This is a genomic window from Acetobacter lambici (assembly GCF_011516885.1).
Taxonomy (GTDB): domain Bacteria; phylum Pseudomonadota; class Alphaproteobacteria; order Acetobacterales; family Acetobacteraceae; genus Acetobacter; species Acetobacter lambici.
In genome coordinates this window covers 55298-110366 of sequence record NZ_WOTD01000008.1, presented here as the reverse complement: position 1 = coordinate 110366, position 55069 = coordinate 55298, and the positions used below count along the sequence as shown (strand labels likewise).

Genomic DNA, 55069 nt, shown 5'->3' with positions numbered 1-55069 from the left:
TGTTGTGACCCTTGTGGTGGATTTTGATAATACGATTACGTGGAACGGGCAGCCGGTCGGCAGCGAGGACGAGTTGCAGGCCCACCTGCGCGAGATTGCGTCCGCGCAGCCCAAGCCTGAGTTCCACATCCAGCCCAACCGGCTGGCAGACTACAAGACTGTCGTCCATGTCATGGCCGACGCGCAGCGCCTTGGTGTGACACAGATGGGCATCGTCGGGCAGGAACAGTTCGTCGATCAGTAAGGGCTGCTAAATCCCAGATAAAAAACGGGCTCGCCATAAGGCTGGCCCGTTTTTTTTATGTCCGCTTCGCTGGCCCCCGCTGCCATTGTGACTCCTAAAAATCATGAAAACGACATCCTTGCGAAAATGTTCGCAGTGTAGGGTGCAATGCAGGGAACTCGCGGTCCTGCCCGGCGTATGGCACGAGTAGGGCAGAGTTGCATAAAGGGAGCGGAACATCATGCGCCGGATGGGGGGAGTGCTGGCGGTGGCTGTGTTGCTGTGGGGGCATGCAGGATACGCACAGGCCTACCAGCGCACTGTTCATTTTCGTACGCAAGGGGATGAGGCAACCGTTGCGGGCACGGTCGAGGGGGACGAGGTCGTGCAGTACAAGGTGCCAGCCAAGGTCGGGCAGTTTTTGCTTGTTGGGGGGCATGCAAAAAGTGCGCGCGTCAGCTTCTGGGTCCGTGATCCAGCCGGGGCGGAGGTTTATAACAGCAAGGTGCAGAATGCCGCCTATGTTGGCAGGCCCGAGCAGGATGGGACTTACGTTGTGGGGGTGTTTTTGCGCAAGGCCGATGCAGCACGCGGGCAGGCTGCTTTTTTTCGGCTACGGTTCCTGCTTAAGCTTCTGCCTGAGGGTTAAGTGCTGGGCTGTTTGGTGCGCGCAGGGTTGTAGGCACATATCTGCCTGATGCAGGGCAACCGTGCTGCCCGCTGTGATTGGCGGACAAGGTGGTTGGAGTATGTTACAGCGCACGCGGCAATGCCGGCTGCTCATGTTTGCGCGGCGTAACGGAAGAAGAGACCCCATGAGAAAACCCGAAGTAATTGCTAAGTCCCTTATTGCGCGGATTAATGTGGCCGTTGCAGTAAAAATGACCATGCTGTTTGGCAGCATCTGGTGCGTTTATGCGTTTTTTGTTTTTTCTCTGGTTCCGGTTCTTGTGCCGCAGTGGCAGAATACACTGCTGTATATCAGCAACTGTATTCAGTTGGTCGCATTGCCTGCCCTTATGGTGGGGAGTGCCGTGCTCAGCCAGGGGGCGGACCAGCGCGCCTCCGAAGATCATGCCGCCTTGCTGGAAATTCTGTCCGATGTGCGCGAGGAACTGGCGGATCTGAAGGATAAAACAGCAGGGATTGCGCGGGATACAACAGAGGCCCTGCAACGCCCGGCAGTTACGGACGTGTCCATTTCCGACCAGACCATCGTGCTGGGGGATAAATCCGACGTGGATGAAAACTAAATCTGCTTCATGCGCTATACTCCTACATGCGCAGGTGTAAGCATGTAGGGGAGGTGTGCGCTGGACAAGGGCTATAAAGGGTATCTGATCTTGCGGGGCGTGTGGGCGCGTTATGGGGTATCCGCCGTTTTGGGGAGCGTAATGGCCAGCTCCGCACTGGCGGACAAACCCTTGCGGGCAGGCAAGGCGCAGATTGTTACCGTGCATGCCAACCCGGCACATCTGCCTGCGGGTGGGGGGCTGATCCGCCCTGTGTCCGACCCACAAGCCCAGAGCATGGTCAATGCCGACTACATTGCCCGCCAGACCCCTTCCGCTACGGCGTTTGACCTTGTTGCCCAGTTGCCGGGGGCTACGGTCAGCGGTTCGGACCCGTTCGGGTTTTCCCCACAAACCAATATCACGGTGCGTGGGATGAACGGGGATGCCATTGGTTATGTGCTTGAAGGCATGCCCCTGAATGACATTGCCTATTACACAGGCTACCCCAGCCAGTTCGCCGATAGTGAGAATTACGAAACCATAAGCCTGCAACAAGGTGCGCCAGATCTGGATAGCCCGGTCCTGAATGCGGCTGGCGGGTTGATGAAGCTGCGGTTCCAGACCCCGGCGGACAAGGCCGGAGGAATGTTTGATACGTCTTATGGTTCGTATAATACCAACCGCCAGTTCCTGCGGCTTGAAAGTGGTGAAATAGCCCATACCGGCCTGCGGGGTTTTGTCTCCTACTCTCATGGCGCGACGGACAACTGGCGTGGACCGGGGCGGGATGAGCGGCAGCATGTGGACTTTAAACTGCTCAAAACATGGGGGCAGAATAGTAATGCCGCCCTGCTCGGGTCATGGAATCAGGCGATAGACAGCTATTACCCGCAGGTTACAAAAGATGCATGGCTGGCCGATGGCATACATGGCGGCAATAACCTTGCTGCCCATTATAATGCGGGGAACGCAGTAGGCGGCACGGATTACTGGCGCCTTGCCCGCCAGCCGGAGCGCACCCTGTATATGGCAGCGCCGCTAAACCTTAATCTGGCCAACGGGCTGGACCTTAGGGTCACGCCCTATGCACAGGGGGCGTATGGCAACGCGCCGGGGGGGATGCAATTGCCAACCACGGGGCTGTTCAATGGCACGGAGCCTGTGCAGCTAGACCCGACCCTGGCCAATACTCCGGGCGGGTATATGTCCGTTCGGGCGGATTATACGCAGCGTAGCTATCGATCAGGCTTTACGGCCGCACTGGACTGGAAGCGTGGCCCCAATGATCTGATACTGGGCTACTGGTACGATTATGGGGATGACACGGAAAAACAGACGTTTTCCATGCTGGATGCCTCGGGTTCTGGCGGGTCTATATGGGGAGGTCGCCCCTTGCGCACGGCGGACGGGCAGGCACTATGGGGGGCGAATAACCACACTATTTCCCAGACCAACGCCCTTTTTATAGGCGACCGGCTGACGTTGCTGCATGACCGGCTGTTACTGAGTGCGGGGTTTAAGGAGGTTATGTTCTCCCGCATGGGTACAAACGCCATGCCGGGGAGTACCTACCACATGGGCACAAATACAGCCGTGCCGCTGCCCCGTCTTGGGGCCAGATTCCAGATAACAGCACATCATCAGGTCTTTTTTAACGCCACGACCAACTTTCGCACCCCGGCGGAAACAGCGTTGTATGATGTGTACGACCCGACCAGTGGTGCGGTGGAGCAAAAAGGCACCGGTAGCCTGAAGAATGAATACTCCATTGCCGAGGAACTGGGTTACCGCTACGCCGATGACCTTGTTGTGGGTGCGCTAACCCTGTTCAACTACAATTTTACAAACCGGCAGGTTTCTACCCTTGTCATGCTCAATGGGGCACCGGTGCAGTCCACCATCAATGCGGGCGGGCAGACCACACGGGGGGTGGATGTGGAGGTCGGGCTAAGACCGTGGCACCATATAAGCCCCTATCTTTCGGGCGAATATCTGCACTCCACGATTGATAATGACCTGTATTCTGGCACGGAGGTCCTGCCAACGCGGGGTAAACGCTCGGTCCGCACTCCCACTTTGCAGGCCGCGGCAGGGCTGACATATGACGACGGGCATTTTTTTGGTGTGATGACGGTCAAATACACCGGGCACCAGTATGCGACTTTCATGAATGATGAGCGCATGCCTTCCCACGTAACGGGCAATCTGGCTCTTGGTTACCGTATGAAGGACGTTTCCGTACTGCATGCGCCGCAGTTCCGCATGAACTTTATTAACATTACCAACCAGCATTACCTGTCTGGTGTGGCCGACCCAACACTTGCCGCGCACGATACGGTGGGGCGGCATGGGAGTGTGGTTTCCGGTGAGGCACCCGATTATTACATCGGGGGTGGTTTTGCCGCCCTGTTTACTGCCTCCACCGGTTTTTAGGGCACGCGTGCGCGGGCTTTGGCCCAAGTGGGGGGCGCATGGCATGGTGTGGGGTAGGGTGTTACCTGAACAGTCCTCCCCACGTTCCTGTGCCCGAAAAGCAGGGTGGCGGGGAGGTTCCGCTATCAGGTGGGTCAGGAAAAAATAATGGTGCGGTGGCCGTTTAGCATAACCCGGTGTTCGGTATGCAGTTTGACCGCCCGCGCGAGTACCTGCGATTCCACACCCCGCCCCGTGGCAATATAATCATCGGGGGAGAGATTGTGGCTGACCCGTGCTGTTTCCTGCTCAATAATCGGGCCTTCATCCAGATCGGCGGTGACGTAATGCGCGGTTGCTCCGATCAGCTTAACACCACGGGCATAGGCCTGATGGTAAGGGCGCGCTCCTTTGAAGGAGGGCAGGAAGGAGTGGTGGATGTTAATAATCCGCCCGCTGAACTGCGCGCTCAGACTATCGGAGAGGACCTGCATGTAACGGGCCAGCACGATCAGGTCCGCCTGTGTGGTTTGCACAAGGTCGCGTAGTCTGTCTTCCTGCTCGGTTTTGTTCTGTGGGTTTACCGGCCAGTAGTAGTAGGGCACCCCGGCTTGGCGGGCCGTGGCCTCGCTGTCGGAGTGGTTGGAGACAATGGCCACAATTTCGGCCCGCAACCAGCCCACACGGACCTGGTACAGCAGGTTGAGCAAGGCGTGGTCAAAGCGCGAGACCATAATAATCATACGTGGCAGCACGGCTGCGTCATGCAGGCGCATGTTCATGCCAAACTCTTCGGCCACAGGGGCAAGGCAGGCTTTTATGTTCGCCATACCGTTGGCTGCGGGAGTAAAAAAAGCCAGCCGCATGAACAGTTGGCCCGTACTGCGGTCACTGAACTGGTGGGTCTCTGTAATATCGGCTCCCTGCCGGGCCAGTGCCGAGGTCACGCCGGCCACAATGCCAGCCTTGTCCGGGCAGGAAAAAGTAAGAATGAACTGCATGAGGCTTTGTAAGCTCCTCGGGCCTGAAAAGAGATTGCGCCGTAGTGTGCCAGCCGTTTGGGTCTATGCGCAATCGGGTGCGGGGCATGGCGGCATGGTTTTGGTGCCCGATTACTGCTTTGCCGGGCTGTGGATGAATTGCAACACACCGACTCGTTGTTGCGGTAAGGGGTCAAGAGGGTTTGGTGTCATAAAAGCTTAAAAAAGCTACGAACCGCAGGAAACAGACATTTTTTATACTATTCTGGCAATGCCACAGGTAAGCTTATCCACAATGGAAGGGGACGGATTGCGGGAAAACCCTGTGGATAGTTTTGTGGAAGGCAGGCAGGCGCACATGTTTCATCGTCTTTCTGCATTTGTTCCTTATTCCGCCGGTTTGTTCGCCTGCCCGCGGGGGTGGGTTCGCATTTTATAAAAAACCATGGCAGTTAGGCGGCGTTTAGGGTTGGCCTCGCCAGTCCCGGCCTGGATTGACCCCGTGCCACTTCCATAACCCGCTGGAGCAGATTTTTTTGTTATGCGTCTGACTTTGTACACCGACTACGCGCTACGCACCTTGCTTTATCTGGCCGTGAATACGGACAGGCGTGTTTCCATACGTGAGGTAGCCCAGACTTATGGCATTTCCGAAAATCATCTGGTCAAGATCATTCACCATCTGGGGCGTGGCGGGTTTGTGCAGACACAAAGGGGGCGCGGCGGCGGGCTGACACTGGGCCGCCCTGCGGAGGAAATTTGTGTGGGAGACGTGGTGCGCCACACCGAGGAGGATATGGCGCTGGTTGGCTGCATGGCCCGTAATGGGGATGAGGCCACACCCTGCCTGCTCTCTGGCGGGTGTAGCCTGCGCGGCGTGCTGGGGAGTGCGCTGGATGCGTTTATGGGGGTGCTGGACAAGGCCACATTGGCGGATCTGCTGCAACCCTATGAACGCCGGACACTGGCGCAGGCGGCGGCACCAAAGCCGCAGTCCTGAGCACCAGCCCACTACTGCGTGGTCTGCCACGCCAGCCCGTTCCGTCATGCGTTTGTGTGCGGGTAAAAGCTGAGCATGGTGTTGGTTCTGCCAGCACACTGGCATAGGCTGTTGGTGGAATTCTGGCTGGGATGGAGACAGATCAATGGCACAAAAATTCAAGGTTGCGCTGGTTACCGGGGCTACGGCCGGGTTTGGGCATGCCATAGCCCTACGGCTTGTGCGGGAGGGATACCGGGTTATTGCAACGGGCCGCAGGCAGGAGCGGCTGGAGGCTCTGGCAGGGCAGGTGGAGGCTGGGCGTATTCTGCCCTTCCGGCTGGATATGACCGACCTGTCCGCCATACGCGCCCTGCCACAGAGTCTGCCGCAGGACTGGCAGGCGGTCGATGTGCTGGTCAATAACGCAGGGTTGGCTCTGGGGCTGGAAAAAGCATGGCAGACCACGCCGCAGGACTGGGAGACCATGATCGCTACCAACGTGACCGGGCTTGTGGAAATTACACGTGCCCTGTTGCCCGGCATGGTTGCCCGTAATGCTGGGCATGTTGTGTCCTTGGGGAGTACGGCTGGCACCTACCCCTACCCCGGAGCCAATGTGTACGGGGCTACAAAAGCATTTGTGGACCAGTTCATGCGCAACCTGCGCAGCGACCTACTGGGCAGGCAGGTCAGAGCCACCACCATTGCGCCGGGACTATGCGGGGGGAGTGAGTTCAGTCAGGTCCGTCTGGGCGATCAGGGCAAGGCAGATGCCGTGTACAAGGGCACAGCCCCCCTGCTACCTGATGATATAGCCGAAACCGTGGCGTGGGTGCTTGGCTTGCCAGCACATGTGAACATCAACCATGTGGAAATGATGCCAACCTGCCAGGCATCCGCCGGTCTGGCGGTGGACCGCACCATGCTGGGCTAATGTGTGAGGAGGCTGTTTTAATGCGCTGGACCAGACAGTTCCCAACCTCACGGGGTTATGGAACTGTCTGGTCAGGCCTAGCTTTGTCCCTGCTCCTAAAAACGGAAGTTGGTGTTCTTGTGGAGCAGGGTGTGCGGGCCGATCGGGTGGGTTACGCAGGCACTTTACAGGCAATGCACAGCTTGTTGCCGTCCGGGTCGCGCAGGTAGGCAAGGTAGAGGGGGCCAACGGGGGTCTGGCGCACGCCGGGCGGGTTTTCAATGGCTTTGCCACCGTTTTCCACACCGGCCTTGTGCCATGCGTCGGCCATGGCGGGCGTTTCGGCCTGAAAGCTGATTGTTGCCGCCATTGGCCGGAGTAGCAGGCTTGCCATCCAGCGGAGGGGTTACAATAAACCGGACCTCATGCTTGCCATAGGAAATGCGGCCCGTGGCGCTGATTTCTGCCGGAGGGATGTTCAGGGCAGCAAAAACGGCATCGTAGAATTTTTTAGAGCGGGCAATATCGTTAGTACCCACCATGATGTGCGTGAACATGGTCTGTCTGTTCTCCAGCGGTTGGAACGAACAGAGGATGACCCGCCTGTCCGCCCGCTGCAAGCCCCGCTCAGCTTATGTCCGCAATGCGTGCAAACCGTTGCTGCCGCCGGATGAACAGTTTTTCCGAAATACGGAACGCCACGGACTGCAACCAGCTATGGGTAGGCAGGCCAATGATCTTGAACACCATGGTTGTTACCCGGCGCAGGTGCTGGGGCCGGTAGGTGCGCATGGCCCGCACCATATAGGCAGCAATGCAGCGTGTATGGTCATAAGGCTGGTCTGGCGGGATGTTGGTTGTGTAGTAGGCGGACGCCAGTTCATCATCCTCGGTTTCCGTCACACGGCCCAGTGCAATACGGATACGCTGCCAAAGCCCAATGTTCTCGCGGCGCAGGTAACGGTGCATATGGTCATAAAACAGCTTGAAATGCCGGAACTCATCAGCGGCAATCTGTTTGCACAGGGCCTTGAGCACGGGTTCGTCCGTGGTGTCCGCCAGTGCGGAATAAAAAGACGATGTGCCGGTTTCCACCATGCAGCGTGCGATCAGTTCCCCGGTCTGGGACCCGCGCACGGACTGGTCAACATCGAGCGGAATTTTGTAAAAATCGCGGTAACGCTGGAAGGCGGCTGTGTAATCCCAGCTCGGGTCGGCCAGCATGGCCCAGCGGCCCAGCGCATCCCCGTGCTGGATTTCTTCTTCCGCCCAATGGTTGGCAGCCGTGCAGAAGTCCGGGTCGTTGCGAAAGACGTTGTTGAGGTAGAGTGCGTAGTCCACGCTGTTGCGTTCCACAACGGCGGCAGCCTTAATGGCAGGGATCAGCTCCGGGTCAACCTTGGTGGGATCAAACCGATCCCATGGCAGTTGATCAATCTGCCAGTGCTTCATGTGCCGACCTCCCTGTTACGCCAAACCCACTACCCACCCCGCATGGATTGGTCCGCCCGGAAGACGGGAGGACGATGCGCAGGGAAGCTGGCGGGTTTTTCAAACCATATGACGTGCTGGCAAAGCGGTGCGTGACAAAAAAATACACCGGTTTACCCAAGAGCCGCACATCTTGCCCAAGTCTGTTCCAAACGCAAGATCAGCGGCTCCAGCTTTTATATGGCACGGGGAGGCCGTGTGCTGGAACAGGGAAAGTAAGGGCAGGTCGCAGTTGCTGCGCTGGCGCGCCACCTTTGGGCGTGCTGGTCAGGCTTTTTCGCAGTTGGCGGCGGGGAGTGTGTCTTCAAACGGGGGGAGGGCGCGGGGGCGGCGTTTGTCGTCCAGTGCGACAAAAATGAACTCCCCTTCCGTCACCTTGGAGGTAATGTGGGTGTGGCGCGCCCTGCGCCATGTTTCCACATGAATGGTCAGGGACGTGCGGCCTGCGCGGATGATTTTGGTATAGATACTCACCTCATCGCCCACCACAACGGGTTCGAGAAAAACAAGGCTGTTGATCGCAACCGTCACGCACCGGCCATTGGCACGGAAAGCAGCGGTTGTGCCCGCGGCAAGATCCATCTGCGAGACAATCCACCCACCAAACACATCCCCTGCGGGATTGGTGTCGGTCGGCATGGCCACAACGCGGATTGTGGGCACGCCCGGCGGCAGATCGGAGCTGGATGAACGTGGCATCGCAAGTATGTCCTTAACTCTTTTCGGGGCCGTATGGGGCGGCGTAAGCAGGGGTATAAGATAAGCAGAATTACACCGAGGATACCTCCTCAGTTTTGTGTGATCTGTATGCCGCCGTCACACACCAGCTACGAGTAATAGACACGCAGCGGTGAAAACGGAATGCCTAGTTGCGGATCAGGATATAATTCACCGTTACGTCGAAGTTGATATATTTGTCCTTCATGTCCGGTGGCACGGGGGGCAACTGCGCGCCTTGGAACATGCCAATGGTCGATGCATCCAGCGCCTCGGTCGAGGACCCGGTTTCGAACACTTTGAACACATGGCCCGAGCGGTCCAGAATAACATGGACCGACGTGCTGCCTTCCTCCCCCCGTTCTGCGGCGTCGGGTGGGTAGTACAGGTGGCGCTGGATCCATGCGTCAATTTCCGCACCGTAGTCACTGCTCACACCATGCACGCTGGTGCGTGAGGCATAGTGGGCATTCAACTGCCCGTTTTCCACCATGGGGCCAATGGACAGGTCCAGCGGCGCGGACGACCCGCCGGGGCGGCCCCGGTTGGTGCGGCGTGGGGCCGGAGCCTCGTTAAACGAATAGTCCATCGGGTGCTGGAGCAGGGACTGAAGGCTTTTGGGCGACATCTGCGTAGGGTGCGGGCGTGGCGTTGCGCGGCTGGGCTGCTTTGCCGTGGGCTTGTGCTGGGTTGGCGGCGTTTTTTGGGGCGTGGTCTTGGGTTTGGGCAGACCATCATCGGACTGGGTCAGGGGCGGGACGTCTGGTGCCGCTTCACTTGGTTCGGGTGGGGCTGCCTGTGTATCTGGCTGCTGTTCCGCCGGAGGGGGAGGAGCCGCCTGTGGCGCCGCATTGCCTCCACCTGCATCGGGCGAGTGGGGGCCAACCATGCCGGTGGATGGTGTGGGCTGGGAAAAAACCATTTCCACCGAGGAAGACTGGCTGGACTGGGGCGAACCCGTCTGCCCGTGGTGGGTCGCCTGATAAAGAAGTGCGGCCAGCAAAAGGAAGTGCGCAAGGGCGGAGGCGGTAAAGACCGGGCCCAGTGTGGGGTCGGCGTACACATCCTTGCGGATCAGCGGTGTGGAGGAGCCCCGCATAGGGCTGCCCGGTGGCTTGGGCACGGGCATGAACGGGAAGAGCCGTGGCCTTTGCCCGGCAGCGTTCTCCGTGCTGGTCGGGGGGGAGGAGGCAGAATGTGCGGGGTGCAGGCGTGGCTCCTGCCTGCCGGGCAGGGGGGCGTTCTGGCCTGTGGAGGAACTGCGCTTATCGACCATGGACTGCCCGAGTTCTCCCTTGCCCCGCATGAGTATGGTGTGCGTGGGTATAGCCCACTTGCCCGCTATTTTGCCATTGCTCAAGCCCCCGTGCCACAGAGAACTTCAAACACGGGCCTGTTGTATGCAATGGGGCGGATTATAAAAAACCGCCATGGCAATGGCCCGGTGTGTAAGGCAGTCCGTGCCGCCGGGCCAGTGGATTCTACCAGATTTTAACACGCTGCTGTGGGGGCAGGTACAGTTTGTCCTGCGGCTGTACGCTCCATGCGTCGTACCATGCGTCAATATTGTGCATGGGCAGGTTCACGCGGGCTTCTGGCGGGGAGTGGGGGTCTGTGACCACAAGCCTGCGAATGGTTTCCTCCCGCAGTTTTTCGCGCCAGACCTGCGCCCAGCCTAAAAAGACGCGTTGCTCACCGCTCAGCCCGTCCACCACGGGTGCGGGTTTGCCATCGAGCGAGGCATGGTAGGCATCCAGTGCCAGTGTCAGCCCACCCAGATCGGCAATGTTTTCGCCCATGGTCAGCTTGCCGTTGACATGCACGCCCGGCAGCACCTCAAACGCATCATACTGCGCACCCAAACGGTCAGCCAGCTTCTGGAACCGTTCCGCGTCGTCCTTGGTCCACCAGTCCCGCAGGCGACCGTGTTCGTCAAACTGGCGGCCTTCATCATCGAAGGAGTGGGTCATTTCATGGCCGATCACGCCCCCAATGGCCCCGTAGTTCACGGCCGCATCGGCCTTGATGTTGAAGAACGGCGGCTGAAGAATGGCGGCAGGGAATACAACCTGATCAAATAGCGGGTTGTTGTAGGCGTTGACCGTTTGCGGGGTCATGTCCCACTCGTTCCGGTCCACCGGCTTGTCCAGTCGGTCCAGCCAGTAGTGCCATTCAAAGGCCACGCCGTTGCGGGCGTTGCCGTAGACATCGCCTTTTTTAACCACAAGACCTGCGTAATCGCGCCACCTGTTGGGGTAGCCGACCTGAATTTCAAAGTTTTCCAGCTTGCGGAGTGCTGCTTCCTTGGTGGCGGCACTCATCCAGCTATTGTTCTGCAACCGGACCCTGAAGGCGTTCTTCAGATCGGTGGTCAGTTTTTGCATAACCACCCGGTTTTCGGGCGGGAAGTAGCGCTGCACGTAGACCTTGCCCAGTGCCATGCCCATGGCGGCACTGGTGGCCTGTACGCCGCGCTTCCAGCGTGCGGTCAGGGTTGGCTGGCCCGTCAGGGCTTTGGTGAACACAAAGCGGGCCTGCTCAAAGCTGTCTGGCAGGTAGGTGGTGGCGTTTTCCACCAGATGGAAGGCAAGCCATGCGCGCAGGGTGTCCATGTCCGTTGCGGCCAGCAGCCGGGCCTCACCCGTAATGGCGGAAGGCTCGCCTACAATCAGGCTCCGTTTGTCCATGTCCTGCGCTGGCAGGCCAGACGCGCTGAGCCATGCGGTCCAGTCAAAACCCGGTGCTTTGGTGCTCAGTTCCGCCAGTGTCATGGGGTTGTAGGTTTTTTGCGGGTCACGCAGGTCTGCGCGGGGCCAGTGGACTTCGGCCAGCTTGCTCTCAAAAATAACAATGGCGGCGGCGGCCTTGGCGGGTTCGGGCCAGCCTGCCAGCGTGAGCGCTTTTTCAATATACGTCTGGTAGGCTGCTTTTTTGGCGGCAAAAACGGGCTTTAGGTAGTAGTCCCGGTCCGGTAGCCCCAGCCCGGCCTGATCAAGCGTTAACGCATAGCGTGTGGGGTCCTTGGCGTCCGGGTTGATCCCAAGGGAGAAGGGGCCGAACTGGAACGAGCCCACGGCCGTGCCGCTCAGGGCGGCAAAACCCGCCATGTCCTTTATGGCCCGGATGGCGTCCATATCCTGCGCAAGGGGCTGTGTGCCAAGGCGTTCCACCTCGGCTGCGTCCATGTAGGAGGCGTAGAAGGTGCCCAGTTTTTCTTCCGTGGTGCGGGCCGATGCCACCGGGTGGGCGGACAGGTCGTTCAGAATATCCTGCACCCGTGTGCGGGAGAGTTCGGCCAGTGCGTTGAACGGACCATAGCTGGTCATGTCCGAAGGAATTTTAAGGTGGTCCAGATATATGCCATTGGCGTAGCGGAAAAAATTGTTCCCCGGAACCACCGCCAGATCACGCCCGGCAAGGTCCACGCCCCACTGGCCAAAGTTGCTCTGCGCTGTTTGCGGGGTGGTTGGTGTTGTGGCATGGGCCTGCCCGGCCAGACTGCCCACGCCCACAATGGCGGACAGCATGAGGGCATGGCGGAAAATGGCACGCAAGGACAAGTCTGGCACAGGGGAACTCCGGTTCTTTATTATAGTTGCTGACGCTACGGATTGCTGGCCGTGTTTTTAATACAAAACACTAAGGTGAGCACTCACCTTAGCCAGCTTGGCGTAGCCTGCCTACCCTCTTGTGGGCAGAGGTTTTCTTAAAAAAAACCTTATACAGAGGGGCGGACCTTTTAGGTCGGAACGTGCATGAATGGTCCGGTCAATGGTTAAAAATAAGATGGATTTGGGCGAACAGCCTTGCACATGGGGGGCTGTTTCCGTCATGAGAGAGCCAGCCCTGCCGGGGGAGCATGGCTTGCGCGGCTCAATGGCGGCGTATTGGTGGTGGAGGAGCGGACTATTTTCGGGCAGCAAGCATACGGCCTTCCTCTGGTCGCGCAGACCAGAAGATGTGGCCCTGAACGCTGGCAGCTTATGCTGTGCTGTGTCAGCCTGATCCCGCTCAGCCTGTTTGCCGCGCCCTTTGCGCTGGCGCAGAATACAGCACCAGCACCAGCACCAGCCAAACAGGGCACGTTACCCGCCAGCCCCGCTACCTCTGCCAAGGGTGCGCGGGCAAAGCCCCCTGTTGCCGCGCACGCCATAACTCATGTGGATGTGGGGGCGCACCGATCCGATTTTGCCTTTCCCTCCGCCCAGCATGAACCCGATGCCACAACGCATCTGAGCGCTGAGTTGTTGCGTAACAGGGATGTCACCACCCTGCGGGGGCTGGAGCGTGTGGCGCCCAACCTGACCATGCAGAGCATCAACGGTACGGCATCGACCAATTTTTACCTGCGTGGCGCCGGCTTTAATGATTTTACGCAGAACAATATGCCCCCCGTTCTGACGTATATGGATGATGTGGCCTACGCCTACCCCGCCATGAGCAACGGGCTGATGTTTGATCTGGCAGATGCGGCAGTGGACCCGGGGCCAGTGGGCACCAGACACGGCCAGTCCACCACGGGGGGGGAAGTGCGCCTGCGCACAAACGACCCGACCACCACATGGCATTACGGTGGCATGGAGGATATTGCGTCCTACGCCCGCAGCCGGAGCGAGGCCTATGTGTCCGGGCCGCTGGCCAAGGGCTGGAGTTTCCGGCTTGCAGGGCAGACGCGCCAAGGTGGGGGGTGGCAGTACAACCCGACCAATGGCGCGCATCTGGGGGATGCGGACCTGTGGGCTTTACGGGGCAAGCTGCGCTGGCAACCCAATGACCGCACCACCATCCAGCTTGGTGGCCATTTTGTGCAAGATGATAGTGAGGTTGTAACCGCGGTGCCCGTTCACAGGCTGATCGGTTCACAGGCTCTACCGGGTTTTGGGCTGGGGCGGCAGGCTGAATGGTCCATGCGACCAGAGTTTGCCAAGCTTGTAGGGCGTGGTGCCGGGCTAAAACCCAGTGAGCACAACCAGTACTGGGGGGTGGACCTGCGACTGATCCATGATTTTGGGCCTGCCACGTTTACCGCCATCAGTGCGTTTGAGACCGAACGTCAGGGTGAATATACGGATCAGGATGGAACCGCCCTTTCTCAGGCGGATACGTACCGCACCATAGACGCCAATGTGTTTACGCAAGAAGCCCGGCTGAACGGGGCCGCCCTGCATGGCCGCCTGAACTGGGTTGTGGGTGCCTACTACCAGCGCAGCCGCATGAACCAGCGGTTTTTCTTTGACTACACGGACTACACTGCCCGTGGATACATGATGGCCACAAGCTTTGGCATGGATCAGGAGAGTGTTTCCGAGTTCGGGAATGTCAGCTACCGCCTGCCGCATAATGTAACAATCTGGGCAGGGCTTTTACATGAACTGGATGACCGGGGCATAACCGGCCTGACTTCCCAGATATTTGGTGGCACGACCAGAAGTTTTAGCCCCGAGAGCACGGCAGCCAATCAGTTCGCGGGGCAGGCCGGGGTTTCGTGGCAGTTTGTACCGCAGGCGATGCTGTATTACAAAATGAGCAAGGGCTTTAAGCCCGGCGGGTTTAGCGCCAACAACACACAGGTGCAGGCTCAGTTGGACCCGTTTAAGCCGGAAACGGTTCTGACCTATGAACTGGGTCTTAAATCAGACCCCGTTCCGGGGCGGTTGCGCCTGAATGGGGCGGCATTTTACAACGATTTTCATAACCAGCAGGTCATAGGCACTGTCCTGATCCCCAATTATGGACCGTTGAGCGAAATTACCAATGCGCCCAAGTCTCAGAGTTGGGGGTTTGAGGCTACTCTGGAAGCCCATCCCTTTGGCCATCTTTTTTTAATGCAGAACATTGGCTGGCAGCGGGGGGATTTTCAGAACTTTCCCAATGTGGACCGCGCCGCGACCAATGCGTACTATGCAGCACATAACCAGTGGAAAGCCATAGAGCGCAACTTTAGGGGGGTGGATAACGGTTCCCCCAAACTAACGCTGAATGGTGATGCCACATGGCGGCAGCCATTGCCCACGGGTTACAGGCTGGATTTTGGGCCGGACTGGCAATACAGGGGCAGTCAGGCCATTACCGTGGGGGGGACGGGCTTTTACCGCCTGCCGCCTTATTTTCTGCTCGGGGCGCATGCAACCCTGCATTCTCCCTCCCAGTTGTGGGACATTACGGTCTATGGCCGTAATCTTTTGGACCGGCGTTATGCGGAAAGTGGGGGCATGGCCACCACAACCTACTTTTATATTCCCGGAGAGCCACGTTTTATTGGTGGCCGCATTGCCTGCCATTTTTAGCGGCTAAAATGATCACGCCTGCAATCTGGCCGCATGGATGCAAAACGGGCATGATGGCACCATGATAAAACAGGATGTTCAGACACAGACCTTCCAGCTCCGGTTGGGGGCGCAGGCTGTGCATGTCCGCCAGACTGGCGGCGGGTCTGGCCTGCCACTGCTTCTGGTGCATGGCTTTGGTGGCAGTGTGACCAACTGGCAGCTTACCCAGCAGGTGCAGGCTACAAACCGGCGGGTTATTGCGTTTGATCTGCCCGGTCATGGCCAGTCTTCCGCCTTGGCTCAGGCCCCAACACTGGAACATCTGGCGCAGGTCACCCGCCTTGTGCTGGAGGGGTTGGGGGTTAGCAAGGCGCATGTGCTGGGGCACTCCCTTGGGGGAGGTATTGCGCTGTCCTTGCTCCAGAGTGCGCCAGCACAGGTTGCCAGCCTGTCCCTGCTGGCCCCGGCAGGGCTTGGACGGGCGGTGAGCATGGCGTTCATTACCGGTTTTGTGGAGGCCAATACCGTGGCGGACATGGCAGCCGCCATGGCCATGGCTGTGTATGACCCAAAGCTGATCGGGCGCAAGGTTGCGGAGTTTCTGGTCGAGGCCCGTGCCGCCCCCGGCGCGCGGGCGGCATTGCGTGCCATTGCACAGAACTGTTTCCCCAATGGTGAGCAGGCCAATGATCTGCGCCCGGCTCTGCAAAACCCACCCAGCCCCGTGCAGATCATATGGGGGGAGCTGGACCGGGTTCTGCCAGCCGCACAGGCGCAGGGGCTACCCACGCACGTAACCCGGCACTTTTTGCCGCAGACCGGTCATCTGCCCCATATTGAGCAGGCCAATATGGTGAATATGATGGTAAGGGATTTTTTGTGTAAGTGCGAAAAACCCCTCTAGACTCAGAGGGGTTTAGTAAATGTGGTTGCCCCCTCCGGTCAAAGTTGGCGGAGGGGGCAAGAATTTAGTCCATACGTACGGGGGGGCGTACAAATCCGTCCAGCCAGTCCGTAAAGCAGGCAATGGCGCCACGGATGGGGCCGTGCAGTTCAAACTGGTGCTGCCGGTAAAGGGCTATGTGGCCAAGGCGCGCACTGAGGCCATTTAAAAAACCACCGCCAAAGGTTTTGCCATCGGCAAAAGCACCCCAGCCGTTATAGTCCCCAAGAGCGACAATTGCCCCCCGGTTACGGAAGCGGAAGTCCGGCACAGGCTTGTTGTTAAAAATGAAGCCCGGAAGGTAGCGGGCCAGATGGTGCGCTTGCTGGCGCGCCACCTGTGCTGTGGGAGCAACTGGCGCATCCTTGATAAAGGAGCAGTCACCCAGTGCAAAAATATGCTCATCCACCGTGCTTTGCAGGCTGGGGCGCACGGTAAGCTGGCCACCACGCTGGTATTCCAGCCCGTCCATGTCCCGCGTTACATCCGGTGCCTTAACGCCTGCCGCCCAGACCCGGAACTGCGCATTAACGCGGCTGCCATCCTTGAGAATAAACCCATCTTCGTCCGCGCCACTCACCATGGTGTTGGTGCGGACCACAATGTTCAGGTCTTCAAGCTGCTTCTGTGCCGCGTCCGAGACATTCTGCGGGAAGGCGGGCAGAATGCGTGGTCCTGCCTCTAACAGGGTTACGCGCATTTCCGGGGTGACCGGGGTAAAGTTGTACAGTGCGCCAATATCAAGCGCTTTGTGCAGTTCGGCCGCCAGTTGCACGCCGGTAGCCCCGCCGCCAACAATGGCAATATCCACCGGGGTGCCGCGACCATAGGCCTGAATAATAGCATGGCGGAAGCGTTCGTTAAAATTGTTGGCTTCCACCACGTTGTCGAGGAACATGCAGTGTTCCACAACGCCGGGGGTGCCAAAGTCATTGGCGCGGCTGCCAATGGCAAACACCACGGCATCGTAATCCAGATGCCGCTCCTCCAGCAGGAGCTGGTTGTTTTCTTCCATCAGCGGGGCAAGGGTAATGCGCTTGTTGGCTCGGTCCAGATGCGCGATCTCGCCGTAGCAGAAGCGAAAACCATGAGCCGCGGCGTGGGAGACAAACGTAATCCGGTCATTTTCGTTCCGGGCGGTTCCTGCGGCAAAGCAGTGGAGCATGGGTTTCCAGACATGGCTGAAACCTTTGTCCACAAGCGTGATTTCCAGTTTGCCGGAGCGGCCAAGTGTGTTGCCAAGGCGGGTCGCCAGGGCCAGACCGGCAACGCCTCCACCAATAATCACGAGCCGGAACCTGTTCGTCATATCATTCCTGTCCTTTGTCTCCCCCTTTTGGCCTGAGGGGGAGGCTGTTTTTGCGGTATGCGGTTAGTTTCCGCCATGGTCCGGCGGGGACCATGGCGGGGGGTAGGTTGCTCAGGTGGCGCTGGCCAGATCCAGAAGCCCGATCACCCCGTCCTGCGTGCCAAAGCCCAGCGTGCAGCCATCCGGGCTGTAAGCCAGCGCGGTAACCGCGCCAGCCTGCCCCAATGATACAGGAAGAACGCGCTGGGTCGTGGGCTCCATCATCACAACAGTGCCATTGGCAAAGCCTGCGGCCACAACTTCCTGCGAGGGATGGAAGGCAACGCGGGTGCATAGCGCGCCGCCCGCGCCGGGCAGTTCCGCCGGTGGCTTGCCCATGGGGCCACCACCAAAGAACGGCCACATGACCACCACATCCGCGCCACTGGTGGCCAGCCATTTGCCATTGCTGGAAAAAGACATGGAGCGCACTTTGGTCGGGTAGCCACTCATGCGGATATTGTGTCCGTCCGCCAGTCGCCAGCCGTGCAGATCATTCTCCTGCATGGCGGTAATGACGGCTTCTCCACCGGGGTGCATGGCAACGCCCAAGTGGCTGCCTTTCCATTCCAGCAGGCGCGCGCTGCCATCCTTGGACTGGGTGAACCAGAGCGACACACCATTATAATGCGATGCGGCAAGGCGCTTGCCCTTGGGGTCGAATGCAATGCCGCCCACTGTGGTCGGGTGCTCAAACGTGCGGACAACCGTGCGGCCCGTGGCGTCGCGCAGTTCCACATTCTTGCCAGAAGCCGCAGCGATCAGGGCGGCTTTATCGCTTACAAAAGTGGCAATATGTTCCACCCAGCGCCGTGTTTTGGCCAGTTCCTCAATTTCGCCCGTCGGGTCAAGGCGGCACAGGCGGCCGTCGTCCCCTCCGGTCAAAAAGCTGTCGGCCAATGTGTCGGGCGAGAGGGCGAGCACCGGCCCGTCATGCACCGCGTAAGTGGCCCATGCGCCGGGGGCGCTCAGGTCTTGCCGGTGGGCAATAATGACATCCCCCTCGCCGGTGGTGAAGGCAAAGCGGCTGGAATCGCGCGAGGCGACACAGCCCGTAATTTCGCCCTCAACCTGCTTGTGGGCACCACGCTTTTCAATCAGCCCGCGCAGAAGGGGTTCTTTTACCGCGCTCATGCCGCAATGCAGCTTTCAAGCCCACGGCGGAGCTGTGGTCTGTTCAGGTTGCGGCCAATAAATACCAGACGGCTCTCATGCGGTTCACCATCCTTCCATGGGCCAATGGCGTTGCCATCCGCCATCATGTGCACGGCCTGAAAAGCAAAGCGCTCGGGCTGGCCCGCAAAATCCAGAATACCTTTGGTGCGCAGCATATCCCCGCCTTTTTCCTGCAACAGCGCACTGATCCATGCCTGAAAGCGGCCAGCATCCAGCGGCTGCTTGATGGTAAGGGACACGCTGGCAATGTCTTCCTCATGGTGGTGTTCGGTGTGTTCAAGGAATTCGGGCATGCTCTCCAGCACACGGGCCAGATCAAACCCGCCACGGTCCATGACATCGGTCAGGCGGACATTGCCTTTTTTGGCGTGGTGAATGGGAGCAACCGCGTTAATTTTGCGAATGGCATCCTCAATCCGGGTAATCTGGGTGGGGTCCACCAGATCGGTCTTGTTGAGGATGATCACATCGGCAAAGGCCACCTGCTCGCGCGCTTCGGGGCTTTCGGCCAGTGTGGTCAGGAAGTTGAAGGCGTCCACCACCGTGACCACGGCGTCCAGTCGGGCTTTTTCGCGCACATCTTCATCGGCAAAAAAGGTCTGGGCTACGGGAGCGGGGTCGGCAAGGCCGGTGGTTTCCACAATGACGCCGTCAAACTTGCCGCGCCGCTTCATCAACCCGTTCAGAATACGGATCAGGTCGCCCCGCACGGTGCAGCAGATGCAGCCATTGTTCATTTCGAACACTTCTTCATCCGCATCCACCACCAGATCGTTGTCCACGCCCAGTTCGCCAAATTCATTAATGACCACGGCGTATTTGCGCCCGTGTTCAGCGGTCAGGATATGGTTGAGCAGGGTGGTTTTGCCCGCGCCCAGAAAGCCGGTCAGCACCGTAACGGGCACGCGGGTATCGGGTGCGCCTGTGGCAGCATTTTCCGGCGCGAGGGATGCGTCAGACATAGGGTAAGCCTCCAATTCAACAATCGTGCTTCTCATATAGGACGCCAGATTATGAGAAACCAGAGAGGTGCGGTCCTGTCAGGCCACAAAGGCGGGCCTGAAGGGGGTGCAAAATGCTCAGTTTCTGAGTGTGTCGGTGGCTGTTGCCAGCCGTTGGGTTTTTTGCCTGGGAGCCGCTGAGCGCAGGAACCGCACGGCAAGCGCGCCATATAGTGCGTGGCTGCACAGGGCGCGGGACACCCCGAAGGCGAGGAACGCACTGGCCAGCAGGGCCAGCGTAATCTGCTGGTTATCGCACATTTCCATAACAATAACGGTGGCGGTCAGGGGGGACTGGGTGACAGCGGCAAAGTAGGCCACCGTGCCCAGTAGCACCACGGCCCCCGGTGTTGTGTGGGGCAGAAAATGCGCAATCCACCCGCCCATGCCAGCCCCAACGGAGAGGGATGGCGCAAACAGCCCGCCGGGAATGCCCGAACAGTAGGAAATAAGGGTGGCCAGCAGTTTGAACAGAAAAAACGAAACCGGATACTGGTCCGAGCCCATAATAATGTCGCGCGCCTGTGTGTAGCCCGTGCCATACGTCATCCCGCCCGAAAGCAGGCCGATAATGGCCAGAACCAGCCCGCAAAGTGCGGCAAACAGAATGGGCCGCTGGCTGACAAACCGCCCGAACGCGCCCGGAATCCCGCGTGAAATACGCACCAGCAGGGCCGAAAAAGTACCCCCACTGACCCCGCCCAGCACCCCGCAGACCACCACGGCCAGCCAACTGGCCCCCACCGGCACGGCGGAATAGGTATGGCCAAAATAAGTGTAGTTCCCCACAAGGGCGATGGCCGTCACGCCGGAAATAACAACACAGGTCAGCATGGTGCCACTTGTGCGTTGCTCAAACGAGTGGGCCAGTTCCTCAATCCCGAACACAATGCCTGCAAGTGGGGTATTAAAGGCGGCCGCCACACCGGCTGCCCCCCCGGCTTTGATTAAGGCACGCTGCTTGGTTACGTCGGTCAGGCCCGCAAGGCGGCCCACCGTATGCATGATGGACGCACCCACCTGCACGGTTGGCCCTTCCCGCCCGATGGAGGCCCCCGAGAGCAGGCCAAGGCAGGTCAGGCAGATTTTGGCCAGTGCAATGCGCAGGGCCAGAACCTTGTCCACAATGGTCATGTCATGCAGGTGCATGCAGGCAATGGCTTGGGGAATACCGCTCCCCTGCGCTCCACGGAACCACGTACGCGTCAGCCATGTGGACAAGGCCAGCCCAAGTGGGGTGACCAGCAGCATAAGCCAGGGGTTGATGTTCATAAGGGCGGTGCGCACATGGGCCGCCTTATCCGCAAGCCCGGCAAAGGCCACGGCCACCATGCCCACCATGGCTGCCCCCGACCAGTACATGAGCTTACGGCGCCAACTGACCGTACCAGCCTTGGCGTGTTCACGCAGATGGCGCAGGGACTCTGCTGTGGGGATCACGCTCGCGGGGGGCATGAGGCATCTCTTGCATAAAAGAAAAAGGATGCGGCACAGTTTAACATTTCATGCGGCAGAAGAAAGACATTACCGCCTTTTATTACGATTTTCTGTTTATTTTTCTGCTGAAGAAGCAGAACTGGCGGGCAATGCGCCTGCTGGCGGTATGATCAGGGCGGTACCGTCGAGCTTGGCGCAGGTTTCTGGCTCTATGTGAATATGCACAAGCGTGCTGCCCATGTGCGCGCGCAGGGCATGCTCAATACGGTCGCATATGTCATGGGCGTTCTTGACGCTCATGCTGCCGGGGACGACCAGATGGAATTCAAGGAATGTCATGGCTCCCACAATACGGGTGCGGATGTCATGCGCCTGAATGGCCCCATACCCGTTGGTGCTGATGATCTGGCGGATCTCGCCCAGCGTCTGGGTGTCCGGGGCTTCGTCCATCAGTCCGGCAATGGAGTCCCGCATGACCTCCCAGCCTACCCGCAGCACGTTTATGGCCACCAGTCCGGCCAGCACCGCATCCAGTTGCGGCCAGCCCAGCAGGGGAATGAGCGCTACACCGGCCACAAGGGCCACACCCGTCCACACATCGGACAGGACATGCTGCCCGCCCGCGATCAGGGCGGGGGAGTGGCGGGCCTGCCCCGCGCGGAGCATGACCAGCCCCCAGCCCAGATTAACGCAGGTTGCAGCCCCGTTCAGGAGCAGGCCACCCCATGGGGCCAGTGTGGGGTGGGGGTGCAGCCAGCCTTCCACGGCCTCGCGGCCAATGACAAACGCGGTAATGACCACCAGCGTGCCCTCTGCCACGGCAGACAGGTACTCGGCCTTGTAGTGGCCATATGTATGGTTGTGGTCCGCCGGGCGCTCGGCAACACTTAAGGCCCATAACCCGCCAGCGGCGGCTACGACGTTGATAATGGTTTCTATGGCATCCGCATGTAGGGCAACGCTGCCGCTTACGGCAAAGGCTGCGTATTTGAGCGCGAGAGCGACAAGGCTGACAAACAGGCTGACAACGGCAATGCCCTTGTTACTTCTGGGGAGCGGGAGTTCGGGCATGGTCTCTTGTCATCTGGGGTTAGACGGTGTGCGGGTCGGACAGGTGGCAGGTCGGGCCGTAGTCCAGTGTTTCCATCTGCACGGTGGGGTGGGCAATGCCAAAGCGTTTGCGCAGGGTTGTAACAAGTGTGTCCAGCAACCGGGTATCGCTCTCCCCATCAGTCGGGCTGGCGCTGCGGACCAGATGCACCGTCAGGGCGGTTTCGGTCGTGCTTATGGGCCAGATGTGCAGGTCATGCAGGTCGGCAACACCGGGGGTGCCGCGTAAAAAGCTTTCCACCGCACCGGGGTCCACCTCACGCGGGACGGCATCAAGCGCCATATCCAGCGAATCCCGTAGCAGGGACCATGTGCTCAGCACCACAATAACGGAAATGGCAAGGCTTATGGCGGGGTCTATCCAGGCCACATGGGTCAGCAGCACCAGCCCCCCCGCTACAACCACGGCAAGGGATGTCAGGGCATCGGCCATAAGGTGCAAAAAGGCCCCGCGAATGTTCAGGTCGCCCTTCTGCCCGGCAGCAAACAGCATGGCGGAGGCACCGTTGACCACAATACCAACCCCTGCGACCACCATCATGGTCATACCCGCAACCGGGGTGGGGTTCATCAGGCGGTGGATGGCCTCCCACGCAACGCCGCCCGTAACCAGCATAAGAATGATGGCATTGGCCAGTGCTGCCAGAATGGAGGAGCGGCGCAACCCGTAGGTAAAGCGCGCGGTCGGGCTTTTGCGCGAGAGATGTTCGGCCAGCCACGCCGCAGCCAGCGCCAGCACGTCTGACAGATTATGCCCCGCATCGGCAATGAGCGAGAGCGAATGGGCGTAAACACCCCAGATCGCCTCGGCCGCCAGATAGAGTGTGTTGACCGCAATGCCTATGGCAAAGGCCGTGCCAAAAGAGGCCGGTGTATGCACATGGTGGTGGCCAAAACCGTGCTTGTGCGCGCAGGCCGCCCCGCTACCTTCATGCTCATGCTCATGCTCATGCTCATGCGCGCAGGGCGTGGCGTGCTGTGCATGGGTGGTGCACCCCGAATGGTCTGCATGCTCATGCGTGTGCGTGTCTGGGACTGGCATGGAGCTGGCTGCTTTCATGAACAAAAGGGTCGTATGAGCATGGCCCCCATTTTGGGGCTTTGTTCTTATGTAAGGTGGGTGTGGGCGGAATAGAAGTGGAATATTCACTCATGGATCATGCGGCAGACGTTGCACGCCCAAGGGGTTCCAGAATAGGGAAGGAGGCAGAAGGCCTTTTGCCTCTTTTGCAATCATACTGGATGAACACGCCCCATGCTCCGTCTGACTGAATTGCGGCTACCGCTGGACCACCCGCCCGAAGCACTGCGGCAGGCGATCTGCGAGCGGTTGGGCATTGCTGCGGAAGCACTTGAACACTTCACTGTGTTCAAGCGTGGGCATGATGCGCGCCGCCGGTCCGCCATCTGGCTTGTATATACCCTCGACTGCGCCGTACGGGACGAAGCAGGGGTGCTGGCCCGGTACCGCCACGCGCACCCCGGTAACACCCATGTGCAGATCGCACCAGACATGGCCTGGCACCCACCCATTACCAATGGTGCGGCCCTTGCCGCAGCGGAGGGGTACAAACGCCCCATTGTTATCGGCGCTGGCCCTTGCGGGTTTATGGCGGCTCTCCTGCTTGCGCGTATGGGTTTGCGCCCACTTTTGCTGGAGCGCGGCAAGGTCGTGCGTGAACGCACGGTGGACACGTTCGCCCTGTGGCGTCGCTCGGTGCTGACCCCGGAGAGCAACGTGCAATTTGGGGAAGGGGGAGCTGGCACTTTTTCGGACGGCAAGCTGTACAGTCAGGTGCGGGACCCGCGCTTTCTGGGCCGCAAGGTGCTGGAGGAGTTTGTAAAGGCTGGTGCGCCGGAGGATATTCTGTATCTGGCGCACCCGCATATTGGGACGTTCCGGCTGGTCTCCATGGTCGAACACATCCGTCAGGAGGTGGAGCAGGCCGGAGGGGAATACCGTTTTGGCGCACGGGTGGACGATCTTCTGCTCAACCCCGCCACCCGCAAGGTGGAGGGTGTGCGCTTGGCTACGGGGGAGGTGATCGCGGCGGATCACGTTGTGCTGGCCGTGGGCCACAGTGCGCGCGACACTTTTGGCATGTTGCAAAAACAGGGTGTGAGCATGCAGGCCAAGCCCTTTTCCATGGGGGTACGGATCGAACACCCGCAATCGGTTATTGATACGGCCCAGTTTGGCCCCAGTGCGAGTAATGAACAGTTGGGTGCAGCCGAATACCGGCTGGTGCACCATGCGGCCAACGGGCGGGGTGTTTATTCCTTTTGCATGTGCCCCGGTGGCACGGTTGTGGCCGCAACTTCGGAAGAAGGGCAGGTGGTGACCAATGGCATGAGCCAGTATTCCCGCGCCGAGCGTAACGCCAACTCGGGTATGGTGGTGGAACTGCGGCCGGGCGAGGATTACCCAGATGACCCGCTGGCAGGCATTGCCTACCAGCGCCACTGGGAGCGGCAGGCATTTTTGGCCGGTGGTGGGGATTATCGCGCCCCTGCCCAGCGTGTGGGGGATTTTCTGGCCGGGCGGCCTTCCACGGCATTGGGTGATGTGGTGCCCTCCTACAAGCCGGGGGTCACACCGGCTGACCTGTCCACCTGCCTGCCGGACTTTGTGGTGGAAGCCCTGCGTGAGGCCCTGCCAAGGTTTGACCGCAAGCTGCGCGGTTTTGCCATGGATGATGCGGTCATGACCGGGGTGGAAACCCGCACATCCTCCCCCATCCGTGTGCCCCGGGGGGAGAATGGTCAGTCGGTTAACACGCCGGGCCTGTACCCAGCGGGGGAAGGGGCGGGGTATGCCGGGGGTATTCTGTCCGCCGCCATGGATGGCATTCGCATGGCCGAGGCTGTTGCGCAGAATATGGCGGGCCTGCCGGTCACACTGGCGTAAGGGAACACCATGTGCGGGCTTTGTGGCCCGCCTTCTGGCATTTTTGCCCCGTGCCCCGTGCCCCGTGCCCCGTGCCCAGTGGGCAGGAGAGCAGGGGAGCGGGCTGCTGGACGTGGCTCCTACCTGTTTTTAGGCTACGGGTTGAGTAGGTGTTCAGGGAATGCCAGCCAGAAATTCTTCCACCAGTTCGGTAAAGCGGCGTGGGGCATCGGCATGCACCCAGTGGCCCGCGCCACGAATGCTTTCCAGTCTGTGGTTGGGGAAAAGTGCTTGCATGGTCGGGTAGTTGTCCGGGCTGATATAGGGTGATGTCTCGCCCCGGATAAACAGGGTTGGCCCTTCATACCGCAGGCCCGGAGCAAGCTGGGGCCAGCCCATAATGTCGGGCATGGCGGCCAGAATCTCCTTCAGGCCAATGGCCCAGCCGGGGTTGTCTCCCTGCCTTATGTTCTGCGCCATAAGCTGGCGGACTGCATCGCTGGCAATATAGGGGCGCAGCAGGTCGTTGGTCGTGCGCAGGTCCAGATGAGGGGGGAATTGCAGCCTGTCCAGATTGTCCGGCAGATCCAGCCGGTCAAATCCGCCTTGGGCTGGGGCAATATCCACCACAATAAGCGCGCGCACGGCGTTGGGGTGGGTCAGGGCGAGTGTCATGGCTGTTTTGCCACCCATGGAATGGCCCAGCACAATGGCGGGGTTGGCGTGGTTTTGCTCCATTGTGTCCAGCACGTCCCCCGCCATGGCGGGGTAGCTCATGGGGCCGTGGGGGCTGTCGCCGTGGTTGCGCAGGTCCATGGCCAGTGTGCGCCGGGTTGTGGCCAGTTTGCGCTGCACAAAGCCCAGATTGCGTGCCCGGCCAAACAGGCCATGCAGCAGCACAACAGGCAGGGCCGGTGCTGGCGTTGGGTGCTCGGGGCCGCGCTCGCTCACGTTTAGCAACACTGTTCTGCTCTTTCCTTTACTGTCGCGCGCAAGGGCGCGCGTGCTGGAGTTTTGCCCAGCTTTGCCGCTGAATGCGAGGGGTGGGGGGCTGTTTTTTCTTCACCTTCCAGAGAGAGGGCATGTGTGCCACAGTCTGCTCCGTGTTTATTGGAAGCAGGGAGGGTTGGCGCATGCAGCGGTGCCTTGTTATTCTCAGCCAGTTGGACCAGACCGAGGTTTTGCTGGGTATGGCGGCGCAGGCTCTCTCCCGCATTCGGGGGATGCGGCGGATTGATGTGCTGGCCGCGCGTGAACCTCCTGACCAGATATTAGGGCGGATGGGCTTTTCAGATGAACAGGCCCAGACCCTGCGGACCAACCAGATGGAATGGGCCGATGCCCTGCATACGCGTTTCCAGCATTGGCTGGCGCAGGAATATGGTCCCCCAGCCGACCGATTGGGCAAGGTGGAGGTCAACTGGCTGGACCCCGAAATTACGGTGGACCGGATTATTGCGGGCTACGGCAAGGATGCCGATCTGCTGATTATGGGTTTTCCCGATAGTCGAGATAGTGCGCAAAAACATGTGGCGACCCGCGCCGCTATTTTTGAATCCGGGCGGCCCGTTCTGTTCGTCCCCCCATTTTGGGACCAGACCAGCGGGGACAGGGTTTTTCTGGCCTGGAAAGATACTCCCGCCTGCCGTCGTGCCTTTTTTGCGGCCCGTTCCATTGTGGGGGCCGCAAAAGCCGTGGAGGTGGCTGTTTCTGCTACCGACCCGTTGCCGCTGGATATTCTGCCCGGTGTAACACTTGTGCAGCAGCCTCTGGCGGATAACAGCAATGCCGGGCAGGCTCTGCTGGATATGGCCGCAACATTCCATGCCGATCTGCTGGTTATTGGGGGCTACCAGCACAATATGCTCTACAGCCGGCTTGTGGGCAGCGTAACAGACTATATTCTGTCCAACCCCCGTGTGCCGGTGCTTTTGCAGCATTAACGGCATTTAGGGGAAGCCATAAGCAGACTGTGTTTTACGGTTTAATGGCTCTGGAGCGTTCTGCGCGCAAAAGTCCAGCATAGAGCGGCAAAGGCCAGTGCCCCCAGAACACTGGCCACCCCCGAAGGCACAAAAGCCGCGAGGGAAAAAACATTGTCACGCCCCGTAGCACCAGACAGAACAGCCAGCAGCACGCCTGTCAGGCTTTCGCCCACGATAAAGCCAGAGGCCAGCATGGTGCCGGTGGAGCCACCGTCCTCACTGGCCTGTTCCGCCGTGGCACTTTGCTGGTGGCGTTTGTGGCGGACCCGTTTGAGCACCCACCCGAGTATGGCGCCACCGGCAAGGGTCAGGCTGACGGAGGCAGGCAGGTACAGCCCCACGGCAACGCCAAGGGGGGGCAGGGCCTGCCCCCGGCGGCGCAGGGCAAGGTCCAGCCCGACCAGCCCCATCCCCAGCACCATGCCAACACTGAGCATGCTCCAGTCCAGCGAATGGGTAAAAATTCCCTTGGCGATCAGTGTAATCAGGGCTGGTTGCGGGGCAGACAGTGCGTGGCCCGGGTCCATGCCGGGACGGGGCATGGCACCCGTAAACCCGTAGGCCTGATAAAGCAGGTTGAGAACAGGCGGAATAACCGCAGCCCCTACAAGGCAGCCTGCTATCAGTGCCACTTCCTGCTTCCACGGGGTGGCCCCCACAAGCTGGCCGGTCTTGAGGTCTTGCAGATTGTCGTTGGAAATGGCGACAGTGGCCGTAATGGCCGAGAGCAGAAGGATGGTAAACGCCGTTGCCAGTTTTTGGCCGTCTGCTGCCATGGCGTCTGGTGTCAGGCCCAGTGCTTCCAGCCCCAGAATCATCAGGGCGCACAGCACGGCGCCAATAATGATAATGCCGGAAATGGGGGAGGAGGATGACCCCACAATACCGGCCATGTACCCGCAGGCTGCGGCCATAATAAAACCGAACACAATGCAGAACAGCACGGCGGCTCCAACAACAGGCCAGAACCCATGTGCCACAGGAGCCAGAAACGCGGCAAAAAAACCAGCCAGCAACAGCATGGACAGGCCAAGCAGCCACCCCATGGTGCGGGCCGAAAGATCACGCTCCGTAGTGGTGGTCAGCCCCGATGTACGTTGCAGCATGGTGCGTATGCCGCGCAGCACGGGGGGCATAAGCTCGATCAGGGTCCATAGGGAGGCAACGGCAATGGCGCCAGCCCCCACAAAGCGAACCCTGTGCAGCCATATGTCCTGTGCAAACTGTGCTGGGGGCAGGTGCAGCGGGTTGGGCAATGTGCCGGTCAGCCACGGCACACCCACACCCCATGCCAGAATGCAGCCGGTAAGCATGGCCATGCCCCCGCTCAGCCCGACCAGATACCCGGCGCCGATCAGGGCGGGGGAAAAAGCAGCACTGAGTTGAAAGACAGCACTGCCTGCGCTGGCGGTCAGGCTCAGCCCATCGCCCAGCAGCCGCAAACCGCCACTAAAAAAGGAAAAGAGGGAGGCCAGCATCCCGCCTCTGATCAGGGCTTGCAGGCCGCGCTGGTTGCCCTTATCCGCTCCTGCGCGCAAAATTTCGGCTGCGGCAACACCTTCGGGGTACGGCAGATTGCTCTGCGTGACCAGCGCACGCCTGAGTGGAATGGTAAACAGCACTCCCAGCACCCCACCGGCAAAGGACAGACCCGCAGTCTGCCAGAAGGGAAAGTGCGTCCAGAACCCTGCAATAATCAGCCCCGGAAAGGTCGCAAACACGCACGACAGGGTGCCCGCAGCGGAAGCCTGACTTTGCACCATGTTGTTCTCGAGCAGAGTGCCCCCACCCATAAGGCGCAGCACAGCCATGGAAATAACAGCCGCAGGTATGGAGGAGGCAAATGTAAGCCCGATCCGCAGACCCAGATAAACGTTGGACGCGGTAAAAACGACGGTAATAAGCGCGCCAAGCACAAGGCCACGGAGTGTCAGTTCCCGTTGGGGGTTTGCGCTGGCCATGCGTCCTGTCTCTCCCGGAGGGTCATGGAGGTTACGCCACGGATCATGGGAGTGGTCAGGCGTTCCCTCTTGAGCGGTCAAGGGCGGAGGGTACGTGGGCTGGCCACGTTCCTCCGCTCCTTTGTGCACATACGATGCTCACGGGTATTTGTCTGCACCAAAGCGGGTCAGAAGGTCAGTTCAATGTTGCTTTGCACAAAGGCGCCAGAAGAGGCTCCGGCGTCTATCATGCTGCGCGAGGCAAAAATATATTCTCCGTCAATGCCAAGCGTAATGTGGCGTGTGGCCCGCCATGTAAAGCTGGCCTGCGGCATGGTGGCCGTGTAGGCCCCGTGTGGGCGGTAGGCGTAAAAGGCGGTGCCACTGGCGTAAATGGCGTCCTGTCGGCTGTTGCGCCATACGGCTGGCACCTTGAGCAGCAGGGTGGTGTTGGGGGTCGGTGCAATGGTGGCAATGGGGCCGACGTCAATCAGGTTGGACTGGCCAAGATAGGTGCTCATATCCAGGTAGTAGGCGCTGGGCACGAAGGGGGAGAGAAAGCTGCCCCACGAACTGTTCTGATTCTTGTTCATGTTCCCGCCAGACACATCGTCCACCTGTATGCCAATGGCCGGGTGGCCGGGCCACTTTGCAAACCGCCAGGAGAGTGTTGCGTCAATGGCATAGGCGGAAACAGGGCGTGATGGTCCGTTTTTGGCCGCGCGGAATTCGCCCCCCTGCCACATGGCCCCAACCGAAAATTCAAGTGGGCCGGCATTGCCCCATATGCGCGTGCCCGGTGTGTCGCGGTGGGTGGAGCCAGCAATGGAACCTCCCGCCAGAGTGGGCAGGCTGCTCTTGGAGAGAATGGTCCCCAGATAGAACGTATCCACAAAAATCTGGCTGTTGCGGCCCATGAACTTGAAGCTGGGCACGGCATAGGACGTATAGGCCCCGAACAGGCGCGAACTCCAGCCAACCTGATCGTGGAACATGGCGGCAGGCGCGTTGTTGGTCAGGGTCAGGTAAAACCCGTCTATGCGGAAGTTTTTCCAGAACGCATATCCACGCAGGCCATTCCACGAATACGGCAGGGAGGGGTACACGCTGCCTGCGGTAAAGTAGGGTGGCGCGTCCAGAAAGGTCATGCGCCCCGCCATACCACCTACGGTTGCATCCAGCACCTTGCCGCGCACTTCCACAAACGCCTGCTGCGCGTCCAGCCTGCTGCGCCAGCGGCCCCCGGCATAGCCATAATAGTTCACACCCGCAGCCTGACCGCTCATCAGTTCCCCATACAGGCGCACATGTTCACCCAGATGCAGGTCTCCCCCCACATTCCAGCGGAAGTTGTTGCGGTAGGCGGGGTCTTTTTTGGTCGCGCCAAAGCCTGCGCGCTGGTCATAAAAATTGTGCTGGCGGAAGTTGCCACTTAACGTCAGGTAAATATCGCCATCCGTGTTGAACGGAATGTATTTGAGCGCATCCATGGCATCCAGCCGGTTGCGCTTGTCGCGTAGGCTGGACCAGTCCTCCGCCCAGCGGGACACGGCATAATACCCCACGGTGCCAAACCCGGCGGCTGCCCCCGTATTGGCGTTGAACACCCCCCATGGCCCCTGATGCAGGAGTGCTGTGGGCAGTGGTTTGAGCTCAAGCGACTGTGGCTGGCCATAGGCTTCGGGGCGGCTGGTCAGGGGGGGCAGCAGGCGGGTGTTATCCCAAAAGCCGGGCTGGGGGGCTGCGGGTACAGGCGGGGGTGTTACCGTAATAATACGCGCCCCTCCTGTAACCTGCACAGCGGCAGGCGTGGTGGCAGGTGTGGCCTGCTGTGTGGTGGGTGGCGTATGCGGCATATGCAGGTATGCGGCATTTGGTGCGGTTTCGGCCCATGCGGGGGCTGCCCACAGGCAGAGCACGACCGAGCCCGAGGCCAGCAGGCGTGCGCGCGTGGCTGTGGCGGGGCCGTAACAGCGCAGACCGGGCAGGGGCGTGTGCGTGGCGCGGGCCAGTTCTGCGGGGGAGTATTCGGTGATTACGGTCATGGGCCGAGGTCACTTCTTGTTATTTTTATAGGATCGACAATTCATTCAATTAATGAATGACTTATATTACTATTATTGCTATAACTGCGATTATGTCATATCGCATTTGCGTGTGGTGCATTCCTTTATACGGGATACACCACACGTATTCGATAAAAAAATTGGGAAATTTTGTTTATTGAACGGTATTTTTTCTAAATATTGTTAGAAAAAATACAACTCAGGCAGAGCGTGCCCTGTTGTGGAGCGTATGCAGGCAGGTTTGTGTGCGTGTTGCCAGCCGGATGTCGTGCACCGTGGTAACAGCCTGTTCTGCTTGCCTGCGCCATGTGGCGGACATGCCCGTGGGGGAGCAGATGTTTCTGGTGCTGCCAGCAGCCTGTGTGTTGGGTTCGGTTGCACTCAGCACCGTTGCAGGCTGGCGGGGGAGAAGGCGTTGCATTGTGTGTTCGAGCGTTCTGGTCGTGCTGGCATCGGTCTTGGGTAGAAGAGTTGCCAGAATACGCGCAGCTTCGGGCTTGCCCTGTGCGAGTGCGTGCATCACATCGTCCCACCCATGCGGGCGGGAGAGTGCTGTTGCGGTCTGGGCCACGCCATCATGCGTTGCCATGTAAAGCACATGGTCTGTTCTGCTGCTCTGCATGCTTGGGGGGAGGGGTTTGTCCTGGGTTGCCATAACGCACAACCCTGCGGACAGGCAGACAAGCAGGGCAGACAGGAGTGGGCGCAGTAGTCGCACGATGTGGGTTTCTCCCTTGGTGAGAGAGACAGTTGCATGGTGGAAAATGGCGCGGACATGGCAAGGGCGTGGCATGGGTGCGAAAGGTTGCCCCCCAAGAGCGGGATGGCCTATAGGGGGCGGAACAGATCGGAAGGCGCGCACGCCGGGTTTACGGTCGCCTGCGGTTGTTGGGGCGGTCGGGTATTCTCCGTGCGCCGTTTTTCCTGATGCGTGATTTGGCTCGACTAAGGAATGAATGACATGAGCGCTTCTCTCTCTGCTTCAGAGATCACCCGCCTCCAGAGCGCGCTGCGCCGCCTGCTGGGTTCGCCTGAACTGACCGTCAACCCGGCCCCGCGTGCGGGCATGTCGGTTGAACTGGCCGTAAAGGGTGAAGTGATCGGCACCATCCACCGTGATGATGAGGATGGTGACGTCAGCTACGCCGTGAACATGGTGGTGCTGGAAGAAGACCTCCCCCGCGCCTGAGGTTGCGGTTCTAACAAAAAAGCCAGTCTTCCGGGGTGGAAGGCTGGCTTTTTTTTATAGGTGTATGTGGTGGTGTGTCAGGCGTTCGAGGGGGTGGCCGACGCCTGCATCATGGGTTCCCGCCGCATGGGGAATTCCACGTTGGTAATTTTCCACCCCCAGCCCTGAATGCGCAGTTCAACACGCAGTGGTGTTTCCCGCTCATGGCCGGGCAGGGGCAGTTCCATAACAAACTGGTCCAGCCGGTTGAAGTGGACAGACGCCCGCGTGGCCAGCGATGCGAATGACGGTGTGGCAGGCTGTGCTGCGGGGGCCGAAGCCGGCAGGGCCTCATCCATCAGTGTGCCAAGGTTGGCCTGCGTGACCGTGGTATCCACCGCGTTGGACACGGCAGAGGACGCAAAGGACGAGCCAAAATCTGGCAGTTCGTCGGCTGCGGGCTGAATGTTCAGGTGCAGGCCAGCCAGTGTCTGCCGCTTGAGGGAGGCATCCAGTGCCCCCCAGTTGATCATGCGCCCAAGTGCTGTGGCATCGTGGTGTTGCAAATCGGATGCGACAGACCACAACGTAACAAAGGGGGAGGCCAGATATAGGCCAAACGACGCGGCTGCCGTGGCAACACACACCCGGCGCGCGGTCTGGTGGCGGGGCAGACTGGCTGGCCGGACTGTGGGTCCGGGTTGGGTGGAGGTTGTCATGTTACACATTCCTCGTATGCGTTCGTTGCAATTCTTATATACCAGATACCTTCTTCTAACCAGATAATAATGTGTACGGTTCCATACGTTATTACAAAAATATGACCTTTGTTACACGGCGTTAGGTCGCCCATAACGTGCATGGCCACCATATGGCCGTTCAGATGTTCAGTAGCGGGTAAAAGAGACCAATGAAGCTTGACCTCAGCGAAAACGAAATCCAGCGCTATTCTCGCCACATTTTGTTGCCCGAGGTCGGCGGCACGGGTCAGGTCGCGTTAAAGAACGCATCCGTGCTTGTTGTGGGGGCTGGTGGGCTGGGTGCGCCGGTGGCGTTGTACCTTGCCGCGGCAGGTGTGGGCCGAATCGGTCTGGTGGATGACGATGTGGTCGAACTGTCCAACCTCCAGCGGCAGGTGCTGCACACCACGCGCGCCGTGGGGCGCAAAAAGGTGGACTCCGCGCACGAACAGCTTGCGGCCCTGAATCCTGAAATCAAGGTGGAGGCATGGGATGTGCGGCTAGATGCCCAAAATGCCGATGGCCTTGTGGGCCGGTATGACCTTGTGTGTGATGGATGCGATAACTTTGCCACCCGCTACGTGGTCAATGCCGCGTGTGTGCGGGCGGGCAAAGTGCTGGTTTCTGCCGCAGTGCAGCGGTTTGAGGGGCAATTGGCCACATTCAGCCCCGAACGGGGTGGGGGGTGCTACAACTGCCTGTACCCCGCAACCGATGGTCAGGCATCTGGCCTGAGTTGTGGGGAGGCCGGGGTATTTGGCGCGGTCACGGGGGTTATGGGCACCTTGCAGGCCACTCAGGCGTTAAAGGAAATACTTGGCCTTGGTCACTCCGGTGTGGGGCAATTGCTGATGTGGGACGCCCTACGCATGAAGTTTACAACCATGACCCTGAGTGCCGACCCGGCCTGTAAGGTTTGCGGCGGAGGGCACGCTCATGGCTGAGACCTCTCCCCCCCCCTGTGATCTGGCGTTGCTGATTGTGGAGGCCCGATACGAGCGGATTCACGCGGCTTACATGCTGGCGGCTACGGCTGCGGCCATGGGGCAGACAGTTCTGCTGTTTGGCATGGGGGCAGGAGTCTGTGCCTTTTGCCGGGACTGGAACGGGTTGGAGCAGGCCGAGGGCGCGCAAATGCGCGACCGTGCGGGGGTGGCCGGGCTGGATGTGCTGCGTGATGCGGTGGTGGATATGGGCTGCGTGTTCATGGTGTGCGACTCCGGCGTAAAAACCATGGGTCTGGTCGCGCAGGACCTGCTGGTGGAGGTTGAAACCGCAGGCCTGCCGAGTTTTTTTGACCGGGCGGGCTCCGCCAGACAACTGGTGTTTTAAGGGGTGCGGAATTACGCAAAGGCAGGTTTGAACAGGGTTGTGGCGCATGCCTGTTCTGGCGTGCCGCGCAAACCAGCGCATGAAGTGCGCGCAGCCTCTTGCCCCGGCGGCGCTCTCTTGGCAGGGATGCAGCCATGATGTGCACTCGCTCCTCTTTCCGGTTTCGTCTGCTTGCCTGCGTGGCGGGCTGTGTGGCAGCTTTTTCTGGCATCACGGCGTCTGCCGGTGTTGCGGCCGATGGTGTGGCACCTCCGCTCCATAAGCACCACAAACATGCTCTGGTGGCCCCACAGGCCACAACGGCGCACAAGGCCGGTAGCAGCAAGGCTACGGCCAAAAGTGGTGCCTCAGCTACGGCGGCTGGTAAAAAAAACAAACATCATAAAAAACACGATCAGGCCACAGCACAGGCCAGCACAGCCCACCATGCGGCTGTGCACCACCATGTTGCTGCTGTTGCAACCGGTGCCGCGGTAACGGCTGCGGCGGCGGGTGCGGCAGGTGCTGCTGCCGCACCGCCCGATATGGGCGCCCCCGATGCCGGTATGCAGAACGACCCCGCAAAGGGCAGTGTGACCGGTCTGCCGCTCCCGCGCTATGCCGCGCTGCGCTCGGACGAGGTGAACATGCGCGCAGGGCCGGGGCAGCGTTTTCCCATTCTGTGGGTGTATCATCGTCGGGGTATGCCGGTTCGGGTGGAACGGGAGTTTGATGTCTGGCGTCTGGTGGAAGACCAGACCGGGCAAAAAGGATGGATGCAGCAGGCAACACTGGCGGGTGGTCGCGATTTTCTGATCCCCGGTGAACCACCGGGGGATGAGACCCCCATTCCCACACAGGCCGGTAAGGATGGTGAAAAAGCCTTGCCCTCGGGCCATATGGATGCTCGGGTCATAGCCAGTGCGGGCACGGTGCAGGAGGCCGCAAAAATGCCAGGCGTTGTGTTCATGCGCGCCAATGCGAGCGAGGATGCCGCCATTGTGGCCGTGCTGCGACCGGGCACAGTCGGTTCGGTCAGGGAGTGTGCGGCAGGCTCGGCCTGGTGCAAGGTCTCGGTCAAGCAATATAACGGATGGGTGCCCCGCCGGGCCATCTGGGGTGTGGATGCGGAAGACGTGATCAACCCGTCCTGATCTTTCCGGCGGACTGTTAAGGAGAAGTGGGTTTATGTCTCTTGTCACAACGCCGGATTACAAAAAAACAGACGCAGCGGCCTGCCGCACCAAGATTGTTGCAACACTTGGCCCTGCTTCTTCCGATTATGCGACCATCCGCGACCTCGCTCTGGCGGGGGCGGATGTGTTTCGCTTCAATTTCTCCCACGGGACCCATGCCGACCATGCCAGCCGCCATGCGCTTGTAAGGCAGATTGAGGGCGAACTGGGCCGCCCGATTGGCATTCTGGCCGACATGCAGGGGCCAAAGCTGCGTGTCGGGCATTTTAAGGACGGCAAGGTGGTGCTGGTAGCAGGCGCATCTTTCCGGTTTGATTTGTCTGATGAGCCAGGGGACACCACGCGGGTGCAACTCCCCCACCCCGAAATTATCAAGGTGGCAACACCGGGCAGCCGCTTGCTGATGGATGATGGCAAGCTGGCCGTGGTGGTGGAGCATACCGGCCCGGACTGGCTGGAAACACGGGTGGAAATCGGTGGCCCGCTCTCCGACCATAAGGGTGTGAACGTGCCTGACGTGGCTCTGCCCATTCCCGCCCTGACGGAAAAGGACAAGGTCGATCTGGCCTACGCACTGGAACTGGGGGTGGATTATATTGCCCTTTCCTTTGTGCAAAGGCCGGAGGATCTGGTGCAGGCGCGTGCGCTTGTGGGCGAACGCGCGGCACTGCTGGCCAAGTTGGAAAAACCGCAGGCTGTGGAAAATCTGGCCGCCATTCTGGCGCTGAGCGATGCGGTCATGGTCGCGCGGGGTGATCTGGGTGTGGAACTGCCGCCAGAGAGTGTGCCCCTTATTCAAAAACGCATCATCCGCGAGGCGCGCAGGCTGGGCAAGCCGGTGGTCGTGGCAACCCAGATGCTCGAAAGCATGATAGCCGCCCCAACCCCCACGCGGGCGGAGGCGTCGGATGTGGCCGCGGCGGTGTTCGATGGGGCGGATGCGGTCATGCTTTCGGCGGAATCGGCTGCGGGGCAATACCCGCGAGAGGCTGTGCGGATCATGAACCGTATTTTGTGGCGGGTGGAGCAGGATGCAGGCTGGCAGGCCCACATGGCCGCAGCCCGGCTGGCCCCGGAGGATTATGTGGCCGACGCCATAGCCAGTGCTGCCCAGCAGGTTGCGGCTACACTCCATGCACCCGCCATTGTAGCCTATACGCATAGGGGGGCCACAGCCCTGCGTATTGCGCGTGAACGCCCGACATGCCCGGTGCTGGGGGTAACCCCCACAGCACAGGCCGCACGGCGGCTGGCCCTTGTGTGGGGGGTGCGGGCGTTTGTCAGCCCACCCCATACGGTGTCCACCACGGTTGAGCGGATGGTGGAGGAGGCGCTGGACGTTGTAGCCCGTGCGCAGGTCGGGGTGGCGGGGGATTCGGTGGTTATTGCCGCAGGCGTGCCCTTTGGCGTAAGCGGCTCCACCAACCTGCTCAGGGTTGCCAGAATTCCCTGAGCGGTATGCGCAGCACTGGTGCCTGCCGGTGGTGACAGGCCCCCTGCGGCAGGGTATGTGCGGGGGTCGGAACCGGGCGAGGGCCGTATTGTCGGCCCGTTGGCATGGTAAGGCGCAAGGGACTTAAATGGTAACCTCATTACGGAACGGCTTGGTCAGGCGGAATGTGCTTAAAGGGTTGTCCGGCCTGTCTGCCGGGCTGCTGCTGCCACCCGTTAGGGCACAGGCTTCCGCCGCGAATGCAGGTGCCGCCAGCACGGCTGTCCCACCAGATGTGACCACCCAACCTCCCCGGCAATGGGGGGCGGATGCTCCCCCCTCCTACGCGCCTGATCCCGACGTTGTGGTGATCGACCGTTCATTCCGTGATCTGGTGAGTGGTAACGCCACCATCCATCGTGTGTGGAATGCGGGGACATGGATAGAAGGTCCGGCATGGTCAGCCGAGGGACGCTACCTGCTATTCAGCGACACGGTCACAAGCCGCCAGTACCGTTACCTGTGGGAGACGGGCGAGGTCACGGTTTTTCGCCCCGAATCCTATCATTCCAACGGCAATACGTTTGATTATGTGGGCCGCCAGATTTCCTGCGAGCATTTTTTACGTCGCGTTGTGCGCTGGGAGCATGACGGGTCGGTGCATGTTATGGCTGACCATTTTGAGGGCAGGCCCCTTAACTCCCCCAACGATGTCATTGCCCACCCTGATGGCAGCATCTGGTTTACGGACCCGGGTTATGGGGACAGTGTGGCCGAAGGGCATGCCGACGCCGCAGGGGGGGAGGCCAACCCCGATGGCCGTATCCGCTGGCGGGTGGGGGAGGAACTGATCGGGGCCGTGGGGGGCATGCATAAGCAGTCCGACCATACCTTTAGGGTGGACCCTTCCGGCCGGATTGATGTTGTGCTGACGCAGGAGCAACTGCCCAACCCTAACGGGCTCTGCTTTTCGCCTGATTTTTCGCACCTGTATGTTATTTCCACAGGGCGACAGAGTGGTGCTGGCGGGCACGATGGAGACCTGTCCGTGCATGAATTTGACCTGCACAAGCAAGAACTCCCCCTCTCCAACCCGCGTCTGTTTACCAACATGCGCTTTGAGGGGGTGCAGATGATCCCCGATGGGCTGAAGGCCGATATTTACGGCAATCTCTGGTGTGGGGTCGGTGGGCCGCTGGGCCTGTGTGGGGTGTTTGTTTTCAACCCCGAGGGGCATCTGATCGGGCGCATCCGCCTGCCTCATGGTGTGTCCAACCTTGCCTTTGGTGGTCCCAAGCGGGACTGGCTGTTCATGTGCGCGGGGGAATCGCTTTACCGGTTGCAGGTCAATACCCAAGGGGCTGGCCCGGCCTGAGGATGTTGGACGGGAGTGTTCCCACATTCAGCCACAGCGTAGCCCTATGCGGGCGGCCCTGTCTGGCGGGTGGAGGGGTTACACGCGTTTTTTCAGAACCAGTGGCAGCAGGGCGAACAGACCGCACAGTGTTGCGGCAAAAAGTGCCAGACCATGCGGGCTGGCCTGCATGGCCGCAGCACTTATGGCCGGGCCGGTAAAGCTGCCCACACCCCATGCCAGCGAGCACAGCGCGTAAATGGCAATCAGGTCTCCATCGCGGTAGCGGTTACCGGCTGCGGCCATGGCTACGGAATACAGGCTGGCAAATGCGCCATCCCATACAAAGAGCAGCGGGTAGGCAAAAGCTGGGTGGCGCATGGCCATGGGCCACAGCAATGCGCCACCACAGGCCAGCAGGGCCAGAATAATAAGCAGATGACGGCGGTTGGTGCGGTCGCCCACCCAGCCAATGGGCACCTGCATGACCGTTGCCCCCAGCAGCATGATGCTGAGCAGCAGTGTGGCGGCCCGTTCGCTCCAGCCCGACTGAATGGCGTAGAGTGCCAAAAAGGATGTGGCCGCGCCGTCCAGCATGGCGATCAGCAATGTGGCGGTAATGGCAATGGGGGCCAGCCACAGGTAACGCCAGAGCCGGTGCCGCGTGGGGGCCGCTGGAGGTGGGGCCACCATCCATGGCGCCAGTGTGATTGTGGCGGCAACCAGCAGAATGGCGGCAGTGCCAAAAAAGGGCAGGTTGCCCTGCCGCCCGGTTATGCTGAGCAGGGCCGGACCACTGGCAATGCCAACAGAAAGCAGCGTGCTGTACAAGCCCATAACGCGGCCACGGGCATGGTTGTCCGTTATCTGGTTTAGCCAGCTTTCGGACAGGACCAGAATCACCTCACAAAACGCGCCCAGCAATACGCGCAGCGGGAACCATGGCCAGACAGAACTGCTGAGCGGAAAAAGCAGAAGTGTGAAGCCGCCTCCCACCAGAGCCAGAAAAATGGCCCGTCTTGGTCCAAGGCGTCTGGCCAGACGGGGCATAAAAGGGGCAATGGCCAGCGCACCGACTGCATGCATCATGCTGTTGGCGGCCACCATGCCCGCACCATAACCCCGGTCGGTCAGGTCGAGCGTAAAAAGGGGAGCCCCCAGACCCATGACCAGCCCAAAAACAAGGCCCAGAAAAGTAAGGGTGGCCGTGGGCAAAAAATGGATGCGTGGATCTGGATTGGTTGCGTGGCCCGGCATGCGGTCCTTTGGGGTGTTTGGCGTTGTAAGGTGCTGGGCAACCTTAAAAACTGTGGTGCTTCAGCCTGTTGGCGGGGCGCTTGGCTACGGGCGGGCAACGGGTTGCCGTGGGGGGCGGGATAAAAAAATAAGCGGAGTCGATGGGTAAAAGCACCCCCTTGGGTGGGGCTTGGGTCTTTGTGGTAGTGCTCTGGTTCTGACGCACGCATGGCTCAGGTCAACCCCCATGTGGGGTGGACATAAGAATTTTACGTGCATTCTGGTGCCGGGAGGGCTATCTGTCGGCCACGCAAACACCACAGCGATCGCTGACCGCCCTTTCAAGCATGAGGGGGCGGTATGGCGCGCAGGAGCAATCAGGCCGACTTCATGGATATCCGCAATATCGCCATCATTGCACACGTCGATCATGGCAAGACCACTCTCGTTGACGAACTGCTGAAACAGTCTGGCTCTTTCCACGAGCATCAGCACGTTGCTGAACGCGCCATGGACAGCAATGATCTGGAACGTGAGCGTGGTATTACCATTCTGGCGAAATGCACTTCTGTTGTGTGGAAAAATACCCGCATCAACATTATCGACACGCCCGGACACGCCGACTTTGGCGGGGAAGTGGAACGTATTCTTAGCATGGTGGACGGCGCGGTTGTGCTGGTCGACTCCGCTGAGGGCGCTCTGCCCCAGACCAAGTTCGTTGTGGGTAAGGCTCTGGCCCGTGGGCTCAAGCCGATCGTGGTTGTGAACAAGATCGACCGTGGCGACGCCCGCCCCGACGAAGTTCATAACGAAGTGTTCGATCTGTTCGCAGCTCTGGGTGCGAATGACGAACAGCTCGATTTCCCCATGCTGTACGCCTCTGGCCGTCAGGGCTGGGCCGATCTGGAACTGGAAGGGGCCCGCAAGGACCTTGCTCCCATGTTCGACCTGATCCTTAAGCATGTGCCGGCTCCCATTCTGGACAAGGAAAAGCCGTTCGCCATGACGGCCACAATCCTTGAAAACGACAACTTCCTTGGTCGCGTGCTGACCGGTCGTGTCGAACAGGGCCGTGCCCGCATGAACATGCCGGTCAAGGTGCTGCGCGCGGACGGGTCCGTGGTCGAAACAGGCCGTCTGACCAAGCTGCTCTCCTTCCGTGGTCTTGACCGCGTGGCGGTTGAAGAAGTGGAAGCAGGGGACATCGTGGCCGTGGCCGGTCTGTCCGAAGCGACTATCCCGGATACGATTGCCGCACCCGAAGTTGCCGAACCGCTGCACGCTATTCCGGTTGACCCGCCGACCCTGTCCATGACCTTCCGTCTGAACGACGGCCCTCTGGGTGGTCGTGAAGGCAAGAAGGTGACGTCGCGCCAGATTCGTGACCGTCTGTTCAAGGAAACCGAAAGCAACATTGCTATTCGTGTGACCGACAGCCCCGAAAGCGAAGCGTTTGAAGTGGCAGGCCGTGGTGAACTTCAGCTTGGCGTGCTGATCGAAACCATGCGTCGTGAAGGGTTTGAACTGACCATCGGTCGTCCGCGCGTGCTGTTCCGCACGAACGAGGAAACCGGTGAGCGTGAAGAACCGTACGAAGAAGTCACCATTGACGTGGACGAACCCTATTCCGGCGTGGTCGTGGAGAAAATGTCTCTGCGTAAGGGCCAGATGCAGGATATGCGTCCCTCCGGTGGGGACAAGGTCCGTCTGACCTTCATCATCCCCTCACGCGGGCTGATCGGCTACCACGGCGAATTCCTGACTGACACGCGCGGTACGGGGATCATGAACCGTCTGTTCTTTGGGTATCAGCCTTATGCTGGCACCATTGAAGGGCGTCGCAACGGGTCGCTGATCTCGGCTGAAGATGGTAACACCACAACGTACTCCCTGTTCTCTCTGCAAGAACGTGGCACGCTGTTTGTGGATGCGGGCGAAAAAGTTTACGTCGGCATGATCATTGGTGAGCATTCGCGTGAAAACGATCTGGAAGTGAACCCGGTTCGTGAAAAGAAGCTGACCAACATGCGCGCCTCCGGCAAGGACGAAGCACTTATGCTGACCCCGCCGCGCCGTATGTCCTTGGAACAGGCCATTGCTTACATTGAGGATGATGAACTGGTTGAGGTGACCCCCTCTGCCATTCGTCTGCGTAAGCGTTACCTTGATCCGAATGAACGCAAAAAGCGCTCCAAAAGCCGCGAAGGCTGATTGGGATAAGGGCCACGCGCAAGCGTGGCCCTTGTTTTTTCGGACGTTAAGGGAACTAAGGTTACTCTGTGGCACGGATCACTTTTTTTCCGTGCATTACAGACATGAAAACTAGGCTGCCCGATTCAGAACCAAGGAAAACCGCCCTTTCAGGGTGGTTTTTTGGTTGTGCCCTCCTGGAATATGGCAAAAATATGGCATGAGTGCGTTAAACTCATAATAAGTGTAAATATTGCGCAAATTTTAAACGCAGACGGCCTGTTTATCCCGTGATATGCCTGAAGTCAGAAACCGGCTTAAGGTTTTACGCACGGGATGGTGCAGTAAAACCCTAGGAATTCTAGCCGGTTGTATTGGAGATTTAAGGAATGATTTCTCGTCGTCTGCTCGCAGCTCTTTCCACTGTCGCTCTGATGGGCGCTGCTGTTCCTTCTTTTGCTCAGGAAGCTGCTGCTCCTGCCGCACCGGCTGTTGCCGCACCTGCTGCTCCTGAAGCCGCTGCACCTGCTGCTGCCGAAGAAGGCAAGAAAGCTGAAAAGCATGCTGGCAAGCACGCTGGTAAGCACGGTGGCAAGCATCACGGTAAAAAAGGCGCCAAGAAGGGTGCCGAAGGTGAAGCCGCTCCGGCAGCTGAATCCGCTCAGTAATTCTTCCACACCGATGGGTGGAGCGGCGTAGCCAGCCCACCCGCATTGTGGAGGCATGAGTGCCTGACGCAAAAGGGCCAGAGAGAACACTCTCTGGCCCTTTTGCTATGTATATGGGCAGCTAAGGATTAGCCGTAGCGGCTCAGGGCCAGATCTAGGGCTGGTATGTCGGTCTTGCGGCCATCAATCATGTCTGCAATCAGGCGGCCAGAGCCACAGGCCATGGTCCAGCCCAGTGTGCCGTGGCCTGTGTTGAGCCACAGATTGCCAAATGGCGTAGCCGGGCCAATAACTGGCGTGCCATCCGGTGTGCAGGGGCGCAGGCCGGTCCAGTACGTCGCAGCACTCAGGTCCCCCCCGCCGTACAGTTCGGAAAAAGACAATTCCAGCGTTTCCCGCCTGTCCGGGCTGAGTTTGAGGTTATAGCCGGTCAGCTCCGCCGTGCCGCCAACCCTTATTCTGTTGCCCAGCCGTGTGATGGAGACCTTGTAGGCGGCATCATTGACTGTAGCGACCGGGGCGTGGCTCTCATCCGTTAAGGGGAGGGTCAGGGAGTAGCCTTTAACGGGGTATACCGGCAGGTGCAGGCCAAGAGGGCGGAGCAGACGCGCGCTGTAGCTGGCCAGCGCCATAACGTAGGCATCCGCGCTCAGGTGACCGGCACTGGTCCGGACGGAAACAACCGTGTCCGCCGTGGCGTCCAGCCCCTGAACAGTGGTGTTGTAAAGAAAACGCACCCCTCTGGCTTCCGCCATGCGGGCAAGCCGCAGGGTAAAGACCTGAGCATCCCCCGACTGGTCGTTGGGCAGGAAAAGACCGCCCTTGAGCAGATGTGCCGCATGGCGCAGCCCCGGTTCGTGGTCCAGGATGTCGTCAACACCTAAAAGCTGGTGGGGAATGCCGCTTTCGGCCAGCAGGCGCATATCGCGCTGGCTTTTGCTGATCTGCCTGTCGGTGCGGAAAAGCTGGATCAGTCCCTGCTGGCGGTCATCATAGGTTATGCCGGTTTCTTCTCGCAGGGCGTCAAGGCAGTCGCGGCTGTATTCGGCCACACGCAGCATGCGGGCTTTGTTGAGCGCATAGGACTGGGCATTGCAGTTTGAGAGTAACTGCCGGATCCAGCGCATCATGGCCAGATCCAGCCGTTTACGAATGACCAGTGGGCTATGGCGTGGGTGCAGCATCCATGTCATGGCCTGCCAGGGCAGCCCCGGCGCGGCCCACGGAGAAGAATAGCCGGGGGAGACCTGCCCCGCATTGGCAAAGGATGTCTCCTGTGCCGGTGCGGGCTGGCGGTCAATAACGGTCACGTCATGCCCCAGAGCGTTCAGGTACCAAGCAGACGTAACGCCCACAACACCAGCGCCAAGGATAATGATTTTCACGGCTTCATCCTTATAAGAGGATGGGAGAAATTTCTCCCGCCAGTATGGAAGCGGGGCCTGTGGGCTCCCTGCCTTTGATCACCTACCCTGCAAAGGGGGTGGTATTATGGCAGTCCACCCCGCAGGCAGGGGGGAGTGGATTACGCGGCGGGTACGCCTTTGCTGGTCGAATATTCAAAGTGCAAAGCCTGCTCAGGGTAAATAATGGGGTGGATGGCGTGGGCCGCCATGGCGGCTTCGCTAAAGCCTTGCAGGATGAGCTTGAGCTTGCCCGGATAGGTGGCCACATCCCCAATGGCAAAAATGCCAGCAAGGCTCGTCTCGCAATTGGAGGGGGTTACGGGAATGGTGGACCGCTGTGTGTCCATTCCCCAACGGGCGACGGGGCCAAGGTCGGTTGCCAGACCAAAGAAGGGGAGCAGCACATCCGCTTCGAGCATGCGGGTTGCGCCGTCCATGTCGGCTACTTCCACACCGCTGAGAGCGCCATTGGCCCCATGCAGGCCGTGGAGCTGGTAGGGTACCACTTTTTCAATCTGTCCGGCGGCCACGGCCTCGTCGAGCTGGCGCAGGCTTTCGGGCGCGCCACGGAAGCGGTCGCGCCGGTGGACCAGATACAGCTTGGCGGCTGTGTCCTTGAGCGAGAGCGCCCAGTCCAGAGCCGAATCCCCGCCACCGGCAATAACAATACGCTTGTTCTGGAAGTCCGCCTTGCGCCGCACATAGTATTGCACGGCGCCACTTTCCTCATACGCGCCCAGGCCATCCAGCGGCGGGCGGTTGGGGCCAAAAGCGCCAGCACCTGCTGCAATAATAACGGCTTTGGCGTGCAGGTGGGTGCCTTTGTCGGTGGTAAGGGTAAAGTCGCCACGCTGCCCGGTCAGACCTTCCACGCGGTGTTTGAGCAGGCGGGGGATGTCGAACGGCGCAATCTGGCGTTCCAGATTGGCAATCAGTTCGGCCCCTTCCACGGCGGGGCAGGCGGGAATGTCGTAGATCGGTTTTTCGGGGTAGAGGGCCGCGCACTGGCCGCCGACTTCGGGCAGCACGTCAATCAGCACGCAACGCAGGCGCAGCATGGCGCATTGGAAAGCGGCAAACAGCCCGGCCGGGCCTGCCCCTATAATGGCAACGTCTGTTTCTGCGGGGATGACTGACATGCGCAGGGTCCTGCTCTTAAGGTTATGCTAAGATTCAAAGCCCTGTTTTGCGTCAGCGCCGGTCTGGACGCAATGGCAAATGGCGTGTTCTGGAGCATATTTGGCAGGGGTCGCGCAGCTTGCGCATATGGGCGGCAAAGGCAGGCCCGGAGCATCCGGGCCTGCGGGTAAGGGATCAGGCTTTGGCCAGTTCCTTTTTGAGCCGTTCGTCCAGCACGTCCAGGAAGGGCTGGGTATCCAGCCACTGGGCGTTTTTGCCAACGAGCAGGGCAAGGTCCTTGGTCATCTGCCCGCCTTCCACCGTATCGATGCACACTTTTTCCAGCGTGTTGGCAAAGTGTACCACGTCCGGCGTGTTATCAAACCGGCCGCGGTAAGCCAGCCCACGAGTCCATGCAAAAATGGAGGCAATGGGGTTGGTGCTGGTGGGTTTGCCCTTCTGGTGTTCGCGGTAGTGGCGCGTCACTGTGCCGTGGGCGGCCTCGGCCTCCACCACATCGCCAGAGGGGCTGAGCAGGACGGATGTCATCAGCCCAAGGCTGCCAAAGCCCTGTGCCACAATGTCGCTCTCCACGTCGCCATCGTAGTTTTTGCAGGCCCATACGTAGCCGCCGGGCCATTTGAGCGCGCAGGCCACCATGTCATCAATCAGGCGGTGTTCGTAGGTCAGGCCCAGTTTTTCAAACTCGGCTTTGAACTCTTTTTCGTACACCTGTGCAAACACATCCTTGAACATGCCGTCATAGGCTTTGAGAATGGTGTTTTTGGTGGACAGGTAGACTGGCAGCCTGCGGTCCCGCCCGTAGGAGAGGGAGGCACGGGCAAATCCTTCAATGGAAGCGCGGGTGTTGTGCATACCCAACGTAACGCCGGGGCCTTTGAAGTCATGCACATCCAGCGTAATGGGTTCGCCCCCATCATCTGGCACATAGTTCAGGGTGACCTTGCCGGGGCCGGGAATTTTTGTTTCCGCCGCACGGTAGATATCCCCATAGGCATGGCGGCCAATGACGATCGGCTTGGTCCAGTGGGGAACCAGACGCGGCACGTTGGAGCAGATGATCGGCTCGCGGAAAATGGTGCCGTCCAGAATGTTGCGGATGGTGCCATTGGGCGAGCGGTACATTTTTTTCAGACCGAATTCCGTCACGCGGGCTTCGTCCGGTGTGATGGTGGCGCATTTGACCGCAACGCCGTAGCGTTTTGTGGCTTCGGCGGCGTCAACCGTGACCTGATCGTTTGTGGCGTCGCGGTGTTCGATGCCCAGATCGTAATATTTGAGGTCAATATCCAGATAAGGCAGAATCAGCCGCTCGCGGATGAAGTGCCAGATAATGCGGGTCATTTCATCCCCGTCCATTTCCACAACCGGGTTTTTGACCTTGATTTTAGCCATGATTACCAATCCATTTCCGACATGGTTTTTTTGTTGTTCTCACAAATGCTGCGCAATATGTATGAGCGTCATGCACTGTATGGATTGAACAGCTTGCCGCAGCCGTAAACAGCCCGGCAGTTCACATTCGGGACAGGAATGGTCGGTTTTGTGTGGATATCTGGCGGAAACAGGCCAGTTTATGCAGGCCGTGCCCTGCCCATCACATTCCGGTCAGGTGGGGCAAAGGGAGTATGGTGGGCTGGAGGTCGCGCCTTACACCCTTATGGAGTTGCGTGCGCTAACGTGTGGGGGGCACCGACTGTAAAATAGGGTCCATGGGTGCGGTCATCTGTGCTTTTTTTTGCACAAGAGCCGAGTTCTCCTGCTCCTGAATCAGCCCGATCTCGCTCCCGAACTGGTCGGGGGTATACAGCCCTTCGCGCAGGTGCTGGGCGGCTTCCACCCCCTTGGAAGCACCTTCCATATAAATGGGGGCATAGGGGCCATAAGCCTGCCGTCCATATTTTTGCGTGGCTCTGGCAAGGCAGCTCATCAGCTTGCTCATATTATCTTCCGCCACCTCTCCAGGGCGGGTCTGGTAGGTGTCCAGACAGGCCTGTTTGGCATGGTATAATGCGGATTCCGCCGGTGGTGTGTTGGGTAGCGGCGCAGTGGCTGCACAGGCGGGGAGCAGGACCAGCGCGAGCAGGCTTATGGGGGGCAACGGGCTTTGCATTATATGGTCTTATGCCATTGCCGCCGTGTTGGAAAACACATCATGGAGGGATTCTGGCCTGAGCCAGCGCGTTAGCTGTGCTTTTTTGCCCAAGCGCCTGTGTTTGCGCAGGGCATTGCCGAGCCATTGAGGTGTAACTGGCCCACATGACGCAAAAAGACATCAGGTGATGCCTGAGTGCGTGAGTGGTTTAATTTTACTGGGAATATATGCTGGGGCGAACGACGGGACTTGAACCCGCGACCACCGGTACCACAAACCGGCGCTCTACCAGCTGAGCTACGTCCGCCGCACAGCAAGCGGACGTTTAGAGAAAAGAGTGTGGTCCGTCAATTGGATAATTGCGCAATGGGTGGAAAAAACCGTCTTACCGGGTTTTCCATGCTTCCAGCCGGTTCAGGGCTTCTATCAACACTTCGGGGCGTTTGCAAAAGGCAAAGCGGATCAGGTTGCGTGGCGGGTTGGTATCATAAAACGCGGAGGCGGGAATGGCTGTTACGCGGGCCTGTTCCGTAAGCAGGCGCGTAAACGCCACGTCGTCCAGCCCGTTAGCCAGAGGGGTAATGTCGGCCATAACAAAGTAGCTGCCCTGATAAGGCAGTACGTTAAAGCCCAGCCGTTGCAGGCCGGAGGCAAGGATGGTGCCCTGCGTGGCCATGCTTTGCGCAAGGGTGGCAAAATAGTCCGTATCCTTGTTCAGGCCAAAGGCTACGGCACGTTGCAGGTTGGGAGCGGTTGCAAACACAAGGTTCTGGTGGGCCTTGGCCACAACGCTAGCCAATGGGGCAGGGGCTGTGACGTACCCCACCTTCCAGCCGGTCAGGGAAAAGCTTTTGCCTGCGCTGCCAATACGCACGCAGCGTTCGCGCATGCCGGGCAGGGACATGAGGGAGATATGGGGCGTATTGAACACCAGATGCTCATAAACCTCATCGCAGATGGCGAATGTGTCGTGCTGCTGCACGAGTGAGGCGATAAAAGCCAGTTCGTCGGCTGTGAACACCTTGCCGGTCGGGTTCATGGGGGAGTTGAGGATGATCGCCTTGGTGCGGGCGGAAAAGGCATTGGCCAGTGCGTGCCTTGGTAATGCCCAGTCCGGCGCTTCCAGCCGCACAATGCGTGGAATGCCCCCCAACTGGCGGATAACGGGCAGATAGGTGTCGTATAGGGGTTCCATCAGCACGACCTCATCCCCCGGCTCGATCAGCGCCATAAGGGATGCGGCCAGTGCCTCGGTCGCGCCGGATGTGACGACGATTTCCGAATCGGCATCCACCGTAATGCCCTGAAAACGCAGATTGGCCTGTGCCACCGCCGTGCGCAGCTCGGGCAGTCCTGTTAGGGGCGCATACTGGTTCTGTCCGTCAAGCAGGGCATCGGCGGCAAGGCGAATCATGTCCTGCGGGCCTTCCTGGTCAGGAAAACCCTGCCCCAGATTAACAGCGTCGTGCTGGCGGGCCAGTGCGGACATAACCGTAAAAATTGTGACAGGGAGAGCGGCAAGTTGGCTGTTAAATGCTTTTGTCATTGCAAATTCCCTTGCCCGGCAGGCGGAAAAGAAGAAAGAAGGAGACGGAACCGAAACGGTCGGGGTGAAACCTGAGTTTAATGCTTTACCGATACAAATTCGCATCTACCCGATTGCCCGACGGGTCAAGCCGTGCAAGTGTGTTCGGGTCTGGTGCCTGAGGTTTGTAACGGGTCAGGCAAAAGAACAAGAGAGTACAGGCCCCCATGTGGGTCCAGCAACGGTGTGTTGACGACGCGAGATGAAAAAGATCGAGGCCATTATAAAGCCCTTCAAGCTTGATGAAGTGAAGGAAGCCCTTCACGAGCTCGGGTTGCAGGGTATTACCGTGATCGAAGCCAAGGGTTTCGGACGCCAGAAAGGCCATACAGAGCTTTATCGCGGCGCTGAATACATTGTTGACTTTCTTCCTAAGATGAAAATCGAGGTTGTCTGTCCCGCTTCCATGGTGGAGCGCGCTGTGGAAGCTATTTCCACGGCCGCGCGCACCGGACGGATCGGCGATGGCAAAATTTTCGTGATTCCGGTGGATGATGTAGTTCGAATCCGCACGGGTGAGCGAGGGGAAGACGCGATCTGATTTTTGCTGCATGCCAGCAGGATCGGGCAAGGCGGGCTCCACAATTCCACAGCATGTTTCCGCAGGGTGCGGAACACAACAGGCTTTTTAGGTGAAGAGAGCATGGTGAAGAAAACAGCTTCGGCGGGCGACAGCAAGGCTGCTGCAATTGCCAAGGTTTTTGACCTGATTCAGGAACATTCGGTCGAACTGGTTGACCTGCGGTTTACGGACACGCACGGCAAGTGGCAGCACACGTGCCAGCACGTCAGCACCATTGAGGAAGACAGCTTTACCGACGGCTTTATGTTCGACGGGTCTTCCATCGCAGGGTGGAAAGCCATTAACGAAAGCGACATGGTTCTGCTGCCCGACCCCACGTCGGCTGTTATGGACCCGTTTTCCGCCCGTCCGCAGCTTATCCTGTTCTGCGATATTATCGAGCCGTCCACCGGGCAGCCCTATAACCGCGACCCGCGCTCCACCGCCAAGCTGGCCGAGCAGTATCTGAAGTCCTCCGGTCTGGGTGACACGGCCTTTTTTGGCCCCGAAGCCGAGTTCTTCATTTTCGATAACGTCCAGTTCGGCACGGGCCCCAACTATGGCACCTACCAGCTTGACAGTATTGAAGGCCCCGACGCGTCCCTGAAGGACTACCCCGAAGGCAACATGGGCCACCGTCCGGGTGTTAAGGGTGGTTACTTCCCCGTGGCGCCAGTTGACAGCGAAAGCGACCTGCGCGCTGAAATGCTGGCAACAATGGGCGAAATGGGCCTGGCCATTGAAAAGCACCACCATGAAGTGGCGCAGTCCCAGCATGAACTTGGCACCAAGTTTGAAACGCTGGTCCGCTCCGCTGACTTCATGCAGATCTACAAATACTGTGTGCACAACGTGGCGCACTCCTATGGCAAGACCGCCACGTTTATGCCGAAGCCGATTTTTGGCGATAACGGCTCGGGCATGCATGTCCATCAGTCCATCTGGAAAGACGGCAAGTCCACCTTTGCTGGCAATGGTTATGCGGACCTGTCCGATACGGCGCTGTATTACATCGGCGGGATCATCAAGCACGCCAAGGCTCTGAACGCCTTTACCAACCCGTCCACCAACTCCTACAAGCGTCTGATTCCGGGCTTTGAAGCACCCGTGCTGCTGGCTTATTCCGCCCGCAACCGTTCTGCTTCGTGCCGTATTCCGTACGCAACCAGCCCGAAGGCAAAGCGCGTTGAAGTGCGCTTCCCCGACCCCACGGCAAACCCCTATCTGGCATTCTCCGCAATGCTGATGGCGGGTCTGGACGGTATCAAGAACAAGATCCACCCTGGCGATGCCATGGACAAGGATCTGTACGACCTGCCGCCCGAAGAACTGAAGCAGATCCCGACAGTTGCTGGCTCCCTGCGTGAAGCGCTGGAAGCTCTGACTGCTGATCACGAGTTCCTGCTTGCTGGTGGCGTGTTCACCAAAGACCAGATTGAAAGCTACATCACCCTTAAATGGAATGATGTGTACCGCTTTGAACACACGCCGCACCCGGTTGAGTTCGAAATGTACTACTCCGTCTAATACCCCGCCCCTAGGGGCTGAGTATGTGGATGATAAAGGCGCGGCCCTCTTCTAGGGGCCGCGTTTTTTTATGAGATATTCTGAAATGAAAACTTATTCATTTTTCGATTATAATATGGTATATTTGTTCGTAAATAACATTGATTAACTCTCGAATGACCGTTCCCAAACAATAGAATGGCTTTCTGCAACATAAGGAGAGTGCCGGTCATGCAAGGGGGCCGTTCCCATAGTCTGTCAAAAATCACGGCATTGATCTGTATCGTGCTTGGCTTTGTTCTGGCTGGAGGAGGGGGCTGGCTGGCCGTACTGGGTGGCTCCGTTTTTTATGTTGTGTGCGGTCTGGGCCTTATGGGCACGGGTCTGCTGCTCTGGGCGCAGCGGCGCGAAGCTTTGTGGCTTTACGCGGTTGTGGCTGCGGGCACGCTGGTCTGGTCCGTGGCCGAGGCAGGGTTTGACTTCTGGGCGCTGGCTCCCCGGGGGGATGTGGTGCTGCCTCTGGGCCTGTGGCTGCTGCTACCTTTTGTTTCTGGTGCGTTAAGGCCCGTATCCTTTTGGAATCGTACACCCCTTGCTGCGGTTATTCTGGCCGGGGTGGGGCTGTATGGCTACGCGCTTACACAGGACCCGCAGGATGTAGCGGGTGTGCTGCCCCGTGCGCAGGCTGTTTATGCGGGAATGCAACTCCCCGGAGATGCCGCCGCTGTGCCCGCGCAGGACTGGCCCGCATATGGGCGCACACAGGCAGGGGATCGTTATTCCCCCCTAAACCAGATTACGACAGGGAATGTGGATAGGCTCAAAGTGGCCTGGACATTCAGAACCCACGATCTGCATGGTCCCGATGATCCGGCGGAAACCACGGATGAGGCAACACCGATCAAAATTGGCAACACGCTGTATGTGTGTTCGCCCCATCAGATCGTCTTTGCGCTGGATGCGGCAACAGGCAGGCAGATCTGGCGCTTTGACCCCAAACTGGTGGTTAATCCGACTTTCCAGCACCTGACCTGCCGTGGTGTATCTTACGCAGCGACCCCCGCGCTTGTGGCGGAGGCCGCCGCCGGGGAGCCCGCCACTGCCACGCCTACGGCTGTGCCTGCGGCATGCGCGGAACGCATCTTTTTGCCGACCAATGATGGACGGCTGGTAGCGCTGGATGCCAAAACTGGTCTGACCTGTCCGGCTTTTGGCAACAAGGGCGTTGTGGACCTGACCGATGGCATGCCCATGCGCACTTTGGGTTTTTACGAGCCAACATCGCCCCCGGTGGTCACGGGCAGGCTGGTGATTATCTCTGGCGCGGTGACGGATAACTACTCCACGCATGAGCCATCAGGCGTTACGCGGGCATATGACCTGTATAGCGGCAAACTGGTCTGGGCGTTTGATCCGGGGAACCCGGACCCTAACGAGTTGCCGTCCGAGACGCACCAGTACACACCCAATTCGCCCAACTCATGGATTGTCTCGTCCTATGACGCCAAGCTGGGTCTGATCTACATTCCCACAGGTGTGGCAACGCCAGATATCTGGGGTGGCAAGCGCACGGATATACAGGAACGCTACGCATCGGGCATTCTGGCGCTGGATGCGAACACGGGGCATAAAGTCTGGTTTTACCAGACCGTACACCATGACCTGTGGGACATGGATGTGCCAGCCCAGCCCAGCCTGATCGACTTCCGGCAGGAGGATGGCACGGTTGTGCCCGCGTTGTACGCGCCAGCCAAAACAGGCAATATTTTTGTGCTCGACCGCCGGAACGGTCAGCTTCTGGTGCCCGCTCCCGAGCAGGCTGTGCCGCAGGGTGCTGCGGTGGGTGACCATGTTTCCCCCACCCAGCCGTTTTCGCAGCTGACTTTCCGGCCCAAGAACAATCTGACGGATCGGGATATGTGGGGCGCCACCATGTTGGACCAGCTTGTGTGCCGGATCATGTTTAAAAAACTGCGTTACGAAGGGCCGTTTACCCCGCCCTCCGTGCAGGGCACGCTGGTGTTCCCTGGTAATCTGGGCATGTTTGAATGGGGCGGTCTGGCCGTGGACCCCGTGCGGCAGGTGGCGTTTGCTAACCCTATTGCCATTCCGTTTGTCTCCCGCCTTGTGCCGCGCCCGACCGAGAATCAGGTGGTGCCGCCAAACACGCATGACCCCGCCGCTGCGGGGGGGGAGAACGGGTTGCAGCCCCAGTATGGCACGCCATTCGGGGTGGAGCTTAATCCGTTCCTCTCCCCTCTTGGTATTCCCTGCAAACAGCCGGGTTGGGGGTATGTGGCTGGGGTGGATCTGAAGACCAACAGCATTATCTGGCAGCACCGCAACGGTACAACGCGGGACAGTTCCCCCCTGCCATTTGGCTTCAAGGTTGGTATTCCCTCCCTTGGCGGGCCAATTATTACAGCGGGTGGCGTGGCGTTCCTGACCTCCACAGCCGATTATTACATCCGTGCGTATGACGTAACGACCGGCAAGGTACTATGGGAGGACCGCCTGCCCGCAGGTGGCCAGTCCACCCCCATGACGTATGAGGCCAATGGCCGCCAGTATGTTGTTACGGTGGATGGGGGGCATGACTCCTTTGGTACCAAGGAGGGGGATTACATTGTGGCTTACGCCCTGCCCGAAGCCACCCATTGATAACGGGTGGGCGCTACGGGAGTAAGTCTTGCAGTTCCATGCGGGATCGGTGATCCTGCTTGGAATGTGGAAAGAACCTTATCTGGAGACATGCTGCCGCTCCGCCCTGCACAGGCTCTACCTCGCAGGGCCGGGCGGGCGCCCTGGTGGCCTGAAGGATGACCCCTGCCTTGAGCGGCTCGAACGCATGGGACTGGCAGGGCGCAATACTCAGGAACGTTTTGTGGCAACAGACGTAGGACTCGCCCGCCACACGCATGAAGTGTTGAAGCAGACGAGTGAACCCGCGTCGGTCCTTCCTCCTCATCCTTCGCGGTCATGATCCCGCAGGCACATATGGTCTGGCATACGCTGGACGGCCTTGCGCGCGAGCGGGGGTTTACCCCCTCGGCTCTTGCGCGGGCGGCAGGGTTGGATGCCACCGCCCTTAATCCTTCGCGCAGAGTGGGGCCAAGTGGGGCCATGCGCTGGCCCTCCCTGCCAACCCTATTGCGCGTGCTGGATGTTCTGCAGGTGCCACTGGCGGTTTTTGCCGGGTATGTTGGGGGGGAGGGCATAAGCCACGCGCCATTGCGTGCGGGGGCGGGCATGCTGCGTGCTCTCCCATATTCCATGCTGGAGCAGGACGGGGTGTTTGATCCGCAGGGTCTGCCCTGCGGCCCGCTGTGGGAGAGGGAAGCCTCTCCCGGCCTGTGGGGGGCTGAACCCGACGCCTACATTGTGCGGGTAGATACCGATGGCATGGAGCCGGTTGCGCGTGATGGCGGGTCGGTTGTTGTGGTGCCCTCGCTCCCCCTGCGTGTGGGGGACAGGGTTTTGATGCATGGCTCCGGGCGGGAACCCGTTATGGGCCTGATGCTGGATACGGAGGCCGGGCAGGCCATCTGCTCTTTTCGGGGGGCGGAAGTACATGCAGTTCCCACGCAGGAAGGGGTTGCGTGGCTACACAGGATTGTCATGATGACGGTGTGAGAAAAATCATTTTCAAAAGGCGGAAATAGAGTGTTTGATTTTTAAAAAGAATGTTCTGAATAATGTTGCATACTATCGTGTTTGTTACGGCGCGTTTTTGGTTGGTTTTGGATTTATTGAAGTAGATTTTTAAAATGTATCTTGTTTTCAATATATTGAACAATGGGGCGCGCGTCAGATGATGGTTGTACGGTGCATTCTTGGCCAGCATGACCTCGGGCTGGTCTGTGTGGCCGCTTTGCTGTGCTTCTGTGGTTCAGCGGTTACCGCGTCTTTGTTCCGGCATGCCCTGCGTGCCAAAAACAACCAATGGTATGCGTGGCTTTTTTTGACCGCCCTCTCCAGCGGCGTTGCAATCTGGTGCACCCATTTTGTGGCCATGCTGGGGTACGCGGGGGATACATCCGCACGGTTTGACCCATTGCTGACCAGCATATCCCTCCTGATTGCGGTGTTTGGCAGCACAATCGGGTTTATGCTGGCAACGTGTCGTTTTGCCCGTTTTCTGCCCGAGACGGGGGGCGTTATTGTCGGGCTGTCTATTGTGGCCATGCATTATACGGGCATGCTGGCCTACCGGGTGCAGGGGCATACGACATGGAATGTGCCCTGTCTTGTCATTTCGGTTCTGGCGGCGATTGTTCTGTGTGTGCTGGCCGTGCGTGCCGGGGTTCGGCCGGGGCGGCGTGCAAGTGCGTGTATGGCCGGTGTGCTAGCACTTGCCGTTCTGTC

General features: G+C 59.4%; 46 protein-coding genes, 1 tRNA gene and 1 pseudogene (1 of these 48 only partly in view). 24 read left to right on the top strand and 24 right to left on the bottom strand.

Annotated elements, in window-relative coordinates:
- The 4 genes from GOB86_RS06320 to GOB86_RS06305 all read left to right on the top strand — a co-directional run.
- On the top strand, positions 1–244 hold a 244-nt coding region (locus GOB86_RS06320; RefSeq protein WP_165991510.1), incomplete at its 5' end, for an ExbD/TolR family protein.
- A 220-nt stretch (positions 245–464) separates the two neighbouring features.
- Positions 465–872 (top strand): hypothetical protein, encoded by a 408-nt coding sequence (locus tag GOB86_RS06315; protein WP_165991509.1) that lies wholly within the window; start codon positions 465–467, stop codon positions 870–872.
- Positions 873–1038: 166 nt separating this feature from the next.
- Positions 1039–1476: a hypothetical protein gene (locus GOB86_RS06310; RefSeq protein WP_165991508.1), complete on the top strand. Its 438-nt coding sequence runs from the start codon at positions 1039–1041 to the stop codon at positions 1474–1476.
- Between the two features lie 141 nt (positions 1477–1617).
- Positions 1618–3891 (top strand): TonB-dependent receptor, encoded by a 2274-nt coding sequence (locus GOB86_RS06305; RefSeq protein ID WP_165991507.1) that lies wholly within the window; start codon positions 1618–1620, stop codon positions 3889–3891.
- A gap of 134 nt (positions 3892–4025) precedes the next feature.
- Here the strand turns inward: GOB86_RS06305 and purU are convergent, their stop codons facing one another.
- Positions 4026–4871: a formyltetrahydrofolate deformylase gene (gene purU, locus GOB86_RS06300; RefSeq protein WP_165991506.1), complete on the bottom strand. Its 846-nt coding sequence runs from the start codon at positions 4869–4871 to the stop codon at positions 4026–4028.
- Between the two features lie 520 nt (positions 4872–5391).
- On the opposite strand from purU, the gene GOB86_RS06295 reads away from it, so the two are divergent.
- Both GOB86_RS06295 and GOB86_RS06290 read left to right on the top strand, forming a co-directional pair.
- Entirely contained in the window at positions 5392–5850 is a 459-nt protein-coding gene (locus GOB86_RS06295; protein WP_165991505.1) for an RrF2 family transcriptional regulator, read from the top strand.
- 145 nt (positions 5851–5995) lie between these two features.
- On the top strand, positions 5996–6766 hold the full coding sequence (locus tag GOB86_RS06290) for an SDR family NAD(P)-dependent oxidoreductase (RefSeq protein WP_165991504.1): 771 nt from the start codon (positions 5996–5998) through the stop codon (positions 6764–6766).
- 151 nt (positions 6767–6917) lie between these two features.
- Here GOB86_RS06290 and GOB86_RS06285 read toward each other — a convergent pair.
- From GOB86_RS06285 to GOB86_RS06265, 5 genes and pseudogenes are all read right to left on the bottom strand, one after another.
- Positions 6918–7302: pseudogene (locus GOB86_RS06285) on the bottom strand (VOC family protein).
- Between the two features lie 70 nt (positions 7303–7372).
- Entirely contained in the window at positions 7373–8197 is an 825-nt protein-coding gene (locus GOB86_RS06280; protein WP_165991503.1) for a ferritin-like domain-containing protein, read from the bottom strand.
- A 306-nt stretch (positions 8198–8503) separates the two neighbouring features.
- Positions 8504–8935 carry an acyl-CoA thioesterase gene (locus GOB86_RS06275; RefSeq protein ID WP_165991502.1) on the bottom strand — a complete coding sequence of 144 codons (432 nt, stop codon included), beginning with the start codon at positions 8933–8935 and terminating at the stop codon, positions 8504–8506.
- A 166-nt stretch (positions 8936–9101) separates the two neighbouring features.
- Positions 9102–10313: an energy transducer TonB gene (locus GOB86_RS06270; RefSeq protein WP_242012528.1), complete on the bottom strand. Its 1212-nt coding sequence runs from the start codon at positions 10311–10313 to the stop codon at positions 9102–9104.
- A gap of 121 nt (positions 10314–10434) precedes the next feature.
- Positions 10435–12480 carry a M13 family metallopeptidase gene (locus GOB86_RS06265; protein ID WP_165991520.1) on the bottom strand — a complete coding sequence of 682 codons (2046 nt, stop codon included), beginning with the start codon at positions 12478–12480 and terminating at the stop codon, positions 10435–10437.
- Positions 12481–12936: 456 nt separating this feature from the next.
- Here GOB86_RS06265 and GOB86_RS06260 point away from each other — a divergent pair, with 456 nt between their 5' ends.
- Together GOB86_RS06260 and GOB86_RS06255 are read left to right on the top strand one after the other, a co-directional pair.
- On the top strand, positions 12937–15240 hold the full coding sequence (locus GOB86_RS06260) for a TonB-dependent receptor (protein ID WP_194301110.1): 2304 nt from the start codon (positions 12937–12939) through the stop codon (positions 15238–15240).
- A 61-nt stretch (positions 15241–15301) separates the two neighbouring features.
- Positions 15302–16126 (top strand): alpha/beta fold hydrolase, encoded by an 825-nt coding sequence (locus GOB86_RS06255; protein ID WP_165991501.1) that lies wholly within the window; start codon positions 15302–15304, stop codon positions 16124–16126.
- A gap of 64 nt (positions 16127–16190) precedes the next feature.
- On the opposite strand, the gene GOB86_RS06250 is transcribed toward GOB86_RS06255, so the two are convergent.
- The 6 genes from GOB86_RS06250 to GOB86_RS06225 all read right to left on the bottom strand — a co-directional run bounded on the left by GOB86_RS06250 (position 16191) and on the right by GOB86_RS06225 (position 23297).
- The gene (locus GOB86_RS06250; RefSeq protein ID WP_165991500.1) at positions 16191–17474 is read right to left on the bottom strand and encodes an NAD(P)/FAD-dependent oxidoreductase; all 1284 of its coding nucleotides are present in this window, start codon (positions 17472–17474) and stop codon (positions 16191–16193) included.
- A 111-nt stretch (positions 17475–17585) separates the two neighbouring features.
- The gene (locus tag GOB86_RS06245; RefSeq protein ID WP_165991499.1) at positions 17586–18647 is read right to left on the bottom strand and encodes a WD40 repeat domain-containing protein; all 1062 of its coding nucleotides are present in this window, start codon (positions 18645–18647) and stop codon (positions 17586–17588) included.
- The gene (locus GOB86_RS06240; RefSeq protein ID WP_165991498.1) at positions 18644–19651 is read right to left on the bottom strand and encodes a CobW family GTP-binding protein; all 1008 of its coding nucleotides are present in this window, start codon (positions 19649–19651) and stop codon (positions 18644–18646) included. Before GOB86_RS06240 ends, GOB86_RS06245 begins: the two co-directional genes overlap by 4 nt.
- Positions 19652–19768: 117 nt before the next feature.
- Positions 19769–21145, bottom strand: coding sequence for a chloride channel protein (locus tag GOB86_RS06235; RefSeq protein ID WP_165991497.1), 1377 nt, complete (start codon positions 21143–21145; stop codon positions 19769–19771).
- Between the two features lie 96 nt (positions 21146–21241).
- Positions 21242–22198, bottom strand: coding sequence for a cation diffusion facilitator family transporter (locus GOB86_RS06230; RefSeq protein ID WP_165991496.1), 957 nt, complete (start codon positions 22196–22198; stop codon positions 21242–21244).
- Between the two features lie 19 nt (positions 22199–22217).
- Positions 22218–23297 (bottom strand): cation diffusion facilitator family transporter, encoded by a 1080-nt coding sequence (locus tag GOB86_RS06225; RefSeq protein WP_165991495.1) that lies wholly within the window; start codon positions 23295–23297, stop codon positions 22218–22220.
- A gap of 195 nt (positions 23298–23492) precedes the next feature.
- Between GOB86_RS06225 and GOB86_RS06220 the strand changes: the two genes are divergently transcribed.
- Positions 23493–25145 (top strand): NAD(P)/FAD-dependent oxidoreductase, encoded by a 1653-nt coding sequence (locus GOB86_RS06220; protein WP_165991494.1) that lies wholly within the window; start codon positions 23493–23495, stop codon positions 25143–25145.
- A 153-nt stretch (positions 25146–25298) separates the two neighbouring features.
- Here GOB86_RS06220 and GOB86_RS06215 read toward each other — a convergent pair whose 3' ends face one another.
- The gene (locus GOB86_RS06215) at positions 25299–26087 is read right to left on the bottom strand and encodes an alpha/beta fold hydrolase (protein ID WP_165991493.1); all 789 of its coding nucleotides are present in this window, start codon (positions 26085–26087) and stop codon (positions 25299–25301) included.
- Positions 26088–26257: 170 nt separating this feature from the next.
- On the opposite strand from GOB86_RS06215, the gene GOB86_RS06210 reads away from it, so the two are divergent.
- Positions 26258–27067: a universal stress protein gene (locus GOB86_RS06210; RefSeq protein WP_165991492.1), complete on the top strand. Its 810-nt coding sequence runs from the start codon at positions 26258–26260 to the stop codon at positions 27065–27067.
- Between the two features lie 41 nt (positions 27068–27108).
- Here GOB86_RS06210 and GOB86_RS06205 read toward each other — a convergent pair whose 3' ends face one another.
- From GOB86_RS06205 to GOB86_RS06195, 3 genes are all read right to left on the bottom strand, one after another.
- Entirely contained in the window at positions 27109–29070 is a 1962-nt protein-coding gene (locus GOB86_RS06205; RefSeq protein ID WP_165991491.1) for an OPT family oligopeptide transporter, read from the bottom strand.
- 167 nt (positions 29071–29237) lie between these two features.
- Positions 29238–31094, bottom strand: a complete 1857-nt coding sequence (locus tag GOB86_RS06200) for an alginate export family protein (protein ID WP_165991490.1) — start codon at positions 31092–31094, stop codon at positions 29238–29240.
- Positions 31095–31314: 220 nt separating this feature from the next.
- Positions 31315–31833, bottom strand: coding sequence for a hypothetical protein (locus GOB86_RS06195; RefSeq protein WP_253543740.1), 519 nt, complete (start codon positions 31831–31833; stop codon positions 31315–31317).
- A gap of 243 nt (positions 31834–32076) precedes the next feature.
- Here GOB86_RS06195 and GOB86_RS06190 point away from each other — a divergent pair, with 243 nt between their 5' ends.
- Positions 32077–32304 carry a DUF3126 family protein gene (locus GOB86_RS06190; RefSeq protein WP_025826241.1) on the top strand — a complete coding sequence of 76 codons (228 nt, stop codon included), beginning with the start codon at positions 32077–32079 and terminating at the stop codon, positions 32302–32304.
- 77 nt (positions 32305–32381) lie between these two features.
- Here GOB86_RS06190 and GOB86_RS06185 read toward each other — a convergent pair whose 3' ends face one another.
- Positions 32382–33002, bottom strand: coding sequence for a DUF2939 domain-containing protein (locus tag GOB86_RS06185; protein ID WP_242012527.1), 621 nt, complete (start codon positions 33000–33002; stop codon positions 32382–32384).
- A gap of 191 nt (positions 33003–33193) precedes the next feature.
- Here GOB86_RS06185 and GOB86_RS06180 point away from each other — a divergent pair, with 191 nt between their 5' ends.
- From GOB86_RS06180 to GOB86_RS06160, 5 genes are all read left to right on the top strand, one after another.
- Complete coding sequence (locus tag GOB86_RS06180) at positions 33194–33967, top strand: HesA/MoeB/ThiF family protein (protein ID WP_165991488.1); 774 nt, start codon at positions 33194–33196, stop codon at positions 33965–33967.
- Complete coding sequence (locus tag GOB86_RS06175) at positions 33960–34355, top strand: DsrE family protein (RefSeq protein ID WP_165991487.1); 396 nt, start codon at positions 33960–33962, stop codon at positions 34353–34355. The genes GOB86_RS06180 and GOB86_RS06175 overlap by 8 nt, the downstream gene beginning before the upstream one ends.
- 134 nt (positions 34356–34489) lie before the next feature.
- Positions 34490–35488 (top strand): SH3 domain-containing protein, encoded by a 999-nt coding sequence (locus GOB86_RS06170; RefSeq protein WP_165991486.1) that lies wholly within the window; start codon positions 34490–34492, stop codon positions 35486–35488.
- Positions 35489–35522: 34 nt separating this feature from the next.
- A complete protein-coding gene (gene pyk, locus GOB86_RS06165; protein ID WP_165991485.1) occupies positions 35523–36983 on the top strand; it encodes a pyruvate kinase in 1461 nt (486 codons plus the stop codon).
- Between the two features lie 127 nt (positions 36984–37110).
- Positions 37111–38337: an SMP-30/gluconolactonase/LRE family protein gene (locus GOB86_RS06160; protein ID WP_165991484.1), complete on the top strand. Its 1227-nt coding sequence runs from the start codon at positions 37111–37113 to the stop codon at positions 38335–38337.
- A 78-nt stretch (positions 38338–38415) separates the two neighbouring features.
- Here GOB86_RS06160 and GOB86_RS06155 read toward each other — a convergent pair whose 3' ends face one another.
- The gene (locus GOB86_RS06155) at positions 38416–39573 is read right to left on the bottom strand and encodes an MFS transporter (RefSeq protein WP_165991483.1); all 1158 of its coding nucleotides are present in this window, start codon (positions 39571–39573) and stop codon (positions 38416–38418) included.
- 369 nt (positions 39574–39942) lie between these two features.
- On the opposite strand from GOB86_RS06155, the gene typA reads away from it, so the two are divergent.
- Both typA and GOB86_RS06145 read left to right on the top strand, forming a co-directional pair.
- Entirely contained in the window at positions 39943–41763 is a 1821-nt protein-coding gene (gene typA, locus GOB86_RS06150; RefSeq protein ID WP_165991517.1) for a translational GTPase TypA, read from the top strand.
- Between the two features lie 368 nt (positions 41764–42131).
- Positions 42132–42410 carry a hypothetical protein gene (locus GOB86_RS06145; protein WP_165991482.1) on the top strand — a complete coding sequence of 93 codons (279 nt, stop codon included), beginning with the start codon at positions 42132–42134 and terminating at the stop codon, positions 42408–42410.
- Positions 42411–42538: 128 nt separating this feature from the next.
- Here the strand turns inward: GOB86_RS06145 and GOB86_RS06140 are convergent, their stop codons facing one another.
- The 6 genes from GOB86_RS06140 to GOB86_RS06115 all read right to left on the bottom strand — a co-directional run bounded on the left by GOB86_RS06140 (position 42539) and on the right by GOB86_RS06115 (position 48597).
- Positions 42539–43795 (bottom strand): D-amino acid dehydrogenase, encoded by a 1257-nt coding sequence (locus GOB86_RS06140; RefSeq protein WP_165991481.1) that lies wholly within the window; start codon positions 43793–43795, stop codon positions 42539–42541.
- A 140-nt stretch (positions 43796–43935) separates the two neighbouring features.
- Positions 43936–44955 carry an NAD(P)/FAD-dependent oxidoreductase gene (locus GOB86_RS06135; protein WP_165991480.1) on the bottom strand — a complete coding sequence of 340 codons (1020 nt, stop codon included), beginning with the start codon at positions 44953–44955 and terminating at the stop codon, positions 43936–43938.
- Between the two features lie 175 nt (positions 44956–45130).
- The gene (locus GOB86_RS06130; protein ID WP_165991479.1) at positions 45131–46351 is read right to left on the bottom strand and encodes an NADP-dependent isocitrate dehydrogenase; all 1221 of its coding nucleotides are present in this window, start codon (positions 46349–46351) and stop codon (positions 45131–45133) included.
- A gap of 280 nt (positions 46352–46631) precedes the next feature.
- On the bottom strand, positions 46632–47069 hold the full coding sequence (locus GOB86_RS06125) for a hypothetical protein (RefSeq protein ID WP_165991478.1): 438 nt from the start codon (positions 47067–47069) through the stop codon (positions 46632–46634).
- 213 nt (positions 47070–47282) lie between these two features.
- A tRNA-His gene (locus GOB86_RS06120) sits at positions 47283–47358 on the bottom strand.
- Positions 47359–47436: 78 nt separating this feature from the next.
- Positions 47437–48597: an aminotransferase gene (locus GOB86_RS06115; RefSeq protein ID WP_165991477.1), complete on the bottom strand. Its 1161-nt coding sequence runs from the start codon at positions 48595–48597 to the stop codon at positions 47437–47439.
- 241 nt (positions 48598–48838) lie between these two features.
- On the opposite strand from GOB86_RS06115, the gene GOB86_RS06110 reads away from it, so the two are divergent.
- The 6 genes from GOB86_RS06110 to GOB86_RS06085 form a co-directional block, all read left to right on the top strand.
- On the top strand, positions 48839–49177 hold the full coding sequence (locus GOB86_RS06110; protein WP_025826259.1) for a P-II family nitrogen regulator: 339 nt from the start codon (positions 48839–48841) through the stop codon (positions 49175–49177).
- Between the two features lie 102 nt (positions 49178–49279).
- Positions 49280–50725, top strand: coding sequence for a type I glutamate--ammonia ligase (gene glnA / locus GOB86_RS06105; protein WP_086645185.1), 1446 nt, complete (start codon positions 49280–49282; stop codon positions 50723–50725).
- A 210-nt stretch (positions 50726–50935) separates the two neighbouring features.
- On the top strand, positions 50936–53365 hold the full coding sequence (locus GOB86_RS06100; RefSeq protein WP_165991476.1) for a glucose/quinate/shikimate family membrane-bound PQQ-dependent dehydrogenase: 2430 nt from the start codon (positions 50936–50938) through the stop codon (positions 53363–53365).
- A gap of 64 nt (positions 53366–53429) precedes the next feature.
- Positions 53430–53687: a hypothetical protein gene (locus GOB86_RS06095; protein ID WP_165991516.1), complete on the top strand. Its 258-nt coding sequence runs from the start codon at positions 53430–53432 to the stop codon at positions 53685–53687.
- A 14-nt stretch (positions 53688–53701) separates the two neighbouring features.
- A complete protein-coding gene (locus GOB86_RS06090; RefSeq protein ID WP_165991475.1) occupies positions 53702–54337 on the top strand; it encodes a helix-turn-helix transcriptional regulator in 636 nt (211 codons plus the stop codon).
- A 178-nt stretch (positions 54338–54515) separates the two neighbouring features.
- Positions 54516–55069 carry the 5' portion of a putative bifunctional diguanylate cyclase/phosphodiesterase gene (locus GOB86_RS06085; RefSeq protein WP_165991474.1) on the top strand. It continues 1486 nt past the right edge of the window, so only the first 554 of its 2040 coding nucleotides appear in the window; it begins with the start codon at positions 54516–54518; its stop codon lies off the right edge, out of view.

What these genes read in the sequence shown, in the direction of transcription:
- GOB86_RS06315 (WP_165991509.1), top strand. Translation starts at nt 465, where the DNA reads ATGCGCCGGATGGGGGGAGTGCTGGCGGTGGCTGTGTTGCTGTGGGGG.
- GOB86_RS06310 (WP_165991508.1), top strand. Translation starts at nt 1,039, where the DNA reads ATGAGAAAACCCGAAGTAATTGCTAAGTCCCTTATTGCGCGGATTAAT.
- GOB86_RS06305 (WP_165991507.1), top strand. Translation starts at nt 1,618, where the DNA reads ATGGCCAGCTCCGCACTGGCGGACAAACCCTTGCGGGCAGGCAAGGCG.
- purU (WP_165991506.1), bottom strand. Translation starts at nt 4,871, where the DNA reads ATGCAGTTCATTCTTACTTTTTCCTGCCCGGACAAGGCTGGCATTGTG.
- GOB86_RS06295 (WP_165991505.1), top strand. Translation starts at nt 5,392, where the DNA reads ATGCGTCTGACTTTGTACACCGACTACGCGCTACGCACCTTGCTTTAT.
- GOB86_RS06290 (WP_165991504.1), top strand. Translation starts at nt 5,996, where the DNA reads ATGGCACAAAAATTCAAGGTTGCGCTGGTTACCGGGGCTACGGCCGGG.
- GOB86_RS06280 (WP_165991503.1), bottom strand. Translation starts at nt 8,197, where the DNA reads ATGAAGCACTGGCAGATTGATCAACTGCCATGGGATCGGTTTGATCCC.
- GOB86_RS06275 (WP_165991502.1), bottom strand. Translation starts at nt 8,935, where the DNA reads ATGCCACGTTCATCCAGCTCCGATCTGCCGCCGGGCGTGCCCACAATC.
- GOB86_RS06265 (WP_165991520.1), bottom strand. Translation starts at nt 12,480, where the DNA reads ATGCTGTCCGCCATTGTGGGCGTGGGCAGTCTGGCCGGGCAGGCCCAT.
- GOB86_RS06260 (WP_194301110.1), top strand. Translation starts at nt 12,937, where the DNA reads ATGCTGTGCTGTGTCAGCCTGATCCCGCTCAGCCTGTTTGCCGCGCCC.
- GOB86_RS06255 (WP_165991501.1), top strand. Translation starts at nt 15,302, where the DNA reads ATGATAAAACAGGATGTTCAGACACAGACCTTCCAGCTCCGGTTGGGG.
- GOB86_RS06250 (WP_165991500.1), bottom strand. Translation starts at nt 17,474, where the DNA reads ATGACGAACAGGTTCCGGCTCGTGATTATTGGTGGAGGCGTTGCCGGT.
- GOB86_RS06245 (WP_165991499.1), bottom strand. Translation starts at nt 18,647, where the DNA reads ATGAGCGCGGTAAAAGAACCCCTTCTGCGCGGGCTGATTGAAAAGCGT.
- GOB86_RS06240 (WP_165991498.1), bottom strand. Translation starts at nt 19,651, where the DNA reads ATGTCTGACGCATCCCTCGCGCCGGAAAATGCTGCCACAGGCGCACCC.
- GOB86_RS06235 (WP_165991497.1), bottom strand. Translation starts at nt 21,145, where the DNA reads ATGCCCCCCGCGAGCGTGATCCCCACAGCAGAGTCCCTGCGCCATCTG.
- GOB86_RS06230 (WP_165991496.1), bottom strand. Translation starts at nt 22,198, where the DNA reads ATGCCCGAACTCCCGCTCCCCAGAAGTAACAAGGGCATTGCCGTTGTC.
- GOB86_RS06225 (WP_165991495.1), bottom strand. Translation starts at nt 23,297, where the DNA reads ATGAAAGCAGCCAGCTCCATGCCAGTCCCAGACACGCACACGCATGAG.
- GOB86_RS06220 (WP_165991494.1), top strand. Translation starts at nt 23,493, where the DNA reads ATGCTCCGTCTGACTGAATTGCGGCTACCGCTGGACCACCCGCCCGAA.
- GOB86_RS06210 (WP_165991492.1), top strand. Translation starts at nt 26,258, where the DNA reads ATGCAGCGGTGCCTTGTTATTCTCAGCCAGTTGGACCAGACCGAGGTT.
- GOB86_RS06205 (WP_165991491.1), bottom strand. Translation starts at nt 29,070, where the DNA reads ATGGCCAGCGCAAACCCCCAACGGGAACTGACACTCCGTGGCCTTGTG.
- GOB86_RS06200 (WP_165991490.1), bottom strand. Translation starts at nt 31,094, where the DNA reads ATGACCGTAATCACCGAATACTCCCCCGCAGAACTGGCCCGCGCCACG.
- GOB86_RS06190 (WP_025826241.1), top strand. Translation starts at nt 32,077, where the DNA reads ATGAGCGCTTCTCTCTCTGCTTCAGAGATCACCCGCCTCCAGAGCGCG.
- GOB86_RS06185 (WP_242012527.1), bottom strand. Translation starts at nt 33,002, where the DNA reads ATGACAACCTCCACCCAACCCGGACCCACAGTCCGGCCAGCCAGTCTG.
- GOB86_RS06180 (WP_165991488.1), top strand. Translation starts at nt 33,194, where the DNA reads ATGAAGCTTGACCTCAGCGAAAACGAAATCCAGCGCTATTCTCGCCAC.
- GOB86_RS06175 (WP_165991487.1), top strand. Translation starts at nt 33,960, where the DNA reads ATGGCTGAGACCTCTCCCCCCCCCTGTGATCTGGCGTTGCTGATTGTG.
- GOB86_RS06170 (WP_165991486.1), top strand. Translation starts at nt 34,490, where the DNA reads ATGATGTGCACTCGCTCCTCTTTCCGGTTTCGTCTGCTTGCCTGCGTG.
- pyk (WP_165991485.1), top strand. Translation starts at nt 35,523, where the DNA reads ATGTCTCTTGTCACAACGCCGGATTACAAAAAAACAGACGCAGCGGCC.
- GOB86_RS06160 (WP_165991484.1), top strand. Translation starts at nt 37,111, where the DNA reads ATGGTAACCTCATTACGGAACGGCTTGGTCAGGCGGAATGTGCTTAAA.
- GOB86_RS06155 (WP_165991483.1), bottom strand. Translation starts at nt 39,573, where the DNA reads ATGCCGGGCCACGCAACCAATCCAGATCCACGCATCCATTTTTTGCCC.
- typA (WP_165991517.1), top strand. Translation starts at nt 39,943, where the DNA reads ATGGATATCCGCAATATCGCCATCATTGCACACGTCGATCATGGCAAG.
- GOB86_RS06145 (WP_165991482.1), top strand. Translation starts at nt 42,132, where the DNA reads ATGATTTCTCGTCGTCTGCTCGCAGCTCTTTCCACTGTCGCTCTGATG.
- GOB86_RS06135 (WP_165991480.1), bottom strand. Translation starts at nt 44,955, where the DNA reads ATGTCAGTCATCCCCGCAGAAACAGACGTTGCCATTATAGGGGCAGGC.
- GOB86_RS06130 (WP_165991479.1), bottom strand. Translation starts at nt 46,351, where the DNA reads ATGGCTAAAATCAAGGTCAAAAACCCGGTTGTGGAAATGGACGGGGAT.
- GOB86_RS06125 (WP_165991478.1), bottom strand. Translation starts at nt 47,069, where the DNA reads ATGCAAAGCCCGTTGCCCCCCATAAGCCTGCTCGCGCTGGTCCTGCTC.
- GOB86_RS06115 (WP_165991477.1), bottom strand. Translation starts at nt 48,597, where the DNA reads ATGACAAAAGCATTTAACAGCCAACTTGCCGCTCTCCCTGTCACAATT.
- GOB86_RS06110 (WP_025826259.1), top strand. Translation starts at nt 48,839, where the DNA reads ATGAAAAAGATCGAGGCCATTATAAAGCCCTTCAAGCTTGATGAAGTG.
- glnA (WP_086645185.1), top strand. Translation starts at nt 49,280, where the DNA reads ATGGTGAAGAAAACAGCTTCGGCGGGCGACAGCAAGGCTGCTGCAATT.
- GOB86_RS06100 (WP_165991476.1), top strand. Translation starts at nt 50,936, where the DNA reads ATGCAAGGGGGCCGTTCCCATAGTCTGTCAAAAATCACGGCATTGATC.
- GOB86_RS06095 (WP_165991516.1), top strand. Translation starts at nt 53,430, where the DNA reads ATGTGGAAAGAACCTTATCTGGAGACATGCTGCCGCTCCGCCCTGCAC.
- GOB86_RS06090 (WP_165991475.1), top strand. Translation starts at nt 53,702, where the DNA reads ATGGTCTGGCATACGCTGGACGGCCTTGCGCGCGAGCGGGGGTTTACC.